Origin of the sequence: Leptolyngbya sp. O-77, assembly GCF_001548395.1 — a bacterium.
Taxonomy (GTDB): Bacteria; Cyanobacteriota; Cyanobacteriia; order Elainellales; family Elainellaceae; genus Thermoleptolyngbya.
Genome location: NZ_AP017367.1, coordinates 4,071,742 through 4,128,023 on the forward strand (window position 1 = coordinate 4,071,742; position 56,282 = coordinate 4,128,023).

A 56,282-nucleotide genomic window follows, 5' to 3' on the forward strand; every position below is an offset into this window, starting at 1 on the left:
AAAGGCGGAGCAGGCAAGGCCCACCCCGCTTGAGGAGCTAATGAACTTGGTTTGATAGTTTGGTTTGATAGTGCCGCCAGTCTGGTGTTGACCAGGAAAGGAGGCGATCGCCACACCCGCCAGCATTGACGCAAGAGCCGGAAATCCAACTAAACGACTTTGCTAGAATCCGGAGCGTCCTGAAAGACTCAGACCGCCGCCAGAGTTGGGCGGGCGATGCGCTCACTAACTTTTGGAGACGCTGCCCTTAGACTGCCGCCTCCAACTGAGAACCATCTCGTCGAAAACTGAGGAAAGACAAGAAAACCCTGAGAGCGTCCTGAAAATCCAAGAACAGAGAACAGACAAGTTTATGCCCCCTGCATCCCTCATGCTCTCCAGACATGCCGTAATTTGACGGGCTGTCTTTTGACAATGCGGCTGGATTTTGAAACGATGAGCTTCCAGAAGGTTAGATATTGAGATATCTGGGGAACACAACGATGAAACGGATTTTGCAGGCGCTTTCGATTGTGCTGTCGCTGGTAATTGGGCTAGGGGCGATCGCCCTGCCTGCTCATGCCGATGCTGACCTGGCAACGGGCGCAAAGGTGTTTGGTGCCAACTGTGCCGCCTGCCACGCGGGGGGCATCAATTTGGTCAATGCTGAGAAAACGCTGAAAAAGGAAGCGCTGGAAAAGTTTGGCATGAATTCTATCGCTGCCATTACGACCCAAGTGACCAACGGCAAAGCGGGGATGCCAGCCTTTAAGGGACGGCTGACCGATGACCAGATCGCTGCTGTAGCCGCTTACGTGCTCGATCAAGCTGAAAAGGGCTGGTAGATTGCCAATGCAGAAGCCACAAGCGCAATGGGATTCGCAGCGGGTCATTTCGCGGCTGATTGCATTGGGTGTTCTGCTGACCCTTTTCTGGAGCGCCCCCTTCTGGAGCGTTCTTTCTGGGAGCGGAGGTGCCAGCGCGATCGCCGCTGAAGTTGGGTCGCAGCCTGATCGAGCAAGTCTGAGCGCGGGGGTAGCGGCATTTCGGCAGGGCGACTATCCCGCCGCCATCGCCGCCTTTAGTGAAGCCCTCCGCGCAAACCCAAACTCGACGGCGGCCTATGGCGATCGCTGTCTGGCGCGAATTTATCAGCGCGAGTATGCTGAGGCGATCGCCGACTGCACGCAGGCGCTGCGGATTGATCCACGCAACACCGAAGCCTATCTGAATCGCGGGCTGGCGCAGTATCGTCGGGGTGCCTATGCTGAGGCGATCGCCGACTTTACACAACTGCTCAGCCTTACGCCCCACGACCCCCGCGCCCGATATAATCGCGGACTGGCAAAGGCAGCGCAGGCGGCATACCGAGAGGCGATTGTAGACTATGGCGAAGCACTGCGACAGGCTCCGCCGCAGGATCGCAAAATGCTAGCCCAGATTTATACCGATCGCGGACTGGCGGAACTGCTGGTGGCCGACTCGCGAGGGGCGATCGCAGATTTGACGCAGGCAATCCAGCTCGACAGCAGCAGCGCTCGTGCTTACCTAAACCGCGCCTGTGCCTATCACCGCGATGGCAACCTGGCTGCGGCTCTGAACGATTTTGACCAGGCCATTGCCATTGATCCAACCTACGCCGAAGCGTATTTTGGGCGGGCGATGGTGCGACAGCAGCGCGGAGAAGGCGGCAGCGCGATCGCCGATTTGCGAGAGTCGGTGCGCTATTTTGGCGAACACCCGGAGCTTGCGCCAGACGCTTATCGACAGGCGGTGCAGTTGCTCAAGCAGTGGCGATCGCACACCTCGATCGGCTAGCGTCAGTTATTCATTTTACGCATTCATTTCACGTATGCATTTCACGCCTTCAAGATACAAGTGAGTAAGAAAAGATTAGATATGAAAAAAGGCTTCAAACTGGGCTGGGCGATTCGCGAAGCGATCCTTGCAGGAATCGCCATTGGCTGTGGAGCGATCGCAGTTCCCACAGGCCTGATTCACGCTTCTACCCCCATGCCCTTGCGCTACGCCCACGAAGGACACTCGCACAGCGAACCGCACGGCGTAGGCTCAACCCATGCCCATCCGCCCCACTCCCCGCATCACGGCGCACATGACCACGAACACGGGATGCTGGAAATTCCCGCAGGGCAGCCTGTTCCAACAGTCGAACTGGTGATTCATCCAGACGCTCGTCGGGGCTGGAATTTGGAAATTCAGGTGACAAACTTTGCCTTTGCGCCAGAGCGGGTCAATCAGACCAGCAGTTTCCAGGAAGGGCACGGTCATTTGTACATTGACGGGGTGAAAATAACTCGCCTGTATGGAAACTGGTATTACCTGGAAAGCCTCGCCCCTGGAACCCACGAAATTACCGTCAGCTTGAATGCAAACGGACACGAAGCGCTGATGCACAATGGACAGCCAATTCAAGCGACCCAGCAAGTCGTGGTGCAACCCTAGAATGCTTGAACGCGCTGCTTGATGAGGCATCTTCAAGAACAGGAAATAGCACAGGGCGATGGATCACTCGATGCGCGATCGCCCTGTGCTGAGCAGACAGTAGTGGATGTGGAACGATAGACGATAGGTATGAAAATTCAGGAACTGGACAAATTCATCGGGCAATTGAAACTGGACTATTGCCCCAGCGTGGCGTAGCCGATGGTGGCGTTTGCCATACGACACCAAATCACAGCGGACTTGAAGGAAGACACATTCACTGAGTCAGGAATAGGATAGCGCTGCGATCCGGTGGTCGAATGAAGGCTCCCCAGGTTCACGAATCGACCCAAATTACTATAACTCTGCGGCGGATTGGCATCCGTATCCAGCACCACATGCAGGTCTGGCGCTTGATCGGTGGTGCTAAAGGTCGAGTCAAACTCCAGATAGCGCTGCCCCCCTTCGACGACGATCCGGGCATTGCCTGTGGTCGGCGCTTCGGCCGCCTTGAATACACCGGCGACCAGAACAGACACTTGTTGTTGGGCAATTTCAATCTGAGCGGGAGCGCTGGTCTGGGCTGGAGGATTGGCGATCGCCCCGGTAGAGGCTGCAAGAGCTAGCGCTGAGGTCAAAACAGACAACCCAAAAAGACGCAGAGATTTGGGCGGGAGTTGCATAGGGAAGATCCTTAAGGTGAGTGATAGATAGCAGGCAAGCCACCTCTACAGGAGGTGTCGGCTTAAGCATGAACCGCCAAGCTGAATCCAGCCTAAGGCTTCCCTGAGCGGAGACAGATAAAAGACCGAGAATCTTCTGAAGGGCGATCGCGCTGACTCATTGCACCCATTCACTAACCCCATAAGTCGCACGCCCACCACCCAGCGTGTGTCCTTTCCACATCAGCCCACTTTATCACCTCTGGATCTCCGCTGCTCTCTGCTGCACGCCCTCCATGTTCCTCACCTCCCCATTGATGGATACCTGCCGCTGGAGCATCGAAGTTGTGCTGCGGCGCGAGGGAACAAAAGGCTTCGTGGTGCTACCTAGACGCTGGACAGTAAAGCGTACCTACGGCTGGCTGTACTGGTGTCGTCGGCTGAATCTTGATTACGAGCGCTTGACCGCTTCATCCGAAGCCTTCATCCACAGTGCGATGATTCGTCTGATTCGGACGTATCGGACACGATAGCTGAGTCAGTCAGTATCCGTCTCCACCGACAGATCGTTAATTGATCCAACTGATAGACCCAGCATTTCGGTGGCTTGTGGCATAGTTCGGGTGTCGGGGACATAGACCCGGAAACAGACCGCTGTTCCAAAGCCCTGACCCCCACCTCTACCCCCTGTTCTCATTGCTCATGTCCATCCACACACCTGACTGGGTAAAACACGCCGTTTTCTATCAAATCTTTCCTGATCGGTTTGCCCGCAGCAGCCAGCTTCATCCGGTATTTAGCTCGGCCGCGCTAGAGCCGTGGGACGCACCGCCCACCTTTCATGGCTATAAGGGCGGCAACCTCTGGGGCGTGGTCGATCAGCTTGACTATCTGCAAGATTTGGGCGTTACGGCTATCTACTTTACGCCCGTGTTCCAATCTGCCAGCAACCACCGCTACCACACCCACGACTACTATCAGGTCGATCCGCTGCTGGGGGGCAATGAGGCACTGGAGAAGCTGCTCACCTCTGCCCACAGCCGGGGCATTCGTATTTTGCTGGATGGCGTGTTTAATCATTCCAGCCGGGGATTTTTCTTTTTCAACGATATTTTGGAAAACGGGTCGCGATCGCCCTGGGTAGACTGGTTCCGCATCCACGACTGGCCGCTCTCGGCCTACGACGACGAAAAGCCCGCCAACTATGCCAGCTGGTGGGGGCTGCGGGCACTGCCCCAGTTCAACCACGACAACCCTGCCGTGCGGGAATACCTGATGCAAATTGGCGAATACTGGATTAAGCGGGGCGTAGACGGCTGGCGGCTGGATGTGCCCAATGAGATTAAAGCCGATGGGTTCTGGCAGGAATTTCGCGATCGCGTCAAAGCGGTCAACCCCGAAGCCTATATTGTCGGCGAGATTTGGGAAGATGCACGGCATTGGCTGGATGGGACGCAGTTTGACGGCGTGATGAATTATTTGTTCACTGCGCCGACGATTGCGTTTGCAGCGGGCGATCGCATCGATTTGCCCCTGGTGGAAAATCGCTCCTATCGTCCCTATCCGGCACTGGATGCCGCAGGCTACGCCGCCAAAATCCAAGAACTGCTTGACCTCTATCCCTGGGAGATTCACCTGACGCAGTTGAACCTGCTGGATAGCCACGACACGGCCCGGCTGATTTCGATTGCTCAGGGCGATCGCGCCAGCGTGAAGCTTGCGACCCTGCTGCTGCTTACCTTTCCCGGTGCGCCCAGCATTTACTATGGCGACGAGGTGGGGCTACCGGGCGGCAGCGACCCCGACTGTCGGCGCGGCTTCCCCACCCCCGACCAGTGGGATCGCGACGCACTGGCCTATCATCGCGAACTCATTGCCCTGCGTCACAATCACCCCGCCCTCCGCACGGGCGACTATCGCACCCTCGCCGGCGTGGGGCATTGCTACGTCTTCTCGCGCACCCTCGGTCAGGACTCGCTGCTCGTCGCTGTCAATGCTGGTCTCGACCCCGCTGAAGTCACCCTGACCGCCGACACCCTACCCACCAACCCCGTCGATCGCCATCTCTGGGGCACGGGCGATTTTCACAGTACAGAAGGACAATTGACCCTGCGCCTGCCGGGTCGGTCGGGGCTGGTGTTGGGGTGATCCTGAGATCATGGGATGATGAAAGACTGAAATAACCTGAAGCACTCCTGTTTTCCCTCATGGATGTAATTCCCGCCATTGACCTCCTCGACGGCCGCTGTGTGCGGCTCTATCAAGGCGACTATGCCCAGTCGGAGGTGTTTCACGACGATCCGGTGGTGGTGGCGCAGGAGTGGGTGGCGCAGGGCGCAACGCGGCTGCACCTGGTAGATCTGGATGGAGCCAAGGCGGGGTATGTGGTCAATGGGGACGTGATCGAGGCGATCGCCCATTCTGTGCCAGTTCCGGTCGAAGTGGGTGGCGGCTTGCGCGATCGCCAGAGCGTGGCGGAGGTGCTGAGGCTGGGCGTGCGCTGGGCGATTTTGGGCACGGTGGCGGTGGAAAATCCCGATTTAGTCGCGCAACTGTGCCAAGAGTTCCCGGGGCAAATCATCGTCGGCATTGATGCCCGAAACGGCAAGGTGGCCACTCGTGGCTGGCTGGAAACTTCAGAAGTAGATGCAATTCCCCTGGCGCAGCAGATGGCTGACCTGGGCGCAGCCGCAATTATCTATACTGATATCCACCGCGACGGCACGCTGCAAGGGCCTAACCGCGAGGCGCTACGAGAACTGGCCAATGCCATTGCGATTCCTGTGATTGCCTCTGGCGGCATTAGCTCGACCAGCGACCTGATGGGTCTGATGGCGCTGGAGCCGATGGGGGTGACGGGGGCGATCGTAGGCCGGGCACTCTACACAGGCGCATTGTCGCTCCGGGAGGCGGTCCGTGCCGTCGGTCAGGGCCGCTGGCAGGATGTGCCCCCTGACCTTGGCTTCTCGACCTTCGCCTGATTGCCCGATCGCCCATCTCGCCCTGTCCCCCGATGCTGCCCTCTGACCTGCTGATCCACCGACCCCGCGGCGAAAGCCTAGAGCCGAAACGATTGGCGCTGAATGACCCGAATCGGGCGATCGCCACCGACCTGATTGACCAGTTCCAGCAGCATGTCGGCAAAACCCAGGGCGAACTCGACGGCCAACTCCGCGAAATGGAGGGCGAAGAAACGGATTTCAAGGTCAAGCGGGGACTGGCGCACCTGCTCAAAAGCGAGACCTTCAGCACCTTTGAAATCGTCAGTCCTCTGGAGCCGACACAACTGCGAGAGCGCGTCTTTGCTCTGGCTGCCCAGCGCGTCCCTTCGCCCCCAGCCACCGAGCAAACGCTCCAAACCCTGGCGGCCCAACTCAGCGCCGAGCTAGAGCGCGAAGTCTTCCCCGACCACATTCGCGCCGGACTCTACGCCGACCTGTCTGAAAACCGCATCCTCACCCGCTTTGAGCCGCCCACGCCTGATGCCCTCTTGCATCGCTACAACCTGTCTCAGGTGCAGGGCGTGTTTTATAAAGCCAGCCACCTCACCCTCACTGCCCATCGCAACGATCCCGGCGAATACAAGCTATTGTTTCGCTATCTCAAGCTCTTTGGGCTAATGGCCTACATCGAGGGCGACGCGGATCACGGCTTTACCATCACCATCGACGGGCCCGCCAGCCTGTTTGGCAACAGCACCCGCTACGGCACCGACATCGCCAAGCTGCTGCCTGCTCTGCTGCACGTCACCAAATGGAGCCTGAAAGCTGAACTGCAATGGCGCGACACTTACACGGGCGAAGTGCGACCGCGCCGCTTTGCACTGGATTCTGACTGCGGACTGGTGAGCCATTATCCACCGGGCAAACCCTACGACAGTATGCTGGAGTCTGCCTTTGCCGAACGCTGGGATGCCCTGAAAACCGACTGGCGGCTGGAGCGCGAGGTAGACCTGATCCCAATTCCCGGCAGCGTGATGATTCCGGACTTTCGGCTGGTGCATCCCGACGGGCGATCGGTGCTGCTGGAAATTGTCGGCTACTGGCGACCGGAATATCTCCGCAAGAAGTTTTCACAGGTGCGACAGTCAGACTGCGAGAATCTGATTCTGGCAGTTTCCGAACGGCTGAATCTGGAAAAGGCGGGTGTAAAGCCGCAGGACTCACCCGCCCGCATTGTCTGGTTCAAAGATAAGCTCCAGCCCAAAGCGGTTCTGGCGGCCCTTGAAGAGAGCAGCCCTTAGCCTATAGCTCCAGATCAGGCATTATTTCTCGCTATATTCTTCTCATTTCTGGGTTTGCTAGGGCAGCTAGAAATCTCACAAATGACTGGTGTCGTTAAATCGACGGATATGCCAGAGGTCGCTGTTCCATCGGTTGGGATTGTTGGAGGGGAGTGTCCAGCGCGATCGCTCCAGCCAAAACTCAAACACAGCCGTATTTTTCGGAGAGCAATGCCAAGTGCGATCGCTCCCCAGCATGGCCGCAATGAGATGCTGCAAGATCCAGCCATGGGTGACGATCCACAGCGTTTCGCCGTTGCAATGCATGGCCAAAACCCGCTGGATAAACCGCTCAGCGCGATCGCGCCCGTCTTGCAGGGTTTCGGCTCCTGGTGCGGGAATCCAGTCGGGTGAGGCTTCCAGATCAGCACAGAGTTCGGGATATCGCTCCCGCGCTTCGTCCCAGGTCAGCCCTTTGAAAATGCCGTTTTGAAATTCCAGCAGTTCCTCAGCGTATTCAATCGTCGGTTCAATCGTAGGAATAGAAATTGGATGCGGAACTGGTTCGCTCGTTCTCTGAGCCAGCAAGATTTCTGCCGTTTGCGCTGCCCGCTTGAGGGGACTGCTGTAGACCTTCGAGGGCGGCTGTCCCCTTGCCCACAGGCGTTCTGCCAGTTGCCGCGCCTGCTGCCGGCCGCGTGCCGTTAGCTCATAGTCGGCATGGCCCTGCATCCGCCGCTCCACATTGCCCACCGACTCGGCATGGCGAATGAAGAGCAGCTTGAGTCGATCCTGGCTGAAATCAGCATCCTGAGCCATTGGTCTGCCTGCAAGAGAAAAGGAAACTGTTTTGGATTGTAAAGGCTGTTTGGAATCGTTGGGCTGGAGTGTTTGGGCTGCGCGGACTCGCTCACGCAACCCGACGTTCGGAGACGGTTCACCGGATTATCCAATCGGCAGCATCGGCTGGACTGGGTCAATCCGTTCAGGCGTGGGCTGCGAGCGAGGCGTTTGAACCCCGCCCGTATTCATCACGAGCCACAGCAGCACTCCCAGCAAAATCGCCAGAATGAAGCCGCCGCCAGGGCCACCTGCTGGGTCTTGGCGTTCGATGCGATAGCGATCGCCCGTGTTGGGGTCAAAGGCTTCCCGGTCGGAAAGCTTGATCAGGCGGCGAGAGTCGCTGCGGAAATCGTCGTTGTGGTCGTCTGGCAAAATCAGCATGATTTTCAGTTCCCCCAGAAATATTTTCAAGGCTTTGTCGTTGCCAGCCAGTCTGCTGCTCCCAAAGCCGATTGGCGGAAACTATAAACAGTTTAGCCTAAAAAATTACAGGGTTAAAATATTAGGTTTATACTCTTGCACAAGTTTTAATACACAATTTGAATTGCCTAAAACTTGTGTTAGGCTGAGCCTCTAGAACCATCAGCCAGGGAGGACTGAATGCACACCCCAGAACCCCGCTCTCGCATTGCGGAACTTCGCAAAGCGGCTGGCCTCACTCAGCTTCAGCTTTCGCAGCGAGTCGGCGTGACAGAAACTACGATTGCCAACTGGGAACGTGGTCGCGGCGGCCTAGATTGGATTGTCAAGCTGATCCGGCTGTGCGATGCGCTGAACTGCAATTTGAAAGACCTGATTGAAGACCCGGCAACGACGGCTGCGCCGCTGCTGTCGCTGGAGGAGGCGCAAGCCCTGATGCGACCACCTGCGCCGACCCATCCGCCCGCAGCAGAACCCGAGGCGATCGCCCCCTTGCCCCCTACCCCAGCAGAACCCAATGCTCTATCCCTCAGCGACGCACAGCGACTCATGGGCAGTCCGGCTCCTGAGCCTGCTCCAGAGGCGACGCAACAACAGCCCCGCTCCATCGGCTAGCGGCCGTGCCCTAGCCAGATTCTCAGCCCGTCCAAAAAGTTCATTTAGTTCAGCTAGTTCAGCAAATAATTCAACGGCTGTGTCAACTGCCCCCCCGAACACAAGCAAATAATGCTATCATCAACCCATTCGAGTCAAAGATATCATTTTTCAGTATCAATCCCGCCATCAATCCCGCCGTCAACTGCGCTTTGTCGAGGGAGTCCACACGGCTAAAGGGCGATCGCACTGCCCGCGTCCTGGTTCTGACGGTTTAGCGCAACGGCCGCCTTGTGGATGATGACCGACCCTCGCGCCCGGTTTGCTCTGTCTTTAGGAGGAGTTTTGGGGCTGGGGCCAACGCCAAATCATAAGGCTGAGTCATCAGGCTGAGTCTTTTAGATAAGCCCCCTCACCAAACCCCTTGAGGAGTCTGCACCGCTACTCACGTCACGCTCAGGAGAGAGTTTCATGGTTTCTAATCGCTCCCCCCAATCGCTCTGTACCCGGTGCTACATGCTAGACGCAGATTTGTTGGTGGATCTGATTTTGAGCCGTCCGAGCATCAGCGCCGACTATGCCAGCTTTCTGTGGCAATGCTTGCAGCAGCGGCAGATCCACGGCTGCATTACCGAGCTGGGCTATCAGCGGCTCTGCATCATTATGAACCAGCGCGACGCTCGTCATGCCCAGACCCTCGCCGAAATGCTGATGCGGATGCTAACGGTGTGCCGGAGCGATGCCAACATCTGGCTGCGGGCCCATAGCCAGCCCTTTGAGTACGACTCGGCAGAGGAAATCGCTTGCGCCTTGCACTATCGTATGGACGGGCTAATCACCCATCGCCCAGAACAGTTTGAGGGCGCGGGCGTTCCGGTGCTGTCGCCGCGCGATGTGCTGGAATATCACCTGCGGCGATCGCTCCAGCCCCCGGCTCACCATTCCTTCCCTCTCCCCGCCCGCTCGATCACGCATTTGGCGACCTGGCGCAATGGGCAGTTCGATGCGTCCTGGCTGCCGCTGGCAGACATTTGGGATCAGGGACATCTGGGCACGATTTGCCGCGACGCATCGCCCTATGCCTCCCTTTCATCCGCTGGCGGCCCGCGTCCCGTCGCCCGCGGCAAATTCGTCGAGGTGCGCCATTTTGACCGACGACTGGAGTGGGTGGCGCTGATTGTGCAGATCTGCCCGACGCAGCAGCCTGATGTATTTGATTTATCCGTCATCTGCGCGGCCCGCGATGGCGGCGACCTGCCCGCAGGCTTGCAACTGTGGGTGGTCGATCAGCAGGGTCATGAGTCGATGTCTGCCCAGCCCAGCCGCAGCGGTCGAGCCACACTCCAGTTTGAGGGACAGACGGGCGAAGCATTTGATGTGGTGATCAGCCTGGGAGGCGATCGCCACGTCGAAACCTTCCTGATTTGAGCCTTTCCGAATCCCCCTTAGCTCCCAATCCCCAACCCCTACGCCTACCCCGGAGGCATAGCCATGACGAAACTCGTTCTGCTGAGACTAGACGGCGATCTGGCATCGGGCGTGCAGGTGGGCCTGGAGGTAGGCGAAGACGGCAAGCAGCCAGAGCTAGAATCGTCGGGTCGGCTGCCCCCCCAGCCTCGCTTGCTGGAGTATTTTAACTACTGGCGATATTGCTATCGCCAGTTGCCCGTGCCAACCCGCCTGCGCCCCAAACAGGTGTCTTATACCAATTCGGTCTGGTCGTGCATCCAAGCCTGCCGGACGGCGGCCAACTATCTCCAGCGGGCAATGTCGAACTGGCTGGCGGCAAGGGAATTTCGCCCCATCAAAGAGGATTTGCTCTGCGAACTCAAGCGCAACGACACCGTGCGCGTGCTAGTCCATACCCGCGACCCGCTGCTGGCGCAGTTGCCCTGGCACTTGTGGGACTTTTTTGAGCGCTATCCCAATACGGAACTGGCCTTTAGTTCGCCAGTTGCCCAGCGCACTCGCCCAGTCTGGGCTGTGCCGCCCAGCGGTCGGGTGCGGATTTTGGCAATCTTGGGCAATAGCGCAGGGATCGATGTGGCTACCGATCGCGCCTTGCTAGAGCAATTGCCCCTAGCGGAGGTGAAGTTTCTGGTGGAACCGTCGCGCCAGGATATTAGCGGTCGCCTGTTTGAGCAAACCTGGGACATTCTCTTTTTTGCTGGGCATAGCGAAAGCGTTGAGGGTGCGGGCGCGGAGGGGAGCGATCGCGGGCGAATTTTTATTAATCAAACCGACAGTTTGGCGATCGCCGACTTTCGGGCCAGCCTCGACAAAGCCGTGCAGCGCGGCCTGAAGCTGGCAATTTTGAACTCTTGCAACGGGCTGGGCTTGGCGCAAGATCTGCGACAGCTTCACATCCCCCAGCTCATCGTCATGCGCGAACCCGTTCCAGATCGCATCGCCCAAGAATTTCTGAAATACTTCCTCAGCGCCTTTTCTCGCGGCACTCCGCTGTATCTGTCAGTGCGAGAGGCCCGCCAGCGTCTAGCAGAACTGGAGCGCGATTTTCCCTGCGCCAGTTGGCTGCCTGTGATTTTTCAAAATCGAGCCGAGATGCCGCCAAGTTGGGCAGATCTGCTAGGCGAGAAAGGGATGGCGCTGCAAGCCGCCTCGTTAGGGCAGCAGTTTGGGAACCCTGCCAAATCCACGCTGACCAGCCTGGCCTCCCGGCATAATCTGGCGCAAGAGGGGCGACATGGAGATCAGGAGCATCCATTCCGAGAACCTGTACAAGCGTCTCCTGAGGGGCGATCGCCCCTCGCCGTGGCCCCACCCGAAACCTATCTTCTCCCCCTTGCCGAGGCTTTCTCCCATCCTCGACAGATTTCCCCAGAGGAAACTTTATGGGATGCTTCTATTCCGGATTCCACTCCTGGGAATTCTGAATGGAGAACTCCGAGTTCTACCCATTTGGATGCTCTACCGCCATCAACCACCGCCATGCCAAACCTGAGCCAACCCGCAGCCCAGCCCGACCAACCCACGCCGCCTGCTGTTCCATTCCCTGCCCCCGCGCCCCAGCCAGCAGCGGTTCCCACGCCTGCGGTGCCGACTGCGACCGCGCCGACTGTACCACCTATGCCACCTATGCCACCTGCGCCGACCGCGCCGACCGCGCCGACCGCGCCGACCGCGCCAACCATGCCGACCGCGCCAGAGCGCACCAGCCCCGAATATAGCGCCCCCACCACTGACCCCAGTTCCGCCGAAGCCAAGCCTGCTCCTGGTATTGAGGCAACGCCTGCCCCGCTCACCTGGCTGCCAGAAGAGGTTTTGCCCATCACCGACGTACTGGGCGTGGGCCCCGTCAGCGACCAGGGCGTTGTGAAAGAAGCCATTTATCCCGGCTATACGGGCTGGGTCATGCACGAGGGAACTCGCTGGAAAGCGTGCCTGGATTTGCCCTGGCAGCAGCTTCATCTCCCGGTCAATACGCCCGTGCGCGTGCTGGGGCGGCTCGACGGCACGAATATTTTGGTGGTTGAGCCGATCCGAATGGCGGAACAAGCGGAGCGACGAACGAAGGTTTGAGAAGCCCCGCAGATTCTTGACTGCCATTCAATTGCCAATCCAAAATCCAAAATCGCCAATCCAAAATCCACAGTCGCTATCACTCCCCATGCCTCGCACCCTCAAACGCGGCCCCGGCTGGCAAATCGGCTGGGACGAAGACGCGCCCGAATTTGCTGGACTCGTCGGCGGCGACGATTGGGCGCTGGAGCTAACCGCAGCGGAACTGGAGGATTTTTGTCGGCTGGCGGGGCAACTGGCGGAAACCATGAGCCAGATGGGGGCAGAACTAATGGAAGAGGAGCGCATTGCCTGTGAACTGGAGAGCGATCGCCTCTGGCTAGAGGTCGAAGGGTTTCCCCAGTCCTACAGTCTGCGGATGATCGTGCTGACGGGCCGCCGCGCCGAGGTGGGATGGAACGCAGCGGCCGTGCCAGGACTGATTCAAGCAGCCCAGACGCTTACGATTTTTTGAGCGAGGCGGCGGGTTGTCCAGACAGGTAGCCCTGCTGCTTCAGGAAATTCAGCACCTTGGCGGCGCTCTCTTCTAGGGTTTCCTGGTCAGTGCGGCATTCTACTTCAGGATTTAGCGGCGCTTCGTAGGGGTCGTCGATGCCCGTGAACTGCTTGATTTCGCCCGCCCGCGCTTTTTTGTAGAGGCCCTTCACGTCGCGCTCTTCGCACACGCTGAGCGGTGCATTGACGTATACTTCCACAAAATCTCCGATGCGATCGCGCATTTCGTCGCGCACGTTCCGATAGGGCGAAATCGCCGACACCAGCACAATTACGCCATTGCGGCTGAGCAGATGCGCCACAAAGCCAATGCGGCGGATGTTTTCGTCTCGGTCTTCCTTGCTAAAGCCCAATCCTTTGGTGAGATGCTGGCGCACGATGTCGCCGTCTAGCACTTCCACCGCCAAGCCGCGATCGCGCAATTCCTTTTCCACCGCCATACGGATCGTCGTCTTGCCCGCGCCGCTCAGCCCGGTAAACCAAACTGTGACCCCTCGCTGCTGCATTGCTGTTTGCTCCTCACGATAGAACTAGCGCACCCCTGGGCCCGCTGACGAGTGCAAGCCCAGAGCGCTCTGGAAAACCAGAAATAAAACTGCACCCTAGTCTACTTGATCACGTTCTCCACTTGAGTTGGATTTGTATCACTCTCACCCAAAAAAATCTCTGGCGTCGCAGGCAGCCGCGTCCCGCAGTTTTTGCAAAACAGGGCATCCTGGTCATGCACCGACAGGTCGCAATTCAGGCATTGCACAGCGACACGGGTGCCCGTTTTAACCAACTGCTTGATCAGATCGCCCAACTGCCAGGGAATGAACAAAATTCCGGTCAACAGCATCAAAATGGTGAGCGATCGCCCGCCATCGGTAATCGGCACCACATCCCCCAAGCCCGCCGTTGAAATGGTCGAAATCGAGAAATAAATCGCGTCAAAAAACGTGTTGAATTGCTCCGAGTTGACCGGATGTTCGACCTGATAGATCAGCCCAGAATAGACAAACACGATTGAAAACAGCGTGAACAAAATGCGGGCAAAAATGGCGCTGTCTTCCGTCGTAACATAGCCAAACACCGTCCGCCCTTCAAAAAATCGCGCCAGCCGCAAAATCCGAAACCAGCGGAAAATGCGGATAAATCGAATATCCACTGCGCCCAAGAAAAATGGCAAAATTGCCATCAAATCAATCAGCCCAAAGAGACTGAAGACAAACTTGAGCCGATCTTCTGCACACCATAGCCGCAGCAAATATTCCAGCGAAAACAGCAGCAGCAGTGCTAGATCCAGCGCCCCCAAAACCGTCCGCCACTCCTCCGACAGCGGATAGGTCTGCGCCACAAAAATCGCCACCGACAGCAGCACCAGCCCGGTAATCAGCAGGTTGAGCGCCTTTCCCGTAGGCGTGTCGATATCTTCGAGGTAAAAGGCGATGCGCTTGCGAAAGGACATTGGGAAAACGCAATTGAAAACGCATTGAAAAAAACGTAATTGAAAACGCAATCCGGGGAAGGACGCGATCCCGCGATCCTCTTATTATCCCCTCATTCCCGACCTGGGACACATCCCAATCCCCCTCTCCCCCATTCCACGATTCCCCGCCTGGGGTAAGATGGCTAGGCACATGTGAACAGCCGCAGGGTGGGAAAGTCCGGTGAGAGTCCGGCGCTGTGCCGCAGCTGTGATGAGAGTTTGGGCCGACTTGAAAGACTGTTTGAAAGACTTTGAAGACCCACAAAACTCCTCAGCCAGAACGCCAGCCTGCTGCTTTTTCACTCTAGCTCCCGCGTTGCACGGGAATGGAGTTTTGATTCTTATGACTCTATCAGTTGACCCTGTTTCTTCAAATTCCGCAGCATCAGCTATTTCTAAGACGGCTGAGGCATCGGCATATCCGCTGATGTATCCGCTAGAGCCGGAGCAGCGGGCGATCGCCCTCGGCAATTCGCCCCAACTTGATCTTCCTCCGCTACCGATGCAGCGCCCAGTGCTGCTGGTCGGCCACGGCAGCCGCGATGCGGACGGTCGCCAGGGCTTGCTAGATTTTGCGGCGGCGTATCAGGCACTGGATACCTCACGTCCGGTAGTGCCGTGTTTTTTGGAACTGACGGAGCCATCGATTCAGCAGGGCGTAGACGAGTGCGTTGCTAGGGGCTATACCGACTTGTCAGTGCTGCCCGTGCTGCTGTTTGCGGCGCGGCACAACAAGTTTGATGTTACTAATGAACTGGATCGCGCCCGCCAGCGCTATCCCCAGGTCACGTTTCACTATGGGCGGCATTTTGGCATTACGCCAGGAATTTTGGATTTGTGGCGATCGCGCCTTGCAGAACTCGACCAGCCGCAGTGGAATCCCCAGGGCATTGCGCGGGAAGACACGGTGCTGCTGTTTGTGGGGCGCGGGGCCAGCGATCCCGATGCCAACGGCGATGTCTATAAAATGGCGCGAATTCTCTGGGAAGGCAGCGGCTATCGCACCGTCGAAACCTGCTTTATCGGCATCACCCATCCCCGGCTAGAAGAGGGCTTCCGTCGCGCCCGCCTGTATCAGCCCAGGCGGATTATCGTGCTGCCCTACTTTTTGTTTACGGGCGTGCTGGTTAAGAAAATTGCCACGATCACAGCCCAACAGCAGTCCCAGTTTCCCGACATTTCAATGGTCTGCCTGCCAGAGATGGGGCTGCACAGGACGCTGTTTTCTGTATTGCGCGATCGCGAAATCGAAACGCAGCTTGGGCAGGTGCAGATGAATTGCGAAATGTGCAAGTTTCGTCTGGTGGCTGTGGGCAATGGCGCAGTCCACGGGCATGACCACGCACACACACACGGGCACGATCATGGACATGCACACGCACACGGGCACGATCATGGACATGCACACGCACACGGGCACGATCATGGGCACAATCACGGACACGCGCATGAACATACCCAAAATCATGCTCAAAATCATGCTCAAAATCATCCACATAGACACAGCCATCCGCAGGATCACACGCATGACCATGAACCCAGCCACGCCCACGGGCATCCCCACAGCCATACGCATGGGCATCATCATGGCGAAATGATTGATCCCTATGCGGAACCGAGCCAGTATCATGAAAAAATCTGGCAAGTTCCCTGAACGAGGGTGAAGCAATGGCAGAACTGGATAGAGCTGACGAAAAGGGGTTTCAGGTGGGCGATCGCGTGCGGGCGATCGCGCTGCCTGCCTACCTCAAAACCGCGGAACCCATGCCCATGCTGCGTCCACCCGACCTGATCAAAGTGGGCGAAGAAGGCATCGTGCTAGATCGCCGCCCCGGTGGCTATTGGGGCGTTCGGTTTGGGCGTGGCGCGTTTTTGCTGGAAAGCCAGTATCTCGAAAAGGTGTCTGAATAGCCAGCCATACTGTAACCCGTCGTGCTACTCTGCGACGCAGCGATCGAGCGTGAGGAACAGATAAGGCCGCAAATCCTGTGTAAACCAGCGATCGCCCACTTGCCGAGCGGGCTGGCTGGTGAGGAACGTATTCACCGTGTTGCGCCAGGCAGAATCGGTGGCGGACAGCAGCATAGCGTAAGGGTCGCAAGACAGCGGCTCCGGCGGCAGCAGCGTATATCCTGCCTCGCTCAGAGAACTGCTGCTTTGCAGCGCCTCGCCCAGCAGCAGCACGCCATCGCCTGCAAACAGGTCGATCGCCCCACTCCGGAGCGCCTGAAAGCCTACCGTCCGTGCCCCTGCCCCTCTCAGCGCCACAATTTGCGCCGCTGGATATCGCTGCCGGATCACTTGCTCGGTCACGGTGTCGCGCAATACGCCAATGCGGGCCCCTGCCAGCGTGCCCGAAGGATTGAACTGGCTGGCGGTGTTGGTGTCGGTCAAAAGCTGCACGCCCGTCAGGAAAAACGGGGCAGAAAACAGCACGCCTTCGACATCCGAGCGCAGCGTGTTTGGCCCGCACTCGATTTGCACGGCACCTGTTTGCACTAGCTCAAAGCGCTTGGTCACGTCAGCGGTGCTGAGGTCGAGGCGAATGGGACGACCGAGCTGCGCCTGGAGCTGCTGCGTTAGGCCGTTGAGCAAGTCCACGCAATAGCCCGACAGTTCTCCGGTGCTGTTAACCACACCAAAGGGCGGGGAGTTGGGCTGCACTGCCGCCCGCAGCACGCCCGACTGAGCGATCGCCTCCAGCACTGAGCCTGGGCGATCGCCCGGTAGTTGCGCGGTCACCTCTGGCACAAAGGGAATCGGTGGCGGCCCGCCAAAGGCTTGCTCTAGCTGCTCTGCGGAGAGCGATCGCACCAGTCGCAAGTCCAGTGGCTCCTCGCTGATCGACGCTGCGTAGGCCGCCGTGAGGAAGGCTTCATAGGCGGGCTGGTTGTTCAAATGGGTCTGCAAAAAAGCCAGACTCAACTCGCGCACATACTCTTGCCCCAGGCGCGGCGACGGCCCCGACAGCAGCAGGCTCACGGTGTCTAGCGTGCTGCTCGAAGAGGGCGTGTTATCGGCAAAGGTGTGGCTGCTGGGCACCATCACCGCCAGATATTTTTTGGGCGTGGTGAGCCAGAGAAACGGGTGGATCTGTTGTGGCACAGCAGAAGCGATGAAATCATTGCTGCCGCTCATCAGCATCACGGGCACCTGGATTTGCCCTAATCCTTGCGGGCCAAAGACGGGATTGGTCAGCGGGCTGACGGCGATCGCCGCCTGCACTCGCGGGTCGCGCAGCGTATAGGTATAGGGCGGCAGACGGCTGGCCGCACATTGCAGCACCAGCGACACATCCAGCCGCGCCTGGGGTCGGGCGCATTCTTGTTGGAACAGATCGCCCGTGTTCAAACTGGCACCCGCCAGCGCCAGCGCCGTATAGCCGCCAAAGGAATGCCCCAGCACGGCGACTCGCTGCAAGTTCATGCGCCCGGTCAGCTCTGGGTCGGCATCTGCCAGTTCGCCCAGGGTATCCAGAACGTAGGTGATATCCAGCGGGCGATCGACAAATTCGACCGGGGTGACGGGGCTAGTCAGCACGCCCGCCAGGGCGCTGGTGCGGCGGCTTTCGTCGCTGCCGATGTGCTGCGGCAAAATGGCAACAAACCCGTGCGAGGCGAAGTGATCGCCCAGGTAAGCGAAGGCTTCGGGCGTAGACCCCAGCCCGTGGGAAATGACGACGACGGGTGCGGGCTGAGCCAACCCTCTGGGCAGCCGCAGCAGCACGCGAAACGGACGGGGCACGCGATCGCCCAGGAGCGTTTGGCGATCGCGGCTAAATTCCAGCGTGCGCGAATCCACGCCATAAGGGCCCGGCTGTCCGGGGTCGGGCAAGCCCACTGTTGTAGGCAGCGGCGACTGGAGCGCTTCTGCGGCGGCGGCTTCGTTAATTGCCCGCACAACGGCATCCCGATAGTCAATCTGGGTAGAAAACTGCTGCCGCAGCTCTAGCAACTGGCGTGCATTCAGACGGATGCTGTAGGACGGATACTGCCTCAGCCAGCCAATGATCGATAACCCATCTGGCTGATTGGCTGCCAAAATTGCCGCTGCGCGAATAGCGGAAAAGCCATTTTGCCGCGTGTCAGTCCGCACGACCGCACCCAGCCGCCGCAGCGTCTCTTCGCCCAGCGAGGAATAGAGCAGTTGCGAAATCACGACCGGATCGACCTCAAACCGCCGCTGGAGAAACTGGCGCAGCTCTGCCATGCCCGTTTCGCCCAAAAACCGCGAATAGAGCTTTAGCCCGCCGCGCACTTCGCCCGTGTTGGCGTAGGTTTCCAGATCGTCTACGGCGAGGGCAATCTCAAAGTTGCCCAGGTTGACGATGACCTGCTCGGCGCTATGGGCAGGACGGGTGAGCCAGCTTGAGAGCAGGAGAGACAGCCCAGAGGCGATCGCCAGCAGGGAAGACTTCAGCACAGGGCGGAGCGTGGATCTGGTTTGGCGATCCGTCGGATTGCCTGTCCTAGCAGACGAGAAATGTCTGCACTGCTTGCGAAAAGTTTCGACTTGCCCTGTGCCTGTGAGTTGCGCCATAGCTCCACTGCCAAACCGTTGAAACGCTGTGTTGAAACGCTGTTCAGTGCTGTATGCAATCCGATCTGCAATCCAGAGCGTATCACACCCAGATTCTTGCCTTTCCATGCCAAGAAAAATCCCACTCCTGAGTTCCTGAGAGATTTACAAAACCTAACCAAGCGTTCGAGATAGATACAGAGAAAATGTGACCACAAGCGGTATGCTATGTCCTGAACGCCGTAAAAAGCCTCATATTAGGGTGTTTTAGACGAGCTGTAGCGTTGTCAGATGGCTCTTTTTTGAATCGTGGGTTGCCCCATGCTACACAAGGTTCACAATCCGTCTACAACCTCACACCAGAGCGGCGATCGCCCGTAAAACCCAGCCACCCTCAACCGTGTTTCATTCAACCGTGTTTCATAAGGAGAGTAGGATGATCCGTTTTAATTGGCGTAAGGCACTAGCTGCTTTACTGCTATCCGTTTTGCTGTTGTCTGGTGCTACCGCCTGTAGCAAAGTAGACGACTCGCCCTATGCTCAGGTGCAAAAAGATTCCACCCAGCGGGGCGCAAGAGCCGTTGCCAAAGATGCTGAACAAGGCAGCAGCTTTAATAAGTTCTTTCCTAGCTCTGGTCAGGGCTACACCGTCGTCTTTTCTCAAGAGAAAAAAGGCTTTGCCGAAGCCAAGCTCAAGAAAGACGCAAAAGACATGGCGCTGTTGTCGATTTCTGACACGGCTAGTTTGCCAACTGCTGCCAAGAAATATGACAGCGCCACCGAAAAACTGGCGGGCTATCCTGTCCTGGAAATCGGCAACACCCAGACTGGCATTCTCGTGGCCGATCGCTATCAGGTCAAGGCCCTCAGCCGCGATCCAGAATTCACCAAAGAAAATCGCCGCGCCTGGATTCAAAAATTTGACCTGATTGGCCTGTCCAAGCTGAAGTAATGGAGCGCTGACCATGAGTAAACCGATTTATGAAATCGTGGATGATTTGCCCACCACCGGGTTGACTGTCCGCGCCCTCAAATCTCTGGACTTTGTGGTGCCGGGTCACTGGGAAAACCTGGTCGGCTTTGATAACACGATCAAAGCAGTGACGATGGAAACCGACCCTGCCATGATCCAGGCGATTGGCGAACGGGCTGTCCAGCTTTATAACGACAAGTCGCAGGGCTATCAAAAGGCGCTGTGGCTTTACAACACAGTGGACAGTGCCTCCAGTGCGCTGGGGGCGGCGGCGCTGGCGAATCGCGTTGGACAGGATATTTCCTTTTTGGGATTGCTCAAGCACCTCGCACCCAAGCCCGAACAGGCACAGAGCATTGACCTGGCCGTGAAGCTGGTGACGGAGGTGGTCGCCTTTTGCCAGATCAACGGCATTCCGGGTGATAGCCTGGGCGACTTTTTGGCGGCGCTGGGCGACTATGGCGGCGAGGCGCTGCTGCGGATGGCGGCGCTGGTGTCGTTTGATGGGCTGGTGCCGCTGGGGCCCAGCTTTATCCAGAAAGTAGGAACCTATATCAACGGACTCTCGCCGAAGGAACTGGAGCAAAACCAGACCTTTAAGGGTGTGAATGAACTGATTCCGGGTGGAAACTCAGAAGGAAAACTGAATTTTATTGGCCAGAGCTTTGAGTCGGTGAAGGGCTGGATGGGTGACTTGGTGACTCAAAACAACCTGACCCAGGAAGGGATTGTGGATCGCCTGGTGCAGGTGGCGGATGTGTCGAAGGATAAGCTCGACTATCTGGGCGCGTTTTTGGATATTGCGGTGAAATATTACTCTCACACGGGCACGCAAACGCTGGCTCGTCGCCTGATTGAGCGGGCTGTGGCGGAGATTTAGTGGCGGAGATTTAGTGGCGGAGGTTTAAGCAGAAAAGTTTGGGGCGGCGGGCGATCGCCCTCTATCTCCACAGACAGAAACCCATCGGCGCTGTTTCGAGGTTGCTCGCAGCAGCGCTTTTTATGCTCAGTGTCTTTGGAGTTTGCAGGAGTTTTTGGCGACTGGGCGAACTCTGTCTGCCGAGCCAACAGCCTTGGGGGATATCCCCCAAACCCCCTTTGCAGGGGACGAAGCGTCCCCCACACCCCCTCCTACGGGCGTTCTGGTTGTGCCGAGAGGTCGCTTCGCATTGCATGGGCGGCAGGGGGCGATCGCATTCCAACCTCATCACCCCAACCCCCCTCCCGCCTGCTAGCCTAAAGACTTGTCGATTTCCATGCGTGGTGTGAGTAAAGGTTTAAGGGATTGGTTTGCAACATGCCCCTGGGCACTGCTGCTCTTGTGGATGGCGCTGGCGGCGCTGGTGCGGTTTGCGTATTTGAGCAGCAAGCCGCCTTGGACGGATGAGTTTTCGACGCTGGTGTTTAGCTTGGGGCACAGTTTTCGGACGGTGCCGCTGGATCAGGTGATTTCGTCGGAGGTGCTACTGTCGCCGCTGCGCCCGGAGCCGCAGGGCACGCCGCAGGATGTGGTGCGCTATCTGATGAGCGAGAGTACGCATCCGCCGGTGTATTTTCTGCTGTCGCATTTCTGGTTGAAGCTGTTTCCAGCGCTGCCGCAGGGCATTGTCAGTCTGTGGGTGGGGCGATCGCTCTCCGTGGTGTTTGCTATTCTCACGGTGCCTGCGATCTACGCGCTGGGCTGGCTGGCGTGGCGATCGCGTCTGGCGGCAAACCTGGCAGCGGTGATGTATGCCGTGTCGCCCTATGCAGTGTTTCTGGCGCAAGATGCCCGCCACTACACGCTGGCAATGCTGCTGATTACGCTGTCTTTCTGCTGCCTGGTTGCCGCTGTCCGGTTTATGCAAGCGCAAGCACCGATTCCGCTCTGGCTCTGCGCCGTGTGGATTGGGGTGAATGCGCTGGGCGTGGCGGTTCACTATTTCGTCATGCTGAGTTTGCTGAGCGAGGCGATCGCCCTCCTCTTCTTCTGGCGCTTCCAACACTCCCCCCCTCTCCCTCTCTCCCCCCCTCCCCCGCTCTCCGTCCCTCCTCAACTCCTCACCGTCGCCCTCCTCTCCCTCGCGGCTTGCCTCGTCTGGCTGCCCGAATTGTCCGAAACGCAAAACAGCACGCTGACGGACTGGATTTTTTACGATCGTAGCAATTTATTAATGTGGCTAAACCCGATCTTCCAGTTCCTGGCAGCTTGGGTGGTGATGGTGATTTTGCTGCCGCTGGAGGCAGACTTTTTGCCGCTGGCGGGCGTGGCGGCGGTGGTGATGATTGCCTTCTTGATTTGGTTTGTGCCGCTGCTGGTTCGCAGCCTCAAAACGCTGCTAAAAAATCCCCAAACGCGATGGGCAACGGTGCTGCTGGGCGGACTGGTGCTGAGCGGCATTGTGGTAATGACGCTCATTACCTACGGGCTGGGGCGCGATGTAACGCGGGGCGCACGCTACAACTTCATCTACTTTCCGGCGGTGGTGGCGCTGCTGGGCGCGGCTCTGGCGACGCTGTGGAATCGGGGAAATCTGCTCGATCCAGCAACCGCGCCCAAACCGTGGATTTCACGCCGCTGGTATGCGCCGCGACGCCAGTTTCCCAAAACAGGCAAAACTGCGGTTCTCAGCATTCTGTTTCTCGGATTTCTCAGCGCCCTCTCGGTTGCAGTAAACCTGGGCTACGAGAAGTATTACCGACCCGAACAACTGGCGACCCAAATGCGGAAATATACCGAAGCCCCCATCCTCGTCGCCACCGACCACCAAACCCATGTGCAAACGGGCGAAATGATGGGCATTGCCCGCGAGTTTGCGCTTGCACCCGATGCCAGCCCCTACACGCTGCCGCAATTCATCCTGGCACATGGCGGAAAGAACACGTTAACCCCCGCCGCCACGCTGAACCAGGTGCTAAGCCAGGTACCGCGCCCGTTTGACCTGTGGCTGGTCAACTGGCACGCTGCTGAAGACGTGAACCAGCCGGACTGCACCGCCCAGGAGATTCGCAAGATCTGGATCAACGGCTATAGCTACGACTTGTATCGCTGTCGCTGAGCGTGTTCAAGTGTTGAAAGATTGGAGCATTGATTGGAGCATTGATTGGAGCATTTGTGGAATCTCTACTCCCCGAACATCCAACTCCGCCACACGGCCCGCGCTATGGCAAAATCAGACAGGAAGCCGATTCCTGTTGTTGCTCTTGCAGAACCATGACTCAACTGCCCAAGCGTTCCTTCACCCGCTGGCTGAAAGCCGGAGCCGTTTCTCTACTGATGACGCTGCTGCTGGTGGGATGGGGAACTGCCCATAGCAACCTAGCGGCGATCGCCCTCCCGCAGGGCAACGCCATCACCGACGGACGCGCCATTTTGCGTTACGCGCTGCCGATTAACAATAAGCCTGTGCGCCAGTTGCAAACGCTGCTCGAAGATTTGTCCACGCCGCTCCGCATCAGCCGCACCAGCCTCAACGCCATCAACCCCAAGCTGTCGCAGATGGAGCGGATTCTAAATACCAAGCAAAAGGAAATCCTGGCTAGCGTGCCGGGCGATCGCCAAGCGGCGGCTGGGCTGCTGATCACCCAGTTGGAAATGGGCATCAACGCCATGCGGAGTGCCGTTGAAGAAAACAACAAAGCTGCCTTGTGGGAAAAGCGCTCCGAACTGCTCGACATGGTGGGGCAGCTTGAGGAGCTGATGGTCGCCCAGTTCCCCTACGAAGTGCCGGAGGAATACAGCAACCTACCCCAGCTCAAGGGCCGCGCCACCATCAGCATCAAGACTGATAAGGGCGATATGGTGGCAGTGGTGGACGGCTACAATGCGCCAGTCACAGCAGGCAACTTTGTCGATCTGGTGCAGCGCGGTTTCTATGACGGGCTAAAGTTCACCCGCGCTGAAGACTTTTACGTGCTGCAAATTGGCGACCCGCCAGGGCCCGAAGATGGCTTTATCGACCCCAAAACCAAGCAAGAGCGCAAGATTCCCCTGGAGGTGATGGTGCAGGGCGACAAGGCCCCCACCTACGGCATTACCCTGGAAGATGCAGGCCGCTATCTGGATCAGCCCGTGCTGCCCTTCTCTGCCTTTGGCGCACTCGGCATGGCCCACCCCGACAGCGACCCCAACGGCGGCTCCTCCCAATTTTTCTTCTTCCTGTTTGAACCCGAACTCACCCCCGCCGGGCTAAACCTGCTAGACGGACGCTACTCCATCTTCGGCTACGTCGTCGAAGGCAAAGAAGTGCTGGAAAAACTGAAGGCAGGCGACGCAATCCGGTCGATGAAGGTGACTTCGGGCTTGGAAAATTTGGTGGAGCCGTAATCCGCCAACCCCACTCAGCGAAACTCCTGCCCTTGCATCGCCTCGCCTACCTACCCTTTCCGCTCCGCATTGGCAGTCTGCTGCTGGTGCTGCTGGGCCTATGGCTGCCCTACGTCGTGCTGGTCTATGCCCTTGTAAACGACGCAAACACGATTAGCATTTTGGTAATGCCTGTGCTGTTTGGGCTGTTTTTTGGGCTGCTGTGGGCGTGGGGGCGCTGGGTGTACGGGCGGCGGGGCGGATTCGCCCACTATGGACTGGTGGGCACGCGGGCAATGGGTCGAGATCTGCTGCAAGGACTAGGCATGGGCTTTGGCAGCCTGATGTTTTTGTTTGGGCTGATGAGTGTGCTGGGGTGGGCTACGTGGCGATCGCCCTCTCTTCCAATTCCACGCCTTCTGCTAGAAGGGCTGGGCGTGGGGCTGGGCTATGGACTTGCCGAAGAAACCGTCTTTCGCGGTTGGCTGCTGGACGAACTAGAGCGCGACTATTCTCCCAAAACCGCGCTCTGGGCCAACGCGCTCACCTTTGCCGTGTTGCACTTCATCCGCCCGCTGAATGAGGTGATTGCCACCTCGCCGCAGTTCTTTGGGCTAGTGCTGCTGGGGCTGCTGCTGGTGTGGGCCAAGCGGCAGACGGGGCGGATAGGCTTGTCGATCGGGCTGCATGGTGGCATGGTCTGGGGCTATTATCTGGTGAATGTCGGCTCGCTGATTCGCTATACAGGACAAGCGCCCGAATGGATGACGGGTATCAACCAAAATCCGCTGGCGGGCGTGCTGGGGTTTCTCTGTCTGGGCGGGTTGGCGCTCAGCGTGCGATCGCGCGCTTTCCATCAATCTTCTAAATAATCCTCTCCGCTACCGCGTCTCCTCATCACCCCACCCACCCGATACAATAGACGAAACCCCAGGGACACCCTTACCCCCGCCCAGACATGCCAGAAAGCTATAGCGATCGCCCCATCTCCAGCCGCTCCAGCCGACCCAGCCAGTCTAGCCGCATCGAGTCTTCCCACAGCTTGCCGCCTGCGGTGCAGCGAGTGGCGCTGGCGTTTCGGCGCACGGGTTGGATCAGCTTCTGGGCACAGCTTGTCCCAGGGGTAATCTCGGCTGGGTCGCTGGTTTTTGCGAGTTTCGGGCTGGCTGCTGGGGCCACCACAGCAACCCCCGGCGTGCCCTCGCCCACCTCGACCGAAACAGGCACGGGTGCATTTTTCTCGACGCTGGGACTGCTTGCCCTAGCCGCCAGCGTCTTCTGGGCCTTTCGCTATGCCCGACTCGGCCGCCGCCTCCAGACCGCCGATACGCGGGTGCGTCCCAAGCGCGGCGAGGCCTTTCAGCTTTTGCGCGTGGGGCTGATGATCAATCTAGCAGGAATGCTGCTCACGTTTCTGGGCGCACAGGCCATTATCGGGTCGCTGGTGATCAAGGCATCGGCCCAGGGGTTTGCCATTTTTTCGGGCAGCGCCGCCCGCTTTGTGAATCCGCTGGATATGCTGCTGGTGCTGGCAACGACCAACATCAACATGGCGCACTTTATCGGCATTGTCGCCTCGCTCTGGCTGCTGCGCGTGATGAGCCGCAGCTAGAAGCGTTTGGTGTTGGGCCTTGGTGTTGGGCCGATGACTTGGCGGGGTTTGGGCGATCGCCCGACTCCCAGGCTGCCGTTATCGCCCAAGCTGAGCTAAGCAAACCCCACTACACAAACATCACCAGCTGAAATCGAGCGGCATAGGCAGCGGCCAGGGCTTGCCCTTGTAGAACAGCAGTTGATAGACATGCAGGCTGCCGTAGCGGAACGAGGCCTCAAAAGATTGCAGGTAGAGATACCACATCCGCAGAAATTTCTCGTCATAAGCATCGCCCAATGCGCGAATCGCGTCTCGATTGCGAACCAGGTTGGCGGCCCAGCGCTTCATCGTTTCGGCATAGTGGGGCTTGAGGTTTTCGCAGTGGGCGACGGCAAGCTTGGCTGCCCATAGCTCCTGAGTCAGCTCATGCAGTTGGGGCGCATAGCCACCGGGGAAGATGTACTTGTCTACCCAGGCTCCGTTGCGCTCGTTGCTCTGGGTGACGATGGTGTGCAGCAGTCCGGCACCGCCGGGTTTCAGCAGCGCGTTAGCCTGCTGCATAAAGGTGGCAAAGCTACCCTTGCCGACATGTTCAAACATGCCGATGCTGACGAACTTGTCGAACTGGCCGTGAAACTCGCGGTAGTCAGCGATTTCAATTTTGATGCGATCGCCCAACCCCCGCTGCTCGATTCGCTCCTGCGCCAGCTTCGCCTGCTCTACGCTAAGGGTGATGCCCGTCCCTGACACGCCGTAGCGCTCCGCTGCGTAGATCAACATGCCGCCCCAGCCGCAGCCAATATCCACCAGGGTTTCGCCAGCTTTTAGCCCCAGCTTTTTGCAAATTAGCTCATACTTTTGCAACTGCATCGTTTCCAGCGAGTCGCCCTCTTGGCGGCGATAGCCACAGGAATAGGTAAGCGTAGGGTCGAGAAATAGCTGGTAAAAGTCGTTGCCTACGTCGTAGTGATGCTGCACGTTTTTGCGGCTGTTTTGAATCAACACGGGCACGGTTTTGAGGCGCTGAGTCAACACCTTAAACAGCAGCGGCAGCGTCACTTTGCTGCTGGCTTTGGCATAGACATTGCTGCGATAAAACAGGCCAATCAGCTCCACCAGGTTGTTATTCGCCTCGTCCCACCAGCCTTCCATGTAGGCTTCGCAAAAGCCCAGCGTGCCAAAGGACAAGACGCGATCGTAGGTGCCGGGATTGTGGATGATCAGCCGCAGCGGCTCTGATGCGCCCGCCTGCCCAAAGCGAAACTCTTGCCCCGCCGGGTTGACCACGGTAAAGTCGGCCGCGTCGATCAGGCTAAAGAGCCGGTAGAGGTAGCGCTCTCCGCTGGGCAGCTTGCTCCAGTCGGCGATCGCCCTTGTCGCGCCTGGGTTGGCGATCGCGTCGGACTGCAAGGTCTGACGTTCGACCGAAGAAACGGGTTTTGTCATAAAAATACCTGTGAGAAAAATACCGATGAGAGGGAGTGAGCCAGTCAGGAATTAAAGGAGTCAATTAAAGGAGTCTTAGCAAGATTTCTCTAAGACTTGTGCAGTTAGATCCCCCAAACCCCCTTAACAAGGGGGCTTTCCGGAGTTCCCCCCTTACTAAGGGGAGCTAAGGGGGGATCAGAGTTGTAGGCTTCAAGGACTTGTGCAGTTAGATCCCCCAAACCCCTTTAACAAGGGGGCTTTCCGGAGTTCCTCCCTTATTAAGGGGGGCTAGGGGGGATCAGAGCTGTAGGCTTCAAGTGCGTAAGTCCTGAAGATTTCTCTTTAATTAGCCTTGATTCGCTTTGAACGCGGGCATGGTTTTCACCTGAGTCGCCAGACCGACCGCTTGCAGGGCGCGAATCACCAGCCACGCCCCGTCAATCTCCCACCAGCGCTGCCCAAATTGAGCCGAGGACTGGAACGCATGATGGTTGTTGTGCCAGCCTTCACCAAAGGTGAGCAGGGCCACCCACCAGCAGTTTGTCGCGCGATCGCCCGTCTGATACGTCCGATAGCCCACCATGTGGCAGGCGCTGTTGACAAGGAAGGTGCTGTGGAATCCCACAAACAGCCGCACAAAAATCCCCCACACCAGGAACGGCATCCCGCCCAGCGCATAGAGCAGCACCGCCAGCGCCACCTGCATCGGAATGTAGTAGCGATGGCAAAAGCGATAGACGGGATCGTTGGCGATGTCTTTGGTGTAGCGGGCAAGCTGAGACTGGCTCGGCACTTGATGCATCAGCCAGCCGATGTGGCACCACCAAAAGCCCAGGCTAGAGTCGTGCGGGTCGCCGACCTCGTCAGAATGCAGGTGGTGCATCCGGTGATAGCCAACCCAGCCCTTGACTGCGCCCTGGCCCGCCAGCGTGCCGCAGATGATCAAAAAGTACTCCAGCCATTGCGGCACCTTGAGGCTGCGGTGGCTGGCGAGCCGATGGAAGCCAAGGGAAATGCCCAGCCCGATGGTGATGAAATGCAAGAACACTGCCAGCGCCACTGCTGACCAGCTAAAAAAGGCAGGAACAAAAGCTAGCAAAGCAGCCAGGTGCAAAAACAGGGTGAAACTAATCACGTCCCAGCGGGGACGCGGCACATTGAACTGGGCATCGGTCATGCAGAACAAGCTCCTGGCTTAGGCCGGTAAGGAAAATTTAGAAAAATCGGGGGCGGAGAATCGGTTTGCTAGTCCATTGGATGAAACGCGGTCAGGTGGGGTGCGAACTCCTCCCAACGCTGCTCGACCTGGCGATGGCAGTCCGCGGGAGAAATCGCCAGGTGCTGAAGCAGGTTGATATCGACCGTGCCGTTGTTCTCGACTAGCAGCACGATGGATTGGGTCGGGTCGTGTTGGGCGATCGCCTCCTTTAGCCGGGCGATCGCCACTTCATCTAGCAAGTCTGACTGGATCTCTGCCGCCAGCGATCGCAGAAACTCCGGCACGGCTGCCAGCGCCACAAACTGCATCGAAAAAGGCACCGTTTCGACACTCCAGTCCACTGTGTGGGGATGGGCGATCGCCACCCGACAGACCAGCAGCCCCCGCCCCTGGCTGATATAGCCGTGCCAAGCTGCATACCCCAACATCAGCATATTTTGGTGGATAAACAAGTTTTGCCAGTAGCCTAATAGGCCCTGCCAAACACAATCCTTTGCATTCATGCGGCTTCTCATCAAACACTCAAAAGGGTCAAACAAAGGTCAAACAATTAATGATCACGCCTGATCGCACCTACGCAGTTTTCAGAGGGTGACTCCCAGTGATGCAAATTTGCCCTCATCCCCCAACCCCTTCTCCCAAAACGGGAGAAGGGGGGCTGGATTCAAAGTCCCTCTCCCGCTCTGGGAGAGGGATTTAGGGTGAGGGTTACAAAAGTGGGATGCACTCGTTTTCATATGCAATCTCCACGCGAGTTTGCAAGGTTATTTTGAGAGTTTTTCACACCCGATTCGGCTAACAATATTCGACTAATAACAGAGGACTAATCAACTGCAAAGAAACCTCAAAATCGGGGATTCTACAACAACGATAAAATCTCAAATTAGCCAATCAGAAACCTATCCAATAGGTGGGCAAACTCGCAAAATTTCGCTGCAAAGTTTTACTGCTGCGGTCGCACCAGACAGAGCGTTGCTTGAAGCCTTCTTTTCCCACGGCTCATCAGCTAGACGAGATTTTAGAAAAGAAGTTTCAAGCGTATTTCTGAGGCAATTTTGAATCGCTAGATCATCAAGAAAAAGCTCAGCCAATTGGGTCAGCAGTCGAGGAATCTAGCCACCCTATTTGCTGAAAATTTGCTGAAGACGCAAATCCCAACGACGCAAAAACATTGACATGCAGATCATGCTCATGCTGAAGCTTTAATCTGTGAAATGCTGAGCCAATCGCTGAACTGAAGGGGTCTGGCAGTTGTCTTTGATCTCCGTGGTCAAAAATCTGGTGAAAATTCCAGCGAATCTGCCACGTTCGGTTCAGATATTTCAAAGGATCGAGCAGCCTGAAAGGAGTAAATCAAAGTGGGCGATCGCCCCGGATCGCGTCCCAAAAAACTTAAACTTGAAACCATCTATGCCTCGCAGATGAATCATCAGGTGGTGCTATCGGCGGGCATCCTGACTCAGAGATAACGCACTCAGGCTAAAGAACTGACAAATCCGCTCTGCCAAAGGAACCTGGCAAGCAGAGGGTCAAGCATCCTGCGCGGTTGCGCTCATCACAGTTGCGGGACAGCGTCGGATTCGCACCGAACTTTCCCCCTTGCGTCTGGTGGCTGATCCCCACCAGAACCGAAGCAGAGCGGCGGGCTGCACATTGCTCCTTGAAACAGACCGATGGCATCCATCCGACAGGCAATCCATCCAGAATGCATCGAACACACACAGCTTTGCGCCAACTCCACTCCTAAGCGTAGCATGGCTCAGCCACAACGGAACGCTAGGGATAGTGCTTCAAGGACATTCTTAAGGTGTTCTAAAGGCTTTAAGCAGGCGTTCTTTAAGGACATCGCTAAGCGTCAATCAGTTCGGCTAGCTCTAGCCAGCGCTCTGTGGCGGCGTCAATTTCGGTCGTCAGGCTGGCCAGCTTTTCTGTCAACTGCTGCATTTCTGTAAAGTCGGCAGGCGGCTGGTCATAAAGCTGCTTTTCCAGCGCATCCCGTTCCGCTTCCAGGGCGGGAATTTTCGCCTCCAGGGTTTCATATTCGCGCTTTTCTTTGAAAGACAGTTTGCGCGGCTTGGTGGCGCTGCTTGAAGAATTAACCGTGCTTGCAGACTCAGAAGTCGTAGGCTTCGCGGCTGCTTTGGGAGCAGGTTTGGGCGCTTCGGCGGCCTCCTGCTTTTGCCGCTCCAGGTATTCCAGATAGGTGGTGTAGTTTCCAGGATATTGGCGAATCGTGCCGCCCGCTTCCAGCGCAAAGATCACGTCCACCACGCGATCGAGAAAGTAGCGATCGTGCGAAACGGCGATCGCACAACCGTTGAAGTCCTCCAGATATTCCTCCAGCACCGCCAGCGTTTGCACGTCCAGGTCGTTGGTCGGCTCGTCCAAAATCAGCACATTGGGTGCGCCCATCAGCACCTTTAGCAAAAACAGTCGGCGCTTTTCGCCACCGGAGAGCTTGTTGATCGGCGCATACTGCTGGTTGGGCGAAAACAGAAAGCGCTCCAGCATTTGCGACGCAGTGATGACGCTGCCGTCGGCTGTTTTTACCAGTTCCGCCACACTTTTGAGGTAGTCGATGACGCGCTGATCTTCGTTGATTTCCAGGTCTTCGGAGTGCTGGTCGAAATAGCCGATGTGGATCGTGGAGCCAATTTCGACCGTGCCCGCGTCGGGCTGCACGCGCCCGGTGATGATGTTCATCAGGGTGGATTTGCCTGCGCCGTTGCCGCCGATGATGCCGATGCGATCTTCCGGGTTGAAGCTGTGGGTAAAGTCTTTGATCAACACCCGATCGCCATAGGACTTGGAAATATTCGTGAGTTCGATGACTTTCTTGCCGATGCGGCGGCCAGCGGTGGTGATATCGACTTTGCCGTTGGCTTGTTTGAATTCCTGTGCCTGCATGTCGCGGATGCGGTCGATGCGGGCTTTTTGCTTGGTGCTGCGGGCTTTGGGGCCGCGCTTCAGCCATTCCAGCTCGCGCCGCAGCACGCCCGCATGTTTGCGCTGGGTGCTGGCGGCCGATTCTTCGGCTTCGGCTTTTTTCGTCAGGTAATAGCTATAGTTGCCGGAGTAGGCGTAGAGGTCGCCCCGGTCGATTTCCAAAATGCGATTGGTGACGCGATCGAGAAAGTAGCGATCGTGGGTGATCAGCAAAATTGCGCCACGAAAGCGCTTGAGATAGTCTTGGAGCCATTCCACCGAGAGCGCGTCGAGGTGGTTGGTGGGTTCGTCGATGAGCAGCGCGTCGGGGTCAGAAAGCAGGGCCGTGGCGATCGCAATCCGTTTGCGGTATCCGCCTGACAGGTCGCCCACCCGCGCCTCAAAGTCCTGAATACCCAGCTTGCTGAGAATCACCTTGGCCTGGGTTTCCAGTTCCCAGGCGTTGGCCATCTCGATCTTTTGCGACACGCTCGACAGCTTGGCCATCAGCGTATCGGAGTCGCCGTGTCCATGCGCCAGCTTGTCTGAGAGGTCTTCGTACTCGCGCACCAGCGCCATCTGTTCGCCGCAGTCGGCAAAGACTTGCTCCAGCACGGTGCGGTCTTCGTCCACAATGGGCTGCTGCGGCAGATACACGATCTTTGCACCCGGATTGCGCCAGATCTCGCCGCTGTCGGCTGGCTCCAGCCCTGCCAGCATTTTCAGCAGCGTTGATTTGCCCGATCCGTTGGTGCCGATCAGCCCCACCTTGTCGCCTTCTTCCAGGCTAAAGCTGGCATCCCGGAGAATTTCCTTGATGCCGAAATCTTTGGAGAGCGATCGCACGTTAAAGAGAGCCATTTTTAGGGGTCAGGGGTCGGGGGTCAGGTGCTAGAGAGACAGGAATTAGGATTTTGTTTCAACGGGCTGGGCAAGTTGCGCTAGGGTTAGAGGCAGTCTGGTTTATGATAGCTGTTCGCTTGCATAGTCCGGATTTGTGAAGCGTTTTGCGAGTTGCCACGCTATGAGCCGCCGCGTGAAACCTGTTGGGAAAGGTCGTCGTGTGTTGTCGAAAGCGACACCCGTAAACTCTGCTGCGCCGCCCACGATCGAGCCAATTGTTGAACCGCCTCAAAAATCTCCTGAGTTGGGCGATCGCCCTTCTGGGTCGTCTGCGCTGCCCTGGGAAAGTACGCCCGTCGATAGCTGGGCGATGGAGGCGCGGATGCTGCGCTGGCTGACGTTTTTGTGGCTGGGCCTGGGGCTGGCGGTGCTGTTTTCGGCCTCTTATGCGATCGCCGATACCGAGCATGGCAACGGTCTGTATTATATCCAGCGCCAGATTTTGTATGGCTGCGTGGGGCTGTTGGGTTTTAGCCTGTTGGTGAGTACGCCGCTGCGGTTTGTGCTGGGCATGGCAGATTTGCTGATGCTGATCTGCCTGGGGCTGATCTTGCTAACGCTGGTGCCTGGATTTGGCACAACGGTCAACGGCGCGAGTCGCTGGCTGGCGATCGGGCCATTGCCGATTTTGCAGCCGTCGGAGTTGATCAAGCCGTTTCTGGTGCTGCAAGGGGCGCGGATTTTTGGGCGGTGGGATCGGCTGTCGTGGCGGGTGCGGTTTACCTGGTTGGGCATTTTCATGCTGCTGCTGGCCAGCATTCTGCTCCAGCCCAACCTGAGCACCACGGCGCTGTGCGGAATGCTGCTGTGGCTGATGGCGCTGGCGGCGGGGCTGCCCTGGCGATATCTGGGCGGCACGGCGATCGCCGGGCTGAGTGCCGCCGTCCTCAGCGTCAGCCTGCGCGACTATCAGCGCGATCGCATCGTGTCGTTTCTCAACCCCTGGGCCGACCCGGCGCAAAACGGCTACCAGCTAATTCAAAGCCTCCTGGCGGTTGGCTCTGGCGGACTCACGGGCAAAGGCTTTGGGCTGTCGCAGCAAAAATTGTTCTATTTGCCGATTCACTACACGGACTTTATTTTTGCAGTCTATGCTGAGGAATTTGGGTTTTTGGGCGGGCTATTGCTGCTGCTGCTGCTGGGTTCCTTTGCGGCGCTGGGGCTGCGGGTGGCGCTAAAGGCCAAAAGCCCCATCCATCAACTGGTGGCGATCGGCGTGGTGGTGCTGCTGGTGGGGCAATCGCTGCTGAATATTGGCGTGGCCACGGGGGCGCTGCCCACGACCGGACTCCCATTTCCCTTCTTTAGCTATGGCGGCAGTTCTATCATTGCCAGCCTGGTGTCGGCGGCGCTGCTGGTGCGGGTGGCGCGAGAAAGCAGCAGCGCTGCGGTGGTGTCGCTGGGCCAGGGGCGCAGGTTTGGGGGCGATCGCCCTTACAGGCGGCGACTCCGCCCTGCTCCACCAGGCGCTTTCTCAACAAAACCCAGCCCTCGCTGCCCGCATTCATCGTGACCCAGCACTCATCTTTCGCGGCATCCCCGCGCTGCGACATCGGAGCCTGATTTGATTAGGGCAAATAACCTCGAACCCTTACTGATAACCTCTACTCTATCCCCCTCAAGGCAGAGGATTAGCCGGACGACTGACATCAGATTTATGAACTTAAATTTTGTGCTACGAGGCTGCAAGACGTAAAAAATTAGCAATAGATAAATAATCTCTATGCGGACGATCTGAAGTAGCTGGAGGTAGAAGAATTATGGCTCTTAAAGCTTCAGTAAACTCTTCTAGTCCTTCATCGCGGGATCTTACTCGAAGCTTATTGAGCTTACTTTGATTAAGTTCAACTGAGTAATCTTCATCTACGAATACAAGACCACGATCATAAGCATAGTGATGCAATGCACATAAAGCTATTCCGTTAGAGGTTTCATCAGTTCCATTCTCATGGCTTACGGGTACAATATGCGCTGCCTGTACTAGATCGAGCTGTACGCCGCACATAGCACATCGGTAGTTATAAGCGGTTAAAACTCGATCTTGGAAACTAGAATCCCTTAATCTCTTTTTGACAGACTGAATCACCGTTTGACGAGTCCAGCTTGTTGACTCAATCTCTCCATCGTTTACTGCATAAGGATTCTCAGCCACAGTTTCAAGCACTCTAAGATCATATTCAGACTCACCAAAACCATGTAAAGATTCTAAGTTTTTGATATATTCAATGAAAAAACTAGGCTTGAAAGCGATCGCTATTTCCTCATTGCCTTTGTCGCAAGCAGAAAACCCGTTAATGTGAGCATTTCGAAGAAATTGCTCGCGAATTTGAATCGAAGGCGAAGAGCCTAATGTTCCAGAATGCTTGTTATAATCAAAGCCTGCAAAAACGCCGACTTCATTCCACCAGCCAAGAATTAGAGTTTTGCCCCCAATCTCAGGCTCAAAATAGCTGGTGGATAAACCCGTGATTTGAATACGGTATTCGCTTCTGGGTCTTGCTGACCCTCCCCCGTGAGTCAAATTCCAAATGTAAATGCGAACCCGATAGCTTTCATCATCCCTATAGACCTGCAACCTAAATGGATGATTATCTGGGCTTTCTAAATAAAGAACGTTCCACCCGCACTCCAAAATGGAGCGTGTTACAAGGTCGAGAAGGGCACGTTTACGCAGAACCACAATTCAAGTGTGTCCAGATTATTCCTCAAAACGATACTGGCTTCCGATCAAGTATTCCTCGTTCAACTCAAAGGCTATCCACCTTCTATGTAAATTCTCTGCGACAAAACCCGTCGTGTTGGAACCAGCGAAAGGATCTAGTACAAGATCATTTTCATCCGTCAAAAAATTGATGAAAAAATCAGCAAAAGAAGCGGGAAACCGTGCCGGATGAGGCTTCTTTCCTGCTTCCTTGCACCTCCGCAAATAGGAACTGTTTGATTCTGTGTTGGCTGCTTCTATGAGATTTGGTGGAATTGCCCCTGCATTATCCTTTTGAAATTTAGTAGAAATATCATGTCCGCTAGGACGTAATTTAGCTTTGTATCCATTCTTTAGAAGCTGTTTCATGCTTTCGCTATAAGGCTTCAAAACCTTTTTATTATCAGCCTTTGGATGTTCAGTTTTGGACAACCACCAAACTACATTGACTGAATCTTTTACTCGAATACGTCTAACAGTAACCCATTCGGCAGGGGTTGGGAGCCTAGCAGGATTATAGTGAAAGAAATCTTGAGCCAAGAAAAATCCGACTTCTTTGCATAATCGAACAAGCAATTCATATTGATAGATGCTACGCACTGGATTTCCAGGAAGATAGGCACCCCCTAAATCAATTACAAATGACCCATCTTCAGTGAGTACCCTCTTAAATTCATGTGCGAAGGGAAGGAACCAACTAACATAAGTTTCTGCACTTTCATTCCCGTATTCTTTTTTGCGGGTAAGTGCAAAGGGAGGTGATGTCAAAATCAGGTTAACGCTGCAATCCTTCAGATCTTGTATAAGCTCAAGACTATCTCCCAAGTATGCTGCTCCATATCCCTGAGTGTAATAGGGCTGCCTATTGACTTCTGATTGCTTAGTTATTTTTTTCTTTTGAAACAATGCTAGTTGCTTAGAGCCTGCTTGAGCCATACTCAGTTGATAGTAAATGCGTACTCTTTTTTCGCCTTAGGAGCCAAGGATAGCACGGATCGAGCTTTTTTCTCATTTAGTGCTACCCAAAAGAAACTCTCTTAACTCCCTTAGTCCAGAAACTCAAGCTCTTCTTGCCACGTTACCTAATGCCTTGATTGGCCAACAACCCTTTAGCTACCAATCCTAACCAGGGGTTAAGGCAAGCTATACGAGAGCTTTCGGGGTTCCCAAGCTTCCTGGCCTCTCTTCAACTGATATATGATCAGGACAGCATTTACAAAAATTCACAGTCCGCCGCCTCAAACAAGGCCAACGCTCAACCCTACGGCCACAACACAACCGCAAGCCCACTCCAGAGCATTTCTTCCCTCTTCGTTCTTCCCCCTTCGTTCTTCCCCCCTTCGTTCTTCCCCCCTTCATTCCTCCCCCTTCCCCACCATGCCCCTCACCCAAACCCCTACCATCTCCACCCAAACCTGGCACTGGCGCGGCTTCCCGATTCGCTATCAGCAGGCAGGCAGTGCGGGTGTGCCGATGCTGCTGGTGCATGGCTTTGGCGCATCCAGCGACCACTGGCGCAAAAATCTGCCAGTCCTGGCCCAAACAAACCGCGTGTTTGCCATCGATCTGATCGGTTTTGGCTATTCTGCCAAGCCGACACCGGGAGAGGAGATTCAATATACGTTTGAAACTTGGGGACAGCAACTTCTTGACTTTTGTCGCGAGGTGATTGGCGAGCCGGTGCTGCTGGTGGGCAATTCGATTGGCTGTGTGGCAGCGTTGCAGGCGGCGGTGCTGGAGCCAGCGTGGGTGCGCGGCGTGGCCATGCTCGACTGTTCGCTGCGGATGCTGCATGACCGCAAGCGGGCAACCCTGCCCTGGTATCGGCGGTTTGGCTCGGTGTGGCTTCAGCAAGTGCTGGCCAACCGGGCGATCGGGCAGTTCTTCTTTTCGCAAATTGCCCAGCCCAAGACGGTTCGCAAGGTGCTGCTGCAAGCCTATGGCCGCAAGGATGCCGTGACCAATGAACTGGTGGACTTGCTGCTGAAGCCAGCCTTTGAGCCGGGCGCAGTGGATGTGTTCTTGGCGTTTATCCGCTATTCGCAGGGGCCGCTGGCGGAAGATTTGCTTCCCCAAGTGACCTGCCCGGTGCTGGTGCTATGGGGCACTGAAGACCCGTGGGAGCCGATCGCCCTCGGCCGCGAATTTGCCAACTACCCCTGCGTCCAGGATTTTATTCCTCTGGAAGGGTTGGGACATTGCCCCCAGGACGAAGCCCCGGAGGTGGTCAATCCAATTTTGCAGCAGTGGGCAGCAGGCTTCTAGGCACTAAGCCAAGTGCAGCGAACCTGGCTTAGATGCCTGTCGCTATAGCGGTACGATTTCGCTGAGGAAGGAGACATGTTGGGCGATCGCCCCTGAAATTTGCCCAGTAATCTGGTGCGTAATCGGCAGGCTGTCTACTGCCATGCCCGCGCAGAGCAGCATCATGTAGAAGATGGAGTACTTAAAGAGCGATCGCGCAGAGTCATAGTCCATCGGGTTTTTGAGCAGGGCCCAGGCTTTTTTCAGGAAAACCGCAGCCAGTCCCAGCGCCGCCACCAGATACACTGCCCCCATCACGCCGAGGGGGAACACCAGCAGCAGCGTCACCGGAATCATAATCAGCGTGTAGATCCAAATTTGCTTGGCGGTGGCAACCTGTCCGGCGACCACAGGCAGCATCGGCACGCCGACCTTTTCGTAGTCCTTCTGAATCATCATCGCCAGCGCCCAGAAGTGGGGCGGTGTCCAGAAGAAGATGATGGCAAAGAACACCCAGGCGGCCCAGCTTAGCTCGCCCGTCACCGCCGCCCAGCCCACTAGCGGCGGAATTGCGCCCGCTGCACCACCGATGACGATGTTCTGTGTGCTGTGGCGCTTGAGCCAGTGCGTGTAGACCAGCACGTAGGTCACAATGCCCGACATGGCCAGACAGGCGCTCAGCAGATTGGCGAACACCGTCAGCAGCGAGAACGAGATAAGCGCGAGGGCGATCGCAAAAATCAGGGCATCTCGCGGCTGGATGCGGCCTGAGGGCAGCGGGCGGTGGCGCGTGCGCTCCATGTCGTAGTCAATATCACGGTCATAGAGACAGTTAATCGTATTGGCAGAGGCAGCGGCGAGGGTGCCACTCAGCAGCGTCACCAGCGCCAGCACAGGGTCTACCTCACCGTGGGCGGCAATCCACATACTGCCTGCGGTGGTAATCAGCAGCAGGATAATGATGCGGGGTTTTGTGAGCTGCCAGTAGCTCTGAACGACTTGCCAAACATTTTGGTGATGGCGGATGGAATCGGTGCAAACGGTATCTTGCATTAGCAGCATCCTAAAAAAGCAGCGGGTCTAACCTGACCAGAGCGAAATATCGCGGGAAATCACTAAAAAAGGTTAAGGGAAAATTGAGTTGCCTTGCCCCAAAGCCGGAAATCATGAACTCTCAGGCAATCCAGTCCAAAATCGAGAATCCAAAACCAAAAATCGAAAATCCAAAATCGAACCTTTGTCTTGACTAAACGGGCACCGCGCCAGATGGCGGTGGCTGGGTCGGCTCGGACGACGACTGGGCCAGCGCCGCGCTTTTGACCTCAGATACAGGGCGATCGCGCCATCCCAAGGCTGTAAAGCAAACCAGCGTTCCCAGCAGGCACGCGCCGATCATCTGGTGTGCCACGGTTAGCGGCTCGACCTGCAAGTGTAGGCGATAGGTGGCCACGCCCAGCAGCACTTGCAGCCCCAAAAAAACCAGCGCCAGGCTTGCCAGCCGCCGCAGGCTGGGATGCAGCGCCGGAGTGCGCCAGGCCAGCCCCACGAGAATCAACACCGACAGACTCGCCGGAACCACCCCCAGCAGGTGTGTGTTCATCACGACACAAAGCTGCGACCCGCCAAGGCACTGATGCAGCGCCCAGCGTGACCCCACCAGCGCCCCGGAAAGGCTCTGAGCATAAACCAGCAGCGCAGCGGCCAGGCTAAACCAGGGCAACTTGCCAACGGTTCCCGTCCCCTGGTGCGGCAAGAGCGCTACGCCCATCACCAGCAGCGTGATGAAAAACGCCAGCGCCGTGCCCAGGTGCGCGGTCACAATGTCGAACCGGAGCAATTGCGTGACGGTCAGCCCACCCAGCAAACCCTGAAACATGACAAGAAACAGGGCAAACGCCGAGGCCCAGGGCACCCAGCGGGGAATCGAGCAGCGATACCACAGGCTCATGCCCACCAGCAGCATCGTCAACAGCCCAATCAGTGAGGCATCCAGCCGATGAAACCATTCCAAAAAAACCTGCAAATTCATCTGCTGGGTGGGCACTAGCGTGCCGTAGCAGAGGGGCCAGTCGGGGCAGGCCAGGCCGGCATTCATGACGCGGGTGGCGCTGCCGATCGCCATCAGAATCAGCGTGGCGATCGCCAATTTCCACACCAACCGCCGAATCCGCTGCACCGCGAGGGGATGACGGACGGTGGATTGCAGTTTCTCCAAGTCACTCGACGCTGCGGGTAAAGCTGCATCTGCCATGTTCATCCCTCCCAAAGATTCAAAAGCCCGCCTGAAAAACACATCCCTGAAAAACACACCATCGTTAAGAGCATGTGCGAGTGTTCATCACGCTAGGGGGTACGCATAGGTACTACTTTAGAGACTGCTTTCGGGAATTGAGGGTAGCTTTAGGCATTTCTTTGGAATCCACTGGCGATCGCCCCCCTTCCGCTGACCTCAGGTGTTGCTTAAGCTACACTTCTCCACGCGCTCCCGCCCAAATCCGCTAGTGTGAACATAGACGACAGCGTTGGGAGGATAACGCGAGATTCATGCTGGCAGAAAAGCTAGAACAGTTGCGATCGCTCTTTGCAGAAATGGATCGGGCGCTGATTGCCTACTCAGGCGGCATCGACAGTACGCTGGTGGCCAAGGTGGCGTGGGACGTGTTGGGCGATCGCGCGTTGGCCGTCACCGCCGAGTCGCCCTCACTTTTGCCCGAAGACCTGGAAGACGCACGGGTGCAGGCGGCGGAAATCGGCATCGCCCATGAAGTGGTGCAAACCCACGAAATGGACAACCCCAACTACACCGCCAACCCGGTCAACCGCTGCTACTTTTGCAAGAGCGAACTGCACGACACGCTGAAGCCCCTCGCCCTAGAGCGCGGCTATCCCTACGTGGTCGATGGTGTGAATGCCGATGATTTGCAGGACTATCGACCGGGCATTCAGGCGGCGAAGGAGAGAGGAGTGCGATCGCCCCTCGCCGAAGTCGGCATCACCAAGCTCGAAGTCCGCGAACTCTCGCGGATGCTAGAACTCCCCTGGTGGGACAAACCCGCTCAGCCCTGCCTCAGCTCCCGCTTTCCCTACGGCGAAGAAATCACCGTCGCCAAGCTCCAGCGCGTCGGCCGCGCCGAACGATACCTGCGAAACCTGGGGCTAAAAACCCTGCGCGTCCGCTCCGAAGGCGACACCGCCCGCATCGAACTCCCCGCCGAAGACATCAAAACCTTCATTAGCACCCTCGACCTGCCTGCCCTGGTTGCCGAATTCCAGAGCTACGGCTTTGTCTACGTCACGCTAGATCTGGAAGGCTTCCGCAGCGGCAAGCTAAATCAGATCTTGGGCGTGGGGGCGTTGGGATAATGGCTCCCCACACTCCAACATCTTCTGTTGCAACTCTTAACACGCTCTCCGCATTTCCGTTACGTCGTCCTGATAGACTGAAAGACACGCGGCTCAATGCGTTGCGCTATTTGTGAGCCGTTATTATTAAAGCTCCGAGTTATCCAATCTGATAAGACCTGGCAATGGTAGATTCCCTCAAGAAACCTGGCTTTGAAGAACTGCGTCCGGGCGTAAAAGTCCCGGCGAAAGAGACGATTCTCACCCCCCGTTTCTATACCACCGACTTCGACGAGATGGCCAAGATGGACATCTCCGTGAACGAGGATGAACTGAGGGCAATCCTGGAAGAGTTCCGCACAGACTACAACCGTCATCACTTTGTGCGGAGCGAAGAATTTAATCAGTCCTGGGATCACATCGACGGCGAGAGTCGTCAACTGTTTATCGAGTTTTTGGAGCGCTCCTGCACAGCGGAATTCTCTGGCTTTTTGCTTTACAAAGAGCTGGGTCGTCGCCTCAAGGACAAGAACCCGGTGCTGGCAGAGTGCTTTACGCTGATGTCGCGGGATGAAGCGCGGCACGCAGGCTTTTTGAACAAAGCCCTGTCGGACTTTAATATGTCGCTGGATTTGGGCTTTTTGACCAAGAGCCGCAGCTATACCTTCTTCAAGCCCAAGTTCATTTTCTACGCCACCTACCTGTCGGAGAAAATTGGCTACTGGCGGTACATCAAGATTTTCCGCCACCTGCAAGCTCATCCCGAAAATCGCATCTACCCGATCTTCAGCTTCTTTGAGAACTGGTGTCAGGACGAAAACCGCCACGGCGACTTTTTCGACGCAATCATGAAAGCGCAGCCCAGCATTCTGAATGACTGGAAAGCGCGGCTGTGGTGTCGCTTCTTCCTGCTGTCGGTGTTTGCGACGATGTATCTCAACGACTTGCAGCGGGCTGACTTTTACAAGGCGCTGGGCATCAACGCGCGGGACTACGACATCGACGTGATTCGCGAGACGAACGCCACGGCGGGGCGCGTGTTCCCGCTGGTGCTGAATGTGGATCATCCCGACTTCTTCCGGCTGATGGACGAAGCCGCCGCCAGCTATCTGAAGATTGTGAATGCGCCCGCGTCAAACGAGCCGAAGCTGCTGAAGACTCTGAAACGCCTACCTCACATCCTGTCGATTGGTCTGAAAATGATTCAGCTTTATCTGATGAAGCCGATCGACACGGCTCACCTGGAAGGGACGGTGCGCTAGCGCCCGGTTTGATCACTGGTTTGACAAATTGACAGGTTGCGCTGGGTTTTGTAACCCTAATCTTTGTGCCTTTTAGCAAGCGGTTCTGCGATTTGCAGAGCCGCTTTTTGCGTTGGGGTGTGGCAGGTGAATTTACGAATCGCAATTGAGACTATCGAGAATTTAAAAGTGAGAGCGCCAGGGAAACCTGCTTTGGCTGGGGTGTGACCTGTACAATGTCTGAAGACCTTTGAGTAGCGAACTTTTTTGGCGGCGATCGCACTATGTTAATCAAGTCCACCACGCGGCACATTCGGATTTTCTCAGCAGAGGTTCAGGACAACGAGCTGGTGCCCAGCGCCGACAAGCTGACGCTGGATGTTGACCCAGACAACGAGCTGAACTGGAACGACGAAGCCCTGAAAGCGGTTTACAAAAAGTTTGAAGAACTGACCGCGCAATACGCTGGCGAAGACCTGACCGACTACAATGTGCGGCGCATCGGTTCAGACCTGGAGCATTTTGTGCGATCGCTCCTCTATGAGGGCAAGGTATCCTACAACCTGCAAAGCCGCGTGCGAAACTACAGCCTGGGGCTGCCGAAGGTGTCGGCCGACATCAACGTTTAACGATTCGCAGCTTTATAGAATTCGCAGGTTGTTCGCATTTTTGGTGGCGATCGCCAGAACCTCCGTGTTCAGGACGCTGGCGCACTAGGTGGTGTGTTCGGTGGAGGTCTACGTTATCCTAGTAAAGCCGAACCCTATTGTTCATCGGCTGCTGGTCGCCCACCCCGCGAATGCTCTACTGCTCCAACTATTCCTGCCAGGCACCCAATTCAGAGCGCAGCAAGTTTTGCCAGAAGTGTAGAACGCCGCTGACGAAGCGATATCTCTGGGCGATCGGCCCGGCGGCTGAGTCATGCCGGGTGGATGAGTTGCTGGCCAATCGCTACCTGGTGAAGGGCGGGCGGGTGCTGCTGGATACTAAGCCGGGGCTGCTGCCGGGAATTTCCACCGAGCAGATTCCCGACGAGCTGCTGCCCTATCTGCGGCTGTCGCCCTACGCGCTGCATGTGCCCCAGGTGTATGACTGGGTGCGGCTGGAATCGGCGGGCGGCCCAGAAAAGCTGGCGCTGCTGGAGCGATCGCCCCTTTACCTGCCCAACACGCCGTCCGATGCTGACCCTCCTGCCAGCGACCCCCAGCTTTTCCCCTCGCTGACAGACCTCTGGCCCCGATCCTCTGCGCTGCGCCAGCTCAACTGGCTCTGGCAAATCGCGCACCTGTGGCAGCCCTTCGCCACAGAACAAGTCGTCTCCTCTTTGCTGATGCCGGATCTGCTGCGCGTGGAAGGGCCACTGGTGCGCCTGATGGAACTTCAACTGGATGCATCGGGCATTGAACCGACGCTGGCAGACTTGGGCAGCCTGTGGCAGCAGTGGTTGCCCTCTGCCCATGCGAAAGTGTCGCCCCATCTCGATGCGCTCTGTCGAGATATGACTGGGGGACAACTTCATTCTGCCGAACAGGTGATCGAGCGGCTGGATGAGGCTCTGTGGACGGTTACACAGGAGTTGCCTCGCCAGGTATCGCTGGCCACCCGCACCGACCAAGGCCCCAGCCGCCAGCGCAATGAAGATGCCTGCTATCCGCCCAGCGGCACGGCCCAGGCGATCGCCCTTACCCCCACTACGACTCCGCTGCTAATCGTCTGCGATGGCATCGGCGGGCATCAGGGCGGCGACGTGGCCTCGAATCTGGCGATCGCCGCCGTGCAGCAACACCTCCAGTCCAGCGACCTCAGCCGCCTCAGTCCCTTGGTTTTGATGCAAGAGCTAGAAGCCGCCGCCTGCGCTGCCAACGACTTGATTAGCCAGCGCAACGACGAGGAACAGCGCCAGGATCGGCAGCGCATGGGCACGACGCTGGTGATGGCGCTGGTGCGTGGCCACGAGCTGTATTTGGCGCATGTGGGGGACAGTCGCGCCTATTGGATTACCCCGTGGAACTGTCACCAGATTACCCAGGATGACGATGTGGCCTCGCGCGAAGTTCGCATGGGCTATAGCTTCTATCGAGAGGCGCTGCAACACGCCAGTTCTGGCTCTCTGGTGCAGGCGCTGGGCATGAGCAGTTCGGCTTTGCTCCATGCCAACGTGCAGCGGTTTGTGCTAGACGACGACAGCCTGTTTTTGCTGTGTTCTGACGGGCTGAGCGACAATGATCGGGTGGAGCAGTATTGGGATTTGGAACTGCTCCCGGTGCTGGGCGGACGTGCCAATTTGGAAACCGTCACCCAGCGACTCGTCGATCTGGCGAACTCCCAAAATGGTCATGACAATGTAACCGTTGGCATTGTTCATGTCCATCTTCCCAGCCTGTCGCCTACCAAGCTTGCACCGACGCAGCTTCCTGGTGCAGAGGTCGCCCCAGTCCCAACGGCGATCGCCTCCACCGCTGTCGTTTCTCCCGTCGGCTCTCCCTCCGCCCAAGCAGCGCAAGCCTCCAACCCACTCCCCAATCTCTCACCGCAGCCCAGCGAACCCGCTTTGCCCAACACGCAGGTCGTGTCGCCCGTTGCCGCCAAGCCAAGAACCCTGCCGCTGTTGCTGACCCTCCTGGCGCTGCTGGGGGCGGGGGCGCTGGGCTACTGGCTAATGCGCGATCGCCTGGCCAGTTTGACGGGGTTTCCCCCTGCGCCTACCCTACCCCCCCCTGCTGAAGAAGACCCGGCGATCGCCCTTCAGCCCGGCGCGTTTCTGCTGATCGGACGAGCAGCCGAGGGCGCACCCGGCGACACCTCCGGACTAGTGCTGCTGTCCTCACCCCCCCACAGTCGAGGGCAGTCCCACGGCATCCCCCTCCCCCTGCAACCCCTGCAACGACAGGTCTGGCGATCGCCCCTGGTAGCGTGCTGATGGTGCTAGAGCGCCGGCCGCCCGATAACCCCACCGAGATCAAACTCAGGGTTTGTTCTATGGAGCAAGCCGTAGCCCCTACACCAGCGAATTCGCCGACTTCCAGTTCCCCTGCCCCGCCCATCATGCCCGACAATGGCTCCGCTTCGAGTGCAAACCCGGCGCTCTCGGCATCCCCCGCTGGCGAGTTGCCAGCTCCACCTCCGGTGGATACGCCCAATGCCCCGCCGCATGAGCAAAGCGCGATCGCCACTCCGGGCAAAGAAGGCTGGGTGGCACTAAGCAATCTCCGGCCGCTGATGATGCCCAACCCCACGCTGACCGACGCCCAGCGCGGGGTCTGCAATCCTGCTTCGACTACCCCACCTGCAACTCCAACGCCTGCGACCCCAACGCCCGATTTGCCCGCTCCACCCCCAGCCCTGCCGCCTGTGGGGCCTGCAACGCCCCCCAGCGCCCCACCCGGCGCATCTCCCCGTGGCGTTGGTTAGCGTCTGAGCTTTAGCCTCCTAAGATTGGGACAGATTCAGGCTCTATTGAGCCTCTAAAGATCTAGCCCTCTGAAGACAAAGAGGAAAAACCCGGTGAATTACTCGATAGACTGGATAAGCGTCGGCAGTGTGACGATCGATCATGCAGGATAGCAATGACTGAATGGGGCTCGCATAGTGTTAGAGGCGCAGAAGACTGAAACAGGTCTGGGAATACTATATTCGAGAGATTCGAGAGTACTTGTTCGAGGTCTGAGTTTCGCTTCAGGCTTCAGCCCATTCACAGTTCACGTTCACACGCACAGTGCTGGGTTGGGTGCATTTCGATTTCGAGCCATGAATTTTGTTGAATTAGCCGTTTAAACTCCCGGTTTCATGCTTTCGTCTGATCATCCCTGCCTGCGGCTTGCGATTCGCCGCCTTACCGCTGCTGACGCAGACCACTATGCGATTTGGGTGCTACAGGCCCCATCGCAGGCAGGCTATGTGCATCACGACCGAGCTTGGCCAGCAGAGCTAACCGAACTTTGGCAAGCATGGCAGTCGATGTTTTCCTTGCGGGATTTGCCCGCAGTTCCCCGGATTCCGGCAGTAGTGTTGCCACCACCCCAGCCCGACGACCCAACACCGGGCTACGCGGGCCGCCTGATGCAGCATTTGGGCGTGAGCCTTTGGCAGTGGTTGTTTGACGGTTCCATCCAAAACAGCCTGGCCCAGAGTCAGGGCATTGCTCAGGGCCAGGGGCGATCGCTCCGACTGCGACTAGAGATTCGTGACCCTGAGCTAATGGCGCTGCCCTGGGAAATCATGCAGCCCCAGCCCGGACGACAGGCGATCGCCCTCAGCCAGCAGCTCTTGTTTAGCCGCACCACCAACGAAGTCGATCCACTGCCGGCCTTGCGCGAAGAAAACTCGCTGCGGATTTTGCTAGTGCAGGGACAGGACGCTGAACCCGATCGCAGCCTCTCTACCAGCGACTTTCGACTCCAGTTGCAGCAAGAGGCCGACGCGCTGACGGCGCTGCTTCAGGACGTGTCTCAGGGAGAAGCGTTTCATCGCTTTGTGCCGCCTGTGCCCTGCGAGGTGACGACGCTGATGCAGCCGACTGCCGCCGAACTCACGTCTCACCTAGAAACCAAGCAGTACAACGTGCTGTTTTACTCTGGCCACGGGATGCCTGGCCCAGACGGCGGAATGCTCTTCTTGCGTCCCGATGCAACGATGAATGGGACGGAACTGGCGCAGGTGCTGACCCGCTGCCGTATCAAGCTGGCCGTGTTCAACGCCTGCTGGGGCGCACAGCCCGAAATGCAGGGCGATCGCCCCATTCCCCGCAGCAGCCTGGCCGAAGTGCTGATTCATCATGGCGTACCGGCGGTGCTGGGGATGCGCGATCGCATTGCCGAACATGAGGCCCACAGCTTTATCCAGCGGTTTGCGCGGGCCTTGGCCGAGCGATCGCCCATTGATGAGGCCGTGGCGATCGCCCGCCAGCATTTGCTCACGCTCTATCGCTTCAACCAGATCGCCTGGACGCTGCCCGTCCTCTACATGCATCCAGAATTTGACGGCGAATTGGTCAAACCGCTGACAGAAGGGGTTACCGAAATTCCCGAAAATCCTTCTAGCTGGGGTGAGGTGCCGTTTCCCTCTGCCTGCCTCCGCGCTGTCGAGCCGCCCCACCAAACTTGGCCCATCTACGGCGGCATGGTGCGGGTTGGCTTTTTGGAAGGCAATGACCTGGTGATTAAATCTCCTGGCGTTTCTCGTCGCCACGCCGAGATTTTCTATCGCGGGTCGGTCGGGGCAGCTAGCGCAGAGCAGGTTTATGTCCTGCGCGACTTTTCTCGCTTTGGCACGTTTCTGCTAGAGCCGCAAGGCCAGTGGCGCAAGGTGCATCAAGAAGAGGTCGCCCTCAAGCCCCACAGCCGCCTCCGATTTGGCACATTTCAGCTAGAGTTTGTGCCCAATGACCTCACCCCGCCCCTGTGATGCTTGGCTTCTGGCTGCGCTTTGGCCGGAGCAGGTACGGTTTTCTGGGTTTATTGTGCTTATATTTGTCTGGATAATACTCTTTCAAAATTTCCACTTTACCCCGTTGCCAAAATTTTCAAATTCCTTATCAGCCAATTACGGAACTGACCCATCCGAGTCTGTAGCTAGTCCTATCGAACCCATTCGATACCTAGTTAACGCAAGTAACCCTAGACAACACTCGTCCGGCGCATTCAGGAGCAAGAACCATGGCAAGCGATTCAACCCGTCCCTGCTTTTCTGCCTTTCGGTCTCAGGCTGAGCTAGAACTCCTCCAGGTCGTATTAGATGATGCGGATGCATCTTATCCCTGGAATCCGGCAGATCCCGCCGCATCTAGCTATTTTGAACAGCTTGAGCAGGAAGTAGCAGCGGGTTGGCCGACTGACATGCTCGATTCCTATGCCCAGTCCCTTTCCACACAGTTTGACCAACTGTGGGCCACGGTGGATTCTGCTCAAGATGGGGCTCAACCCGTGCTGACGACCGCTTCCTTCGGCGGCCTGTTTCAGCGGTTTGCTGACCGGATGCCGCAAGGACTGCTGGAGCGGCTGGTGCAGCAGGCGCAGATGGCGATCGCCTCTTCCAATTCTCTGGCCGATCAACTGGTCGCCAGTGTCCGCGACGTGCTGCCCGAATGGGGCGACGATGACCTGTACGTGCTGGCGCGTCCCTTCGCCTATGCCATGCGCGACCAGGGCGAAACCGACCTGCTAGAGGGAGCGCTGCGCTCCGTGCGCTCCGAAGCCTGGGAAGACCTCTCCAGCATTGAGCAGGCTCGCCTCAGTTTGGCGATCGCCCGCCATATTATTGACCAATCCAAGGCTTGATCCATCCCAAGCGGAGGGTGGGTCGGAGTAGCAGAGCGACGGGGGTAGCCCGCTCCAGCGCCCCAACCCGCAAACTCCTCCTACCCCCGCCGCCTCAGTTGCGTGGCAAAGTTCTCATGGCGCGTGGGCGAGAGTTTGCGGGCTTTGAGAATGGCTGCCATCAGAAACGCATAGGACATGCTGCCGACGATGGCCAGCGCCGACAAATTCAAAATGCCGCAGACGTTCCAGAGCGTGTGCAGCGCAGAAGCCGTCAGGTAGCCCGTTCCTAGAGTCCGCCAGCGGTGGGCCGGCTTCAACATGCTGAGGCCGATGAAATAGCCCAAATAACCGCTATAGGCGATGTGTCCGGCGATCGACCCCAGCACGCGGGCAATTAAAATTTGCAGCCCCGATACTTCCCCCAGCCCGATTCCTCCCTGCATGTTCACGTTCTGAATCACACTGGGCACGTATTGTCCAAGCGTTTCCAGCAGCGTGAAGCCGACGGCCGAAGCAGTGCCCAGCAGGATACCGTCCAGCGGCTCCCACACGCCCAGTCGCTCTCGCCAGGGCGATCGCAGCGCCAGCCCCACCGCGCAGGCCACCAACACTGGAATCGCCTTCAGCAGTTCCTCCATCAGCCCCGCCCCGATAAACATCTGCCCCAGCAGCACCAGCAGGTTGCCAGAAAACTGAGTGGGAATGTCTCCGGGCAGTAGGTCTTGGAACACATAAATAAACAGGTTCAGCACCGGGCTGAGCAGCAGCACCACCATCATCAGCGCCGCCCCCAGCAGCCACCACAAGGGCTTGGGCTTGCCGCAAAACTGATAGACCACGTAATAGGCGGCGATCGCCAGATAGGTCGCCAGCGTGACATTAAACACGGGGGGATTGCCTACTGCAATAAACAGCAGCACCACAAAGCTGATGGTGATGATTCCTGGCACCAGGTAAGCCCGCTGGAGCAGATCGGTTCCAGTGGAAAGAATAGGAAACAACTGGCTGACGGTGATGCCTTCATCGGCAAGCCCTGCATCTTCCGACGGGTCTAGCAAATTGGCCTCTGCCTGCAAATCGCTCGACACGGTGGGAATTAGGCGGGCATCGGTGATCGAAGCATCATCCGCCGACTGAACCGGGCGCAGCTCAAACACAAACTGCGGCCCGCGCTGGCCCAAGGAGAGGCGATCGCCCGCCCGCAGCCGCTCTACCCGATACAGCAGTCGTCCATTCAGGTAAGTCCCGTTCGTACTTTCCAGGTCGCGGAGTTGCCAGCCCACGCGATCGGGCGTGGCTTCGATACAGGCATGAAACCGGGAAACGCCGCTGTAGGCCGCCGAATCGACCACAATTTGGCAGTCTGGATCGCGCCCCAGCCGCACCTCTCGCGTCAGCGGGAGAGGATACACCACATCTGCCTGGGCTGCGCCCGTCGGGGCACATAGCCGCAGATAGGCGACCTGGGGCCCAAAGTCCGTCACTGGTTCGCTCGGGCATCACGCACGGCTGCCAAAAACAGCAGCACCGTTAGAGGAATGCTAAGCGCCAGAATGATGCCCGTGGGCGCTGTCCCCAGTTGGGGCGTTTGGGAGGTTAGCTCAAAGATAGAGCCGATGGCGGCGATCGCCGCAATGCAGGAGCCTGCCAGAAACAGGCCGCTTTTGGGAGTCATCATAGGGCGGAGGGATGGGCGGACGGTTGCAGCAGTCAATCGAAAAAGGACTCAGGCAATAGGCTTCACAGCCTGCACCGAAAAGCCATTCTTGCTTAGCTCTTGGTTCAGCGCCAGGGCGTTGTCCACCCGGTCTACAAACATCACGCCATTCAGGTGATCCATTTCGTGCAAAATGACCCGCGCCAATAGATCATTTGCTACCAGCTTTTGCGGGCGGCCCATCTCGTCTTTGTAAAACACCTCAATCTCTTCTGGGCGCGTCACGTCCAGAAATACACCCGGAATGCTCAGACAGCCCTCCTGAATCACGCAGGTTTTGCTGCTCTGGCGCGTAATGCTGGGGTTGATTAGCACCAGGGGCGGGGTCTTGGGTTCATCCAGGTGAATGTCAATCACAATGAGCTGCTTGTGAACCCCGACTTGGGGAGCCGCCAGCCCAATGCCGTCTTCGCTGTACATGGTTTGCAGCATTTGCCGCGCCAGTTGGCGCACCTCGTCGTCCACTTTGGGAATGCGCTTGGCAGGCTGCCTCAGCACGCGATCGCCCAGGTAGTGTAGCTCCAGCGGCGGCTTCGACAGCTTTTTCTTTTCGACAAAAATAGACGAGGTGGTTTGAGAAGGCATGGCAGAGAATGACGAGGCGGCATCGGCATAAGTTTATCTTTCTCTATATTAGACCCCCTGTGCGAGTCGTTGAACGGCACGGATAACGAGCATGGTTGACAGACGCAAGCTGAATCGACCAGTCAAACCACAGGCACACCACCGTCTGGGTGAACCTCCCTGGGTGATTTTCCCCAAAAGCATTGTTTTGTATCTAAGGACACAGTATTATTTTCTCAGTGAAATTAGTTGGCTAGCACCTATGGGGCGATCGCCTCTTCCCTAAGGGTGATTTGCCAACGGGGTAGTTTTTGCTTTGGTTGGGTTCTTTGCCCATTGCGGGTGCAACCTGCGCCTGTCCAGACGCAACGCTGCCCCTTCACCCACGCTGCATCTTGATTTCATAATCCGTTTTTGATTTCCGAAGGACTGCTGTTTCATGAACATTAAATGGACTGCGCCCAGCGCTGAATCCCTCGCCTCGCTCCAACCCCGCGTCTGGCAAGACTGCGATCGCACCACCCAAAAGGTGCAGTGGCACGTCTATGACCCGATTTCTGGCGAAGCAGCTTCCCTAGAGTCTCAAGCTGACGTGGAAAAATGGCTGGCCCACCGCGCCTACTCATAGCGGAATGCAGAGGTCAGGTTGCGGGACGTAGCGCGTCTTGCGTGAGCGTTTTGCGTGAGCGTCTTGCATCTAGTCCCCTCCCCTGATCTCTGCTGTCCTCAACGCTAGCTACCCGCAACCCGGTTGTTATAAAGGCTCATGGCTTTTTCCGTGCTTTGCTTAAGGCTAAGGGCGATCGCCTCTTCGCACAGCCGCAGCACTTCGTTCAGAACCGCTGTTTCCGATTTAGAAAACTGTCCTAACACATGAGAAACCGTGTCTTGGTCTGCGGGGGCGACGGTTTTGGGCTTGCCAATGCCGATGCGGAGGCGCGGAAAATTCTGCGTGCCCAGGTGCGAAATGGTGGACTTCATGCCGTTGTGTCCGCCTGCGGAACCCGATAGCCGCAGGCGAAGGCGGCCCAGCGGCAGATCCATATCGTCATATACCACCAGCACCGACTCAGGCGAGAGCTTGTACCAATCCACCACCGCACGAATTGACTGCCCCGACAGGTTCATGTAGGTCTGGGGCTTGAGCAGGCGAATCTTGTCGCGGTGCGGGCCAAGGCCTTCCCCAAAAATGCCCTGAAATTTTTTGTGGTCTGCCAGGTCGATCTGCCAAGAGCGGGCTAGCTCGTCCACCAGCATAAATCCGACGTTGTGCCGGGTGCGGTCATACTTAGCGCCCGGATTGCCCAGACCCACAATGAGCTGAGGCGTAGGGGCGATCGCCACATCACGAGACTCCCCCATCGTCTAGCCGGGTTGGGAGGGGCTGGCGGCATCTTCTTCGACGGGCGTGATCACTTCAGCATCCGTCGGCTCCACTGCCTCAGTTGCCGAGAGAACCTTTTGTGCGGGCGGCTCTAGCTTGGCTTCCATCGGTTGGCTGATGGTTTTCTCGATTTGCTCTGCTTCTTTCTTAAACTCTTCCTGAAACTCGCGAGACGCATCCTGAAAGCCCTTGATCGCCTTGCCCAAGCTGCGCCCAATCTCTGGCAGTTTTTTCGGGCCAAAGATCAGCAGTGCCAGAATCATAATTACCGCCATTTCTGGCAGACCAATTCCAAAGATGTTCACAGCCGTTTCTCCTGTCGGTCAGCGCTGGATGCCTTAGATAGCCTGTAGACAGCCTTTAGATAGCCACGTTGCGCCTTTGTATGGCAGCAATCAGACGGCTTCAAACACTTGACTTTCGTCTGACTTTAGAGACTGCCGCAATGTCTACAGATCCTACGAATACTTCCTACAGATACTAAGGATATATGTTCACGCCTTTTAAGAATAGCGCTTCCAGAAAGTGCTGCCTTCTTCCCATAGGCATTCTGAAATGACTGGGCACGGGTCACAATTCACCGATTCTTTGCAAAACCCGTAAATTTTTTAAGGAAATGATTTTCAGGATGCCTTATGTGAAGGAACTACAAAGCTCCGGTTAAGTTTATGGCGGTTTTGGGGGGCGTTGATAGAATCGGAGGGTCTTTTATGACTTTTACGGGTGGTTTTGCTTGGTTCTCTAGCCTACTTGGTTCTCTAGCCTACTTGGTTCTCTAGCCTATGTGATGTCACACCGATCGGACAATCTGCTGGCATATTTTTATCTTCAGAATTTTAAGCTTCCGACTTGTGGGAACATCAGCCTCCGTTAAAGCCCACCATTAACACCCTTAAATTGAGCCATTTCTCATCGCCGTTTTTATTGTCTTTTGGGTTATGCCTTCGCCCATTCGGTTTTCTCGAACCCATCGCTACTCTCGTAGCCGAATACGCTTGCTCCTGCGCCCCAGGGTTTGGCTGTCGGCAGCAGTGCCGGTGCTGGCGCTGGCGTTGGCTTGGGCCTATTGGCAACGTCCTGCGCTGTTGACAGATTGGTTGGGCGATCGCCCGCTAGAACTCGGTGCTGACTCGTCTGGAGACAGTGCCCTGCCGCCGGGTCTCTTTGAGTCAAACTCAACGGGGCAAGGTCGATCCCTGGGCGATCGCGCTCAAATCGACATTGACAACCTGCCCGTGCTGGGAGCGCGTCGATTTCCAACGGGAGCGCCTCTAGTGCTAGAGGAGCCGCTCGTTTCTCCCAGCAGCCTGCCCGATGCGCTCAAGTCGCCGAGCCAAGCAGGTTCCTCCTCTAGTCTGCCTGCATCGTCGGCGATCGCCCCCACAGACCTTCTGTTGCTGAACCCTGCCCCCACAGCCAGCCGCTCGTCCAGCGGTTCAGCCAAGCCAGACCCAATCCTGAACACAATCACTGTTGCGCCCACGACCAGTCCTATTACGGCCAGTCCTATATTGCCTAGTCCGGCGATCGCCCCTGCTGGCACAGTAGGTACAGTGGGTACAGTGAGCAGCCCTATTCCCGGCTCTACACCATCGCAGCCAGTTCTCCCCGTTAGCCCGCTGGAATCGGCGCTCCAGCGCCAGGCAGGCTCCAGCAGCCCACCTTCTACGGTCGAGCCGTCTCCAGCAGGTTCATCTGGCACTCTCCCCAGAGTTCCCAGCGCAGTTCCCAGCGGTTCTGTCCTGCAACCTATTCCTGGAGAACCCGCCCAACCTCTGAGCCAACCCTCCCTCACTCCTGCCTTTTCTACGCCCACGCTACCGGGCCCCTATCTGCCCCGCACCTCGCCGCCACCGGGCAGCACGGGCTACCTGCCGCCATTAGGGGTTCAGCCCCTGCCGACGGGCACATTGGGTCAACCGATGGGTGCGCCTGCGTCCCTTCCGTCCGGTTTGCCCATGCCTGATTCCTCCATTTCAGGCTCAGGGATTTCAGGGGCGGGCGCAGCAGGCTTCCCAGGCGGCAACTCTGCGGTTTCGCCACAACCCCAGTTTGACGGGCGCGACTTCTACACGGCTCCCACGCAGTCTGCTCAGCCCACCACGATTGAGGCGGCTCCGTTCTCGGCTCCGCCTCGTCCCCGAAATGGCGAATTCAACACGTTCTCGAATCCGTAAGCGCCGGTTTTAGCAGTGTTCTGCAAGGCTTCCAGATTATCGACGCTGTTTAACCTTATCTATCAAGATCTATCAAGCAGCTTAGAAATGGCGTGCAGCAAACGGACAGCGACACACCATTTCGCTGCATCAGTCGGCAGTCCCTAGCAAAGCAGTCATGAAAACACGCTCATGAATGCTGTTAGAAATGACGGATAATCGCATCGGCAAACTCAGAACACTTTAGCGGTTCGACAGGTGGCTCCATCAGTCGGGCCAGGTCGTAAGTGACTTCGCCGGCCGAAATCGCGCCGCCGATGCCTTGCTTAATCAGGTCGGCCGCTTCCTGCCAGCCCATATACTCCAGCATCATTACGCCGGAGAGGATGACGGAGCCGGGGTTGATGCGGTCTAGCCCTGCGTGCTTGGGCGCAGTGCCGTGGGTCGCCTCGAAGATGGCAGCAGAGTCGCCAATGTTTGCGCCGGGGCCCATGCCCAGCCCGCCAACGACAGCCGCTGCCGCGTCAGAGAGATAGTCGCCGTTCAGGTTCATCGTCGCCAGGATGGAATATTCATCGGGGCGCGTCTGGATTTGCTGAAAGATGCTGTCGGCGATGCGGTCGTTGACCATAATTTTGTCTTTCCACTGGCCGCTGCCGTGGGTGTCCCAGATGGCATCGAGGACGGATTGTACCTCGTCGCAGATTTGCGCTTTTTTCTCCGCCGTCAGCGCGTCATAGCCCGGATCGATCATGCGGGCGTTGTCTTCGATGCTGAGGTCGGGATTTTTCTCCTTATTGCCCAAAATCCAGGATTCGCGTTCTGTAATGCACTCGGCCCGAAACTCGCTGGTCGCCAGTTCATAGCCCCAGTCGCGGAATGCGCCTTCGGTGTATTTCATGATGTTGCCCTTGTGAACCAGCGTCACCATCTGCTTATTTTTGGGCAGGCGCAGGGCGTGGCGAATAGCGCGGCGCACGAGTCGCTGGGAACCCGTTTTGCTGATGGGTTTGATGCCAATGCCCGAATCCAGGGGGATGCGTTTTTTGCCGTGTTCGGGAGTGGCGGGAATCAGGTCTTCATTGAGGATCTTGATAAGGCGATCGCCCCCTTCACTGCCCTGTTTCCACTCAATGCCGAGATAGATATCTTCGGTATTCTCCCGATAGATAACCACATCTAGCTTTTCGGGCGTTTTGTGGGGCGAGGGTGTTCCTGCGTAATATTTGCAGGGGCGAATGCAGGCATACAGGTCAAAAATTTGCCGCAGGGCGACGTTTAGCGAACGAATACCGCCGCCGACGGGTGTCGTCAGCGGGCCCTTGATGGCCACGCCATAGTCTCGAATCGCCGTCAGCGTGTCTTCTGGCAGGTATTGATACGTGCCGTAGAGTTCGCAAGCTTCGTCGCCTGCATACACCTTGAACCAGACGATCTGGCGCTGCCCGCTATAGGCTTTTGCCACGGCCGCATCAAACACCTTCTGAGCCGCGGGCCAAATGTCTACGCCTGTGCCGTCGCCTCGGATGAAGGGAATGATAGGGTTGTCGGGTACGGTTGGTTCGCCGTTTTCAAAGGTGATGCGTGAACCCTCGGTTGGGGGAATAATTTTTTCATACATAGTATCGTTGGCGACTCCTAGGTGATAAATCGACGATTCTTGGATAGTTTAGTAGAGGAAAGAAGAGCCAGAACGCTCAGATGTGAGCAGCTTTGGGATGAGTTTCTCCAAAGTCTCCTTGGGAGAGTGCTTCCTTGAGGCAGCGTGCCAGTTTTTTTGAGCCAGGGGCATGATATCTCAAACTTGCAATTGCTCAATTTCTCAAAGATGAATCGGTGGAACTGTTCATCTGAGACAATCAACGATGGGGCAACCGCAAAAAAGCAAAAAAATCCTAAAGATGAGGAGGTTTTTGGAGCTGTCTTTGGGCGATGTCGCTGTTTTGTCAGATTTATCTGATAATTTTGCTGAATGCTCCCTGGTTTGAAAAAACTTAGAGAGCTGAGTTGCATGAACTTTTTGCCTAAGGTTTACTCCGTTGGACGGGATTGCCTAGGAAGGATCCGCAGGTTGGTTCGGCGGCTGGGGAGTGCGATCGCCCCTGTCCCCATGCAAATGGCAGCCGCTATGATCGCTCGATAGATTTTGGATATAAATCTGGATAT

At 57.1% G+C, this 56,282-nt stretch carries 49 protein-coding genes, 1 pseudogene and 2 riboswitches; of the genes and pseudogenes, 30 read left to right on the forward strand and 20 right to left on the reverse strand.

Annotation, left to right across the window (positions count from 1 at the left end):
• Positions 1-482: 482 nt before the first annotated feature.
• From petJ to O77CONTIG1_RS17275, 3 genes are all read left to right on the forward strand, one after another.
• The gene (petJ, locus tag O77CONTIG1_RS17265; protein ID WP_068513020.1) at positions 483-824 is read left to right on the forward strand and encodes a cytochrome c6 PetJ; all 342 of its coding nucleotides are present in this window, start codon (positions 483-485) and stop codon (positions 822-824) included.
• 7 nt (positions 825-831) lie between these two features.
• Positions 832-1,797: a tetratricopeptide repeat protein gene (locus O77CONTIG1_RS17270; protein WP_068513023.1), complete on the forward strand. Its 966-nt coding sequence runs from the start codon at positions 832-834 to the stop codon at positions 1,795-1,797.
• A gap of 81 nt (positions 1,798-1,878) precedes the next feature.
• On the forward strand, positions 1,879-2,442 hold the full coding sequence (locus O77CONTIG1_RS17275) for a hypothetical protein (RefSeq protein ID WP_068513027.1): 564 nt from the start codon (positions 1,879-1,881) through the stop codon (positions 2,440-2,442).
• 176 nt (positions 2,443-2,618) lie between these two features.
• Here O77CONTIG1_RS17275 and O77CONTIG1_RS17280 read toward each other — a convergent pair whose 3' ends face one another.
• Entirely contained in the window at positions 2,619-3,104 is a 486-nt protein-coding gene (locus O77CONTIG1_RS17280; protein ID WP_068513030.1) for a DM13 domain-containing protein, read from the reverse strand.
• Positions 3,105-3,400: 296 nt separating this feature from the next.
• Between O77CONTIG1_RS17280 and O77CONTIG1_RS23745 the strand changes: the two are divergent.
• The 4 genes and pseudogenes from O77CONTIG1_RS23745 to O77CONTIG1_RS17295 all read left to right on the forward strand — a co-directional run.
• Positions 3,401-3,616 (forward strand): annotated as a pseudogene (locus O77CONTIG1_RS23745) (transposase); the annotation flags it as partial.
• 169 nt (positions 3,617-3,785) lie between these two features.
• Positions 3,786-5,231, forward strand: coding sequence for a glycoside hydrolase family 13 protein (locus O77CONTIG1_RS17285; protein ID WP_068513034.1), 1,446 nt, complete (start codon positions 3,786-3,788; stop codon positions 5,229-5,231).
• Positions 5,232-5,290: 59 nt separating this feature from the next.
• Complete coding sequence (hisA, locus tag O77CONTIG1_RS17290; RefSeq protein WP_068513037.1) at positions 5,291-6,064, forward strand: 1-(5-phosphoribosyl)-5-[(5-phosphoribosylamino)methylideneamino]imidazole-4-carboxamide isomerase; 774 nt, start codon at positions 5,291-5,293, stop codon at positions 6,062-6,064.
• Positions 6,065-6,096: 32 nt separating this feature from the next.
• Complete coding sequence (locus tag O77CONTIG1_RS17295) at positions 6,097-7,326, forward strand: DUF790 family protein (RefSeq protein ID WP_068513039.1); 1,230 nt, start codon at positions 6,097-6,099, stop codon at positions 7,324-7,326.
• Positions 7,327-7,401: 75 nt separating this feature from the next.
• Here the strand turns inward: O77CONTIG1_RS17295 and O77CONTIG1_RS17300 are convergent, their stop codons facing one another.
• Together O77CONTIG1_RS17300 and O77CONTIG1_RS17305 are read right to left on the reverse strand one after the other, a co-directional pair.
• Positions 7,402-8,124: a histidine phosphatase family protein gene (locus tag O77CONTIG1_RS17300; RefSeq protein WP_068513042.1), complete on the reverse strand. Its 723-nt coding sequence runs from the start codon at positions 8,122-8,124 to the stop codon at positions 7,402-7,404.
• Positions 8,125-8,250: 126 nt separating this feature from the next.
• Positions 8,251-8,559 (reverse strand): hypothetical protein, encoded by a 309-nt coding sequence (locus O77CONTIG1_RS17305; RefSeq protein WP_068513044.1) that lies wholly within the window; start codon positions 8,557-8,559, stop codon positions 8,251-8,253.
• Positions 8,560-8,748: 189 nt separating this feature from the next.
• On the opposite strand from O77CONTIG1_RS17305, the gene O77CONTIG1_RS27125 reads away from it, so the two are divergent.
• From O77CONTIG1_RS27125 to O77CONTIG1_RS17325, 4 genes are all read left to right on the forward strand, one after another.
• Positions 8,749-9,183 carry a helix-turn-helix domain-containing protein gene (locus O77CONTIG1_RS27125; RefSeq protein WP_084782799.1) on the forward strand — a complete coding sequence of 145 codons (435 nt, stop codon included), beginning with the start codon at positions 8,749-8,751 and terminating at the stop codon, positions 9,181-9,183.
• Between the two features lie 450 nt (positions 9,184-9,633).
• The gene (locus tag O77CONTIG1_RS17315) at positions 9,634-10,590 is read left to right on the forward strand and encodes a hypothetical protein (RefSeq protein ID WP_068513047.1); all 957 of its coding nucleotides are present in this window, start codon (positions 9,634-9,636) and stop codon (positions 10,588-10,590) included.
• A 63-nt stretch (positions 10,591-10,653) separates the two neighbouring features.
• Positions 10,654-12,702, forward strand: a complete 2,049-nt coding sequence (locus tag O77CONTIG1_RS17320) for a CHAT domain-containing protein (protein ID WP_068513050.1) — start codon at positions 10,654-10,656, stop codon at positions 12,700-12,702.
• 88 nt (positions 12,703-12,790) lie between these two features.
• The gene (locus O77CONTIG1_RS17325) at positions 12,791-13,156 is read left to right on the forward strand and encodes a DUF1818 family protein (protein ID WP_068516775.1); all 366 of its coding nucleotides are present in this window, start codon (positions 12,791-12,793) and stop codon (positions 13,154-13,156) included.
• Here the strand turns inward: O77CONTIG1_RS17325 and cysC are convergent.
• Together cysC and O77CONTIG1_RS17335 are read right to left on the reverse strand one after the other, a co-directional pair.
• Complete coding sequence (cysC, locus tag O77CONTIG1_RS17330; RefSeq protein WP_068513053.1) at positions 13,143-13,703, reverse strand: adenylyl-sulfate kinase; 561 nt, start codon at positions 13,701-13,703, stop codon at positions 13,143-13,145. The two genes, O77CONTIG1_RS17325 and cysC, sit on opposite strands and share 14 nt — an antisense overlap.
• A gap of 101 nt (positions 13,704-13,804) precedes the next feature.
• A complete protein-coding gene (locus O77CONTIG1_RS17335; RefSeq protein WP_068513056.1) occupies positions 13,805-14,644 on the reverse strand; it encodes an ion transporter in 840 nt (279 codons plus the stop codon).
• A gap of 149 nt (positions 14,645-14,793) precedes the next feature.
• A riboswitch (cobalamin riboswitch) is annotated at positions 14,794-14,972 on the forward strand.
• A gap of 36 nt (positions 14,973-15,008) precedes the next feature.
• Here O77CONTIG1_RS17335 and O77CONTIG1_RS17340 point away from each other — a divergent pair.
• On the forward strand, positions 15,009-16,319 hold the full coding sequence (locus O77CONTIG1_RS17340) for a sirohydrochlorin chelatase (protein WP_286132379.1): 1,311 nt from the start codon (positions 15,009-15,011) through the stop codon (positions 16,317-16,319).
• Between the two features lie 14 nt (positions 16,320-16,333).
• Positions 16,334-16,576: a regulatory protein SipA gene (gene sipA, locus O77CONTIG1_RS17345; RefSeq protein WP_068513064.1), complete on the forward strand. Its 243-nt coding sequence runs from the start codon at positions 16,334-16,336 to the stop codon at positions 16,574-16,576.
• A gap of 24 nt (positions 16,577-16,600) precedes the next feature.
• Here sipA and O77CONTIG1_RS17350 read toward each other — a convergent pair whose 3' ends face one another.
• A complete protein-coding gene (locus O77CONTIG1_RS17350) occupies positions 16,601-19,204 on the reverse strand; it encodes an alpha/beta fold hydrolase (RefSeq protein ID WP_172799717.1) in 2,604 nt (867 codons plus the stop codon).
• Between the two features lie 472 nt (positions 19,205-19,676).
• On the opposite strand from O77CONTIG1_RS17350, the gene O77CONTIG1_RS17355 reads away from it, so the two are divergent.
• From O77CONTIG1_RS17355 to O77CONTIG1_RS17380, 6 genes are all read left to right on the forward strand, one after another.
• Positions 19,677-20,135: a hypothetical protein gene (locus tag O77CONTIG1_RS17355; protein WP_286132380.1), complete on the forward strand. Its 459-nt coding sequence runs from the start codon at positions 19,677-19,679 to the stop codon at positions 20,133-20,135.
• 13 nt (positions 20,136-20,148) lie between these two features.
• The gene (locus O77CONTIG1_RS17360; RefSeq protein ID WP_068513072.1) at positions 20,149-21,036 is read left to right on the forward strand and encodes a hypothetical protein; all 888 of its coding nucleotides are present in this window, start codon (positions 20,149-20,151) and stop codon (positions 21,034-21,036) included.
• 445 nt (positions 21,037-21,481) lie between these two features.
• Positions 21,482-23,194 (forward strand): hypothetical protein, encoded by a 1,713-nt coding sequence (locus O77CONTIG1_RS17365; protein WP_068513077.1) that lies wholly within the window; start codon positions 21,482-21,484, stop codon positions 23,192-23,194.
• Positions 23,195-23,349: 155 nt separating this feature from the next.
• The gene (locus O77CONTIG1_RS17370; RefSeq protein WP_068513079.1) at positions 23,350-24,462 is read left to right on the forward strand and encodes a peptidylprolyl isomerase; all 1,113 of its coding nucleotides are present in this window, start codon (positions 23,350-23,352) and stop codon (positions 24,460-24,462) included.
• A 32-nt stretch (positions 24,463-24,494) separates the two neighbouring features.
• Positions 24,495-25,313, forward strand: coding sequence for a CPBP family intramembrane glutamic endopeptidase (locus tag O77CONTIG1_RS17375; RefSeq protein ID WP_225894607.1), 819 nt, complete (start codon positions 24,495-24,497; stop codon positions 25,311-25,313).
• Between the two features lie 86 nt (positions 25,314-25,399).
• Entirely contained in the window at positions 25,400-26,053 is a 654-nt protein-coding gene (locus tag O77CONTIG1_RS17380) for a DUF3611 family protein (protein ID WP_068513084.1), read from the forward strand.
• A gap of 120 nt (positions 26,054-26,173) precedes the next feature.
• Here the strand turns inward: O77CONTIG1_RS17380 and O77CONTIG1_RS17385 are convergent, their stop codons facing one another.
• The 4 genes from O77CONTIG1_RS17385 to O77CONTIG1_RS17400 form a co-directional block, all read right to left on the reverse strand.
• Complete coding sequence (locus O77CONTIG1_RS17385; protein ID WP_068513087.1) at positions 26,174-27,481, reverse strand: SAM-dependent methyltransferase; 1,308 nt, start codon at positions 27,479-27,481, stop codon at positions 26,174-26,176.
• 328 nt (positions 27,482-27,809) lie between these two features.
• Entirely contained in the window at positions 27,810-28,640 is an 831-nt protein-coding gene (locus O77CONTIG1_RS17390) for an acyl-CoA desaturase (protein WP_068513090.1), read from the reverse strand.
• 68 nt (positions 28,641-28,708) lie between these two features.
• Complete coding sequence (locus tag O77CONTIG1_RS17395; RefSeq protein ID WP_068513093.1) at positions 28,709-29,185, reverse strand: hypothetical protein; 477 nt, start codon at positions 29,183-29,185, stop codon at positions 28,709-28,711.
• 923 nt (positions 29,186-30,108) lie between these two features.
• Positions 30,109-30,330: riboswitch (cobalamin riboswitch) on the reverse strand.
• 200 nt (positions 30,331-30,530) lie between these two features.
• Positions 30,531-32,468, reverse strand: coding sequence for an ABC-F family ATP-binding cassette domain-containing protein (locus tag O77CONTIG1_RS17400; protein ID WP_068513099.1), 1,938 nt, complete (start codon positions 32,466-32,468; stop codon positions 30,531-30,533).
• Positions 32,469-32,631: 163 nt separating this feature from the next.
• Between O77CONTIG1_RS17400 and O77CONTIG1_RS17405 the strand changes: the two genes are divergently transcribed.
• Entirely contained in the window at positions 32,632-34,023 is a 1,392-nt protein-coding gene (locus tag O77CONTIG1_RS17405) for an FtsW/RodA/SpoVE family cell cycle protein (protein ID WP_172799718.1), read from the forward strand.
• A gap of 162 nt (positions 34,024-34,185) precedes the next feature.
• Here the strand turns inward: O77CONTIG1_RS17405 and O77CONTIG1_RS23755 are convergent, their stop codons facing one another.
• On the reverse strand, positions 34,186-35,190 hold the full coding sequence (locus O77CONTIG1_RS23755) for an HNH endonuclease (protein ID WP_084782801.1): 1,005 nt from the start codon (positions 35,188-35,190) through the stop codon (positions 34,186-34,188).
• An 18-nt stretch (positions 35,191-35,208) separates the two neighbouring features.
• Positions 35,209-36,147 (reverse strand): DNA-methyltransferase, encoded by a 939-nt coding sequence (locus O77CONTIG1_RS17410; protein ID WP_068513102.1) that lies wholly within the window; start codon positions 36,145-36,147, stop codon positions 35,209-35,211.
• A 441-nt stretch (positions 36,148-36,588) separates the two neighbouring features.
• Here O77CONTIG1_RS17410 and O77CONTIG1_RS17415 point away from each other — a divergent pair, with 441 nt between their 5' ends.
• Positions 36,589-37,476, forward strand: coding sequence for an alpha/beta fold hydrolase (locus O77CONTIG1_RS17415; protein WP_068513104.1), 888 nt, complete (start codon positions 36,589-36,591; stop codon positions 37,474-37,476).
• 42 nt (positions 37,477-37,518) lie between these two features.
• Here O77CONTIG1_RS17415 and O77CONTIG1_RS17420 read toward each other — a convergent pair whose 3' ends face one another.
• Together O77CONTIG1_RS17420 and O77CONTIG1_RS17425 are read right to left on the reverse strand one after the other, a co-directional pair.
• The gene (locus O77CONTIG1_RS17420) at positions 37,519-38,508 is read right to left on the reverse strand and encodes a heme o synthase (protein WP_068516780.1); all 990 of its coding nucleotides are present in this window, start codon (positions 38,506-38,508) and stop codon (positions 37,519-37,521) included.
• Positions 38,509-38,701: 193 nt separating this feature from the next.
• Complete coding sequence (locus O77CONTIG1_RS17425) at positions 38,702-39,706, reverse strand: COX15/CtaA family protein (RefSeq protein ID WP_068516781.1); 1,005 nt, start codon at positions 39,704-39,706, stop codon at positions 38,702-38,704.
• A 293-nt stretch (positions 39,707-39,999) separates the two neighbouring features.
• Between O77CONTIG1_RS17425 and larE the strand changes: the two genes are divergently transcribed.
• The 7 genes from larE (at position 40,000) to O77CONTIG1_RS17460 (ending at position 48,313) form a co-directional block, all read left to right on the forward strand.
• Complete coding sequence (larE, locus tag O77CONTIG1_RS17430; protein WP_068513106.1) at positions 40,000-40,818, forward strand: ATP-dependent sacrificial sulfur transferase LarE; 819 nt, start codon at positions 40,000-40,002, stop codon at positions 40,816-40,818.
• Between the two features lie 164 nt (positions 40,819-40,982).
• Entirely contained in the window at positions 40,983-42,059 is a 1,077-nt protein-coding gene (gene acsF, locus O77CONTIG1_RS17435; RefSeq protein ID WP_068513110.1) for a magnesium-protoporphyrin IX monomethyl ester (oxidative) cyclase, read from the forward strand.
• Between the two features lie 263 nt (positions 42,060-42,322).
• The gene (locus O77CONTIG1_RS17440; protein WP_068513113.1) at positions 42,323-42,667 is read left to right on the forward strand and encodes an NAD(P)H-quinone oxidoreductase subunit M; all 345 of its coding nucleotides are present in this window, start codon (positions 42,323-42,325) and stop codon (positions 42,665-42,667) included.
• 170 nt (positions 42,668-42,837) lie between these two features.
• Positions 42,838-44,958 carry a protein phosphatase 2C domain-containing protein gene (locus O77CONTIG1_RS17445; RefSeq protein WP_084782802.1) on the forward strand — a complete coding sequence of 707 codons (2,121 nt, stop codon included), beginning with the start codon at positions 42,838-42,840 and terminating at the stop codon, positions 44,956-44,958.
• Positions 44,959-45,017: 59 nt separating this feature from the next.
• On the forward strand, positions 45,018-45,449 hold the full coding sequence (locus tag O77CONTIG1_RS17450) for a hypothetical protein (RefSeq protein WP_156435420.1): 432 nt from the start codon (positions 45,018-45,020) through the stop codon (positions 45,447-45,449).
• Between the two features lie 375 nt (positions 45,450-45,824).
• The gene (locus tag O77CONTIG1_RS17455; RefSeq protein ID WP_068513124.1) at positions 45,825-47,441 is read left to right on the forward strand and encodes a CHAT domain-containing protein; all 1,617 of its coding nucleotides are present in this window, start codon (positions 45,825-45,827) and stop codon (positions 47,439-47,441) included.
• 251 nt (positions 47,442-47,692) lie between these two features.
• Positions 47,693-48,313 (forward strand): hypothetical protein, encoded by a 621-nt coding sequence (locus O77CONTIG1_RS17460; protein WP_068513129.1) that lies wholly within the window; start codon positions 47,693-47,695, stop codon positions 48,311-48,313.
• 80 nt (positions 48,314-48,393) lie between these two features.
• Here O77CONTIG1_RS17460 and O77CONTIG1_RS17465 read toward each other — a convergent pair whose 3' ends face one another.
• From O77CONTIG1_RS17465 to def, 3 genes are read right to left on the reverse strand one after another with little or no spacing between them, the layout of a single operon-like run.
• Complete coding sequence (locus O77CONTIG1_RS17465; protein ID WP_068513133.1) at positions 48,394-49,779, reverse strand: PrsW family glutamic-type intramembrane protease; 1,386 nt, start codon at positions 49,777-49,779, stop codon at positions 48,394-48,396.
• Complete coding sequence (locus tag O77CONTIG1_RS17470) at positions 49,776-49,973, reverse strand: hypothetical protein (protein ID WP_410503471.1); 198 nt, start codon at positions 49,971-49,973, stop codon at positions 49,776-49,778. The genes O77CONTIG1_RS17465 and O77CONTIG1_RS17470 overlap by 4 nt, the downstream gene beginning before the upstream one ends.
• Before the next feature lie 48 nt (positions 49,974-50,021).
• On the reverse strand, positions 50,022-50,597 hold the full coding sequence (gene def, locus O77CONTIG1_RS17475) for a peptide deformylase (RefSeq protein ID WP_068513137.1): 576 nt from the start codon (positions 50,595-50,597) through the stop codon (positions 50,022-50,024).
• 418 nt (positions 50,598-51,015) lie between these two features.
• Here def and O77CONTIG1_RS17480 point away from each other — a divergent pair, with 418 nt between their 5' ends.
• Complete coding sequence (locus tag O77CONTIG1_RS17480) at positions 51,016-51,204, forward strand: hypothetical protein (protein WP_068513140.1); 189 nt, start codon at positions 51,016-51,018, stop codon at positions 51,202-51,204.
• Positions 51,205-51,308: 104 nt separating this feature from the next.
• Here the strand turns inward: O77CONTIG1_RS17480 and pth are convergent, their stop codons facing one another.
• Both pth and O77CONTIG1_RS17490 read right to left on the reverse strand, forming a co-directional pair.
• On the reverse strand, positions 51,309-51,938 hold the full coding sequence (gene pth / locus O77CONTIG1_RS17485) for an aminoacyl-tRNA hydrolase (protein WP_068513145.1): 630 nt from the start codon (positions 51,936-51,938) through the stop codon (positions 51,309-51,311).
• Positions 51,939-51,941: 3 nt separating this feature from the next.
• Positions 51,942-52,265: a TatA/E family twin arginine-targeting protein translocase gene (locus tag O77CONTIG1_RS17490; protein WP_068513148.1), complete on the reverse strand. Its 324-nt coding sequence runs from the start codon at positions 52,263-52,265 to the stop codon at positions 51,942-51,944.
• Between the two features lie 633 nt (positions 52,266-52,898).
• Here O77CONTIG1_RS17490 and O77CONTIG1_RS17495 point away from each other — a divergent pair.
• Entirely contained in the window at positions 52,899-54,137 is a 1,239-nt protein-coding gene (locus tag O77CONTIG1_RS17495; RefSeq protein WP_156435422.1) for a hypothetical protein, read from the forward strand.
• A 181-nt stretch (positions 54,138-54,318) separates the two neighbouring features.
• Here O77CONTIG1_RS17495 and O77CONTIG1_RS17500 read toward each other — a convergent pair whose 3' ends face one another.
• On the reverse strand, positions 54,319-55,737 hold the full coding sequence (locus O77CONTIG1_RS17500; RefSeq protein WP_068513154.1) for an NADP-dependent isocitrate dehydrogenase: 1,419 nt from the start codon (positions 55,735-55,737) through the stop codon (positions 54,319-54,321).
• Positions 55,738-56,282 lie beyond the last annotated feature (545 nt).

Excerpts from the sequence above, each read along its gene's own strand:
- petJ (WP_068513020.1), top strand. The coding sequence starts at position 483 with ATGAAACGGATTTTGCAGGCGCTTTCGATTGTGCTGTCGCTGGTAATT.
- O77CONTIG1_RS17270 (WP_068513023.1), top strand. The coding sequence starts at position 832 with ATGCAGAAGCCACAAGCGCAATGGGATTCGCAGCGGGTCATTTCGCGG.
- O77CONTIG1_RS17275 (WP_068513027.1), top strand. The coding sequence starts at position 1,879 with ATGAAAAAAGGCTTCAAACTGGGCTGGGCGATTCGCGAAGCGATCCTT.
- O77CONTIG1_RS17280 (WP_068513030.1), bottom strand. The coding sequence starts at position 3,104 with ATGCAACTCCCGCCCAAATCTCTGCGTCTTTTTGGGTTGTCTGTTTTG.
- O77CONTIG1_RS17285 (WP_068513034.1), top strand. The coding sequence starts at position 3,786 with ATGTCCATCCACACACCTGACTGGGTAAAACACGCCGTTTTCTATCAA.
- hisA (WP_068513037.1), top strand. The coding sequence starts at position 5,291 with ATGGATGTAATTCCCGCCATTGACCTCCTCGACGGCCGCTGTGTGCGG.
- O77CONTIG1_RS17295 (WP_068513039.1), top strand. The coding sequence starts at position 6,097 with ATGCTGCCCTCTGACCTGCTGATCCACCGACCCCGCGGCGAAAGCCTA.
- O77CONTIG1_RS17300 (WP_068513042.1), bottom strand. The coding sequence starts at position 8,124 with ATGGCTCAGGATGCTGATTTCAGCCAGGATCGACTCAAGCTGCTCTTC.
- O77CONTIG1_RS27125 (WP_084782799.1), top strand. The coding sequence starts at position 8,749 with ATGCACACCCCAGAACCCCGCTCTCGCATTGCGGAACTTCGCAAAGCG.
- O77CONTIG1_RS17315 (WP_068513047.1), top strand. The coding sequence starts at position 9,634 with ATGGTTTCTAATCGCTCCCCCCAATCGCTCTGTACCCGGTGCTACATG.
- O77CONTIG1_RS17320 (WP_068513050.1), top strand. The coding sequence starts at position 10,654 with ATGACGAAACTCGTTCTGCTGAGACTAGACGGCGATCTGGCATCGGGC.
- O77CONTIG1_RS17325 (WP_068516775.1), top strand. The coding sequence starts at position 12,791 with ATGCCTCGCACCCTCAAACGCGGCCCCGGCTGGCAAATCGGCTGGGAC.
- cysC (WP_068513053.1), bottom strand. The coding sequence starts at position 13,703 with ATGCAGCAGCGAGGGGTCACAGTTTGGTTTACCGGGCTGAGCGGCGCG.
- O77CONTIG1_RS17335 (WP_068513056.1), bottom strand. The coding sequence starts at position 14,644 with ATGTCCTTTCGCAAGCGCATCGCCTTTTACCTCGAAGATATCGACACG.
- O77CONTIG1_RS17340 (WP_286132379.1), top strand. The coding sequence starts at position 15,009 with ATGACTCTATCAGTTGACCCTGTTTCTTCAAATTCCGCAGCATCAGCT.
- sipA (WP_068513064.1), top strand. The coding sequence starts at position 16,334 with ATGGCAGAACTGGATAGAGCTGACGAAAAGGGGTTTCAGGTGGGCGAT.
- O77CONTIG1_RS17350 (WP_172799717.1), bottom strand. The coding sequence starts at position 19,204 with ATGGCGCAACTCACAGGCACAGGGCAAGTCGAAACTTTTCGCAAGCAG.
- O77CONTIG1_RS17360 (WP_068513072.1), top strand. The coding sequence starts at position 20,149 with ATGAGTAAACCGATTTATGAAATCGTGGATGATTTGCCCACCACCGGG.
- O77CONTIG1_RS17365 (WP_068513077.1), top strand. The coding sequence starts at position 21,482 with ATGGCGCTGGCGGCGCTGGTGCGGTTTGCGTATTTGAGCAGCAAGCCG.
- O77CONTIG1_RS17370 (WP_068513079.1), top strand. The coding sequence starts at position 23,350 with ATGACTCAACTGCCCAAGCGTTCCTTCACCCGCTGGCTGAAAGCCGGA.
- O77CONTIG1_RS17380 (WP_068513084.1), top strand. The coding sequence starts at position 25,400 with ATGCCAGAAAGCTATAGCGATCGCCCCATCTCCAGCCGCTCCAGCCGA.
- O77CONTIG1_RS17385 (WP_068513087.1), bottom strand. The coding sequence starts at position 27,481 with ATGACAAAACCCGTTTCTTCGGTCGAACGTCAGACCTTGCAGTCCGAC.
- O77CONTIG1_RS17390 (WP_068513090.1), bottom strand. The coding sequence starts at position 28,640 with ATGACCGATGCCCAGTTCAATGTGCCGCGTCCCCGCTGGGACGTGATT.
- O77CONTIG1_RS17395 (WP_068513093.1), bottom strand. The coding sequence starts at position 29,185 with ATGAATGCAAAGGATTGTGTTTGGCAGGGCCTATTAGGCTACTGGCAA.
- O77CONTIG1_RS17400 (WP_068513099.1), bottom strand. The coding sequence starts at position 32,468 with ATGGCTCTCTTTAACGTGCGATCGCTCTCCAAAGATTTCGGCATCAAG.
- O77CONTIG1_RS17405 (WP_172799718.1), top strand. The coding sequence starts at position 32,632 with ATGAGCCGCCGCGTGAAACCTGTTGGGAAAGGTCGTCGTGTGTTGTCG.
- O77CONTIG1_RS17410 (WP_068513102.1), bottom strand. The coding sequence starts at position 36,147 with ATGGCTCAAGCAGGCTCTAAGCAACTAGCATTGTTTCAAAAGAAAAAA.
- O77CONTIG1_RS17415 (WP_068513104.1), top strand. The coding sequence starts at position 36,589 with ATGCCCCTCACCCAAACCCCTACCATCTCCACCCAAACCTGGCACTGG.
- O77CONTIG1_RS17420 (WP_068516780.1), bottom strand. The coding sequence starts at position 38,508 with ATGCAAGATACCGTTTGCACCGATTCCATCCGCCATCACCAAAATGTT.
- O77CONTIG1_RS17425 (WP_068516781.1), bottom strand. The coding sequence starts at position 39,706 with ATGGCAGATGCAGCTTTACCCGCAGCGTCGAGTGACTTGGAGAAACTG.
- larE (WP_068513106.1), top strand. The coding sequence starts at position 40,000 with ATGCTGGCAGAAAAGCTAGAACAGTTGCGATCGCTCTTTGCAGAAATG.
- acsF (WP_068513110.1), top strand. The coding sequence starts at position 40,983 with ATGGTAGATTCCCTCAAGAAACCTGGCTTTGAAGAACTGCGTCCGGGC.
- O77CONTIG1_RS17440 (WP_068513113.1), top strand. The coding sequence starts at position 42,323 with ATGTTAATCAAGTCCACCACGCGGCACATTCGGATTTTCTCAGCAGAG.
- O77CONTIG1_RS17445 (WP_084782802.1), top strand. The coding sequence starts at position 42,838 with ATGCTCTACTGCTCCAACTATTCCTGCCAGGCACCCAATTCAGAGCGC.
- O77CONTIG1_RS17450 (WP_156435420.1), top strand. The coding sequence starts at position 45,018 with ATGGAGCAAGCCGTAGCCCCTACACCAGCGAATTCGCCGACTTCCAGT.
- O77CONTIG1_RS17455 (WP_068513124.1), top strand. The coding sequence starts at position 45,825 with ATGCTTTCGTCTGATCATCCCTGCCTGCGGCTTGCGATTCGCCGCCTT.
- O77CONTIG1_RS17460 (WP_068513129.1), top strand. The coding sequence starts at position 47,693 with ATGGCAAGCGATTCAACCCGTCCCTGCTTTTCTGCCTTTCGGTCTCAG.
- O77CONTIG1_RS17470 (WP_410503471.1), bottom strand. The coding sequence starts at position 49,973 with ATGATGACTCCCAAAAGCGGCCTGTTTCTGGCAGGCTCCTGCATTGCG.
- def (WP_068513137.1), bottom strand. The coding sequence starts at position 50,597 with ATGCCTTCTCAAACCACCTCGTCTATTTTTGTCGAAAAGAAAAAGCTG.
- O77CONTIG1_RS17480 (WP_068513140.1), top strand. The coding sequence starts at position 51,016 with ATGAACATTAAATGGACTGCGCCCAGCGCTGAATCCCTCGCCTCGCTC.
- pth (WP_068513145.1), bottom strand. The coding sequence starts at position 51,938 with ATGGGGGAGTCTCGTGATGTGGCGATCGCCCCTACGCCTCAGCTCATT.
- O77CONTIG1_RS17495 (WP_156435422.1), top strand. The coding sequence starts at position 52,899 with ATGCCTTCGCCCATTCGGTTTTCTCGAACCCATCGCTACTCTCGTAGC.
- O77CONTIG1_RS17500 (WP_068513154.1), bottom strand. The coding sequence starts at position 55,737 with ATGTATGAAAAAATTATTCCCCCAACCGAGGGTTCACGCATCACCTTT.